Below are 57387 nucleotides of genomic sequence, written 5' to 3'. Positions count from 1 at the left end.
ATCAATCTACCTCACGCTTCAACGGTTTGATTTTTGATAACACCGGAGACTTAGTAATGCCCAACCAATCTAAACATGCATCTATCAATATCGGTCTGATTCAGGCGCGGGAAGCATTGATGACCCAATTCCGCCCTATTCTGAACCAAGCCAATATTACCGACCAGCAATGGCGTATTATCCGGCTCTTAGCGGAAAACGGCACACTCGACTTTCAAGATTTGGCCAATCAGGCCTGCATCCTTCGCCCCAGTCTGACCGGCATTCTGACCCGCTTGGAAAAAGCAGGTTTGGCCGTCCGCCTGAAGCCTTCCAACGACCAACGCCGTGTCTACCTGAAACTGACGCCTGAAGGTGAGAAACTCTATGAATCCATCGGTGCATTGGTTGACGAACGCTACGATGCGATTGAAAAAGTTCTATCCAAAGAAAAAATGGCACAACTCAAAGAACTCTTAGCAGAGCTGGCAAAAATCGAACAGGCATTAAAATAAAGAAAGCCGGATGACAGACTCAACACACACACTCAAGAGATCATTTCGAGATGCCATGGCCTCCTGTGCCGCCGGCGTGCATGTTATCACGACAGACGGCGAAGCAGGACGCTATGGCATTACCATGACTGCCGTCACTGCCGTTACCGACGAGCCACCGACGGTCATGCTGTGCATCAACCGCCAATCCGCCATCATTCCCATCCTGCAAGGCAACCATGATTTGTGCATCAACACGCTCAACGACAGCCAGCAGGATATCGCCGAACACTTTGCCGGACTGACCGACCTCTCGCCCGAAGAACGCTTCGAATACCATATTTGGCATAGAGGGCAAACCGGGCAGCTCGAAGTCGAAGGCGCGCTGGCGCACCTGCACGGCAGCATTGTTGATCAACGCGAAATCGGCACGCATTACGTCTTTTTCGTTCAGCTCAATGAAATCCGCAATACCGACACGCAAGCACCGGCATTGCTGTATTTCCGTAGGCAATTCAAATATTTGGCATAAATAAAGGTCTCAGCCGTCTGAAACATCGGTTTCATTTTTCAGACGGCCTGGGACCTTTTCTGTTTCACACATTATAGGCACACCCATGAAAGCAATGATCCTGGCCGCCGGTCGCGGCGAACGCATGCGCCCCCTGACCGACCACACGCCCAAACCCTTACTCGAAGTAGCTGGCACGCCGCTTATCGGTTGGCACTTGCGCCGCCTGCAACAGGCCGGATTCACTGAAATCGTCATCAACCATGCCTGGCTTGGCCAGCAAATCGAAGATACCTTGAAAGACGGTTCAGACTACGGCGTGCGCATTGCCTATTCTCCCGAACGCGCCGGAGGTCTGGAAACCGCTGGCGGCATTGCCACCGCCCTGCCTCTTTTGGGCGACGAGCCGTTTTTGGTCGTCAATGGCGACGTATTGACCGACATTGATTTCCAAGCTGCACAACTGGCTGCCAAGCGTATGCAGGAACACAACCTTCTCGCCCATTTGTGGCTGGTGGACAATCCGCCCCATCATCCCGAAGGCGACTTCGGCCTGCTTTCAGACGGCCTGGTTTCCGCCTCATCCACAGACGGCCAAGCCCTGACTTTCAGCGGCGTAGGTGTCTATCATCCTGCGCTTTTCAAAGATACCCCGGCGCACCAAGCTGCCAAACTTGCCCCCCTGTTGCGTCAGGCCATGAGTCAAAGCAAAATCAGCGGCGAACACCACAACGGCCTTTGGTTGGACGTCGGCACAGTCGAACGCCTGCAAGAAGCCGACCGTATTGCCCAAAGCTGGTAAAACAAAAGGGGCGTATCCGATACGTCCCTTTCAATATCAAAGGCCGTCTGAAAAAATTGGTCAACCCATTTTTCAGACGGCCTTAATCTATCATCAAGCTTTGGCCAATTTCTTTTCTTTCTTCATTCCCAACAAGCCATTGACGATCATCACGCATAATCCCGACCAAATCAGGCCATAACCGATCAATGCGCCTTTTTGCACCGGCTCGCCCAGCCACACAATCGACACAATAAAAAGCAATACAGGTTCCAAATAGCTCAACATACCGAACACCGCAACCGGAAGTAACTGATTTGCCTTCAAATTCAAATGCATGGATATTGCGCTATTAAAGCCCAGCAACACAATAAAAAAGATTAATGCCGGTTTGGCCGCTATCATCGCCGGCGTATCCGTTGCCAGCAAAATATACGCCAACGCAAACGGCGTAATCATCATTAAATCAAAGGCCAGACCGATTAAAGAAGGCACGCCCAGTTTTCGGCGCAGTAGATAATAAAACGGATAAGTACCGAACACCCATACAGTCGTCCACGAAAACGCACCCGACCGTACCAATTCACATGCCACGCCTGCACAGGCCAATGCAACGGCAACCCTCTGCAACCGGTTTAAACGCTCTTTAAACCAAATCCGTCCACCCAGCATCATCGCCAAAGGAAACAGGAAATAACCCATGGCGATGTTTACCCCTTCCCCGTTGACCGGCCCCCAGACAAACAGCCACAACTGACTGGCAAATATCGGCGTCGGCAATACAATCAACAGCCACCGCTTCCAATCACGGCCGATATTGTTCGCAAACCGCGCCGCAGCCTGCCAACCGTTGACCATTGTCATCAGCACGCATAAAGCCGACAGCATCGCCACCATACGCCACGCAAAAATTTCCGTGCCGCTCATCGGCTGCATCCATACGCCGTACAGAAACAGCATAGCAAACAATGCATTGGACGTTATGGCCGCCAGCAAACCTTTAGATAAATTCGTCATTTCAGACGGCCTTTCATTGCATCGAAGCAGTCTAATACATCAGCCCTGTTTCACAATATCCGACAGCGGCCAGCGCGGTTTGACATTGAATGCACCGACAGCCTGACGCTCGGCAAGACGCATCGCGCCGGCAAAGGCAATCATTGCGCCGTTGTCGGTACAGTATGCCATCGGTGGGAAATAGACGTTGATTTTTTCTTCCTGCGGCTTGGGTTGGCCTTTTTCAGACGGCATTTTAACGGTTAAGCGCGAAAATTCATCACGCAGTTTCCAGTTTGCACCCACACCGCCGGCAACCACCAAAGTTCTGAAGCCGGTATCCAACAACGCTTTTTTGGCTTTGGCCGCCAATACGTCAACCACCGCATCTTGGAAAGCGCGGCAAATGTCGTTGCGTGTTTGTTCCGGAATTTCATCGCTGCCGGTTTCGGCACAGACTTTTTCGACAGCGGTCAAAACGGCGGTTTTCAAACCGGAAAAGCTCATCTGTAAATCGTGCGAATGAAGCATGGGGCGTGGGAATGTGAAAGCATCAGGCGTGCCAAGTTTGGCCAACTCGGATAATTTGGCACCGCCGGGATAAGGCAAACCCAAAAGCTTGGCCGTTTTATCAAACGCCTCGCCCGCCGCATCATCCACGCTCTCACCCAGCAAGGTGTAATCGCCGATACCGCGTACAGCCATAAATTGCGTATGTCCGCCCGACACCAGCAAAGCAACAAATGGAAATTCAGGCTTGTCGTCTGCCAACAAAGGTGAGAGCAAATGGCCTTCAAGATGGTGGACGGGGATAACGGGCTTGCCGATGGCAAATGCCAAGGCGTTGGCAAAGCCTGAACCGGCCAGTAACGCGCCGCCCAAACCCGGGCCTTGCGTAAAGGCAACCGCGTCGATATCGGCATAGCCTACGCCTGCCTCCTTCAAGCAACCTTGCGTCAATGGCACGACACGGCGGATATGGTCGCGGCTGGCCAATTCGGGGACAACGCCGCCGTACTCGGCGTGCATCGCCATTTGTGTGTGCAAATGATGCGCCAACAGGCCGCGCTCGGTATCATAGAGCGCAACGCCGGTTTCGTCGCAAGATGATTCAATTCCTAATACCAACATGGTTTGAGGCCGTCTGAAAAAATGATTAAAAACGATTCAGACGGCGTTTTCTCCGAAAACGGAAAAAGGCCGTCTGAAATAAAGTGCGGGATAGGCTGCTTACAAAGTGCCGTAAGAATGCAGGCCGCTTAAGAACATATTCACGCCGATAAAGGCAAAGGCGGTAATGATCAGGCCGATGACCGCCCACCAAGCCAACACCCTGCCGCGCCAGCCTGCCACCAGTCGCAAATGCAACCAGACAGCGTAATTCAGCCAAACGATAAATGCCCAAGTTTCTTTCGGGTCCCAGCTCCAATAGCGGCCCCACGCGTCGGCCGCCCACAATGCGCCGAGAATGGTGGCAATGGTAAAGAACAGGAAACCGACGGCAATCGCTTTGTACATGACTTCTTCAATGACCTGCGAGTGCGGCAGCCATGATTTTTTGCCTGCATCTTCTTTTCTGAGTGCCAGCAGTTCGGCAATACCCAGCATGGCGGCGATACAAAATGCGCCGTAGCCGATAAAGTTGGCCGGAACGTGGATTTTCATCCACCAAGACTGCAAAGCAGGAATCAGCGGCTGAATGGCATGCGCCTCGCGTGAAACGCTGTACCACAAGACAAATCCGACCACAATCGCCATAAAGCTGAAGACGAAGCCGCCCAGTTTTTGTACGGCAAAACGGCCTTCGTAATAGAGGTACATCAGCGCCGTAATGACCAAGAACAAGATAAATACTTCGTAAAGGTTGGAAACCGGAATATGGCCGGCATCGGGACGCAGCAGATAGCTTTCATGCCAGCGCACCAACAAACCGACAAAACCCGCCACCGCTGAAACCCATGCAAACACGGTACCCATGCCCAAAAGCGTATTGGACGGCACATTTTTGCGCACCGCCGCTATCGCGCCGACGATATAGGTAAACAAGGCGAAGAACACAAACGCGCATTGCCACATAATCGCCGACTGGCTGCTTAACAGGTATTTGAGCAAGAAGCCGTCTGCACGTTTGATGTCGCCACCATACAAATCAACGGCCAAATACGCCAAGCACACGCCCAAAGGGATAAACCAGCGCATCGGTTTGAAAAACCAACCCAGAAAAACGGCAATACCGGCACTCACCCACAAAATTACCATTTCGTAGATGTCCATGTGCAGACCAGCCTGGGTTTGGGCAATAAACGCACCGATTGCAATCAGCAGCGCAAATGCCCAGTCGAAAAGGTTGAGGTTTCGGATAAATGATTTATGTGTCAGAAGCTCATGCTCGGGCAAGGCCTGATGTTTGTTATTCATGGTTCAAATCCTTGGCAAGCTGCTGCAATTGCCGTGTGTGTTGCGGAAATTCTTTCTGCAAGTCGCGTTCGTTGCGGCTGGAAGACATGGCAAAACGGATACGGCCGTCTGAAAACAGCAGCCAAGCACGTTTTTCACGAATATAGAACATAAATACCGTACCCAACACCAGCAATACCGAACCCAAATACACCAAGAATGCGCCCGGCGAACGGGTCATCTGCAGGCCGGAAGAGCGTACTTCGGCAAAACTTTCCAGTTGCAGCAGCATTGGCGCGGGATATTCGGTCAAACCGGTGTAAGCATCCATTGCGTGCAACAGGAAGCGGTTGCGTTTTTCATCCTGCGGCCAAGCCGGCAGATTGTATGTGCTGATCGTATCTTCCAAAGCGGCATTCATCACGCCATAGAGCATCTCATAGAAATAGCCCTGCATTTTTTCCTGCTGCTCTTTCGGAATGTTGGTGGTAACAAATTCGTCCAAAGCCAAATAGCCGCCTTTGGCAAAAATAGACAAGGTGTTTTCCGCCGCCGCCATGAATTGCTCACGGATTTCGGCAGGTGCGCCTTTAACGGCGTTGGCAACAGTTTTACGGCGTGCCGCATCGTCTTTCAGATATTGGCGCAAAGCCATAAAGGTGTCGATTTGGCCGTTTTTATCCATCGGAATGCGCAACCAACGGTATTGCTGCGCCAAGCCGCTGCGTGTACCGGTAATAAAGAAATAGTCTTCATCTTGTTTTACCGGCAACATATAGTTTTTATATTCGACCGCCTGCCCTGCTTTGTCGCGGATACGGTAAACGATAGACGGGCCGATATTTGTGTATTTTTTGCCTTCTTGACGGACAGAGCGAACATCATTGATGGCGGATTTCAAGTTTTGCTCTTTTTCAGACGGCTCGCTCATGTCTTCGACGTTCATCGAAGTAAACTGGTCAAATTCCAGTTTATAAGAGGTCTTGCCCAAATCCAGCGGAAACTCGCGCATAGACGTTGCTTTGAGTTTAACCGGAGTACGGTCGGCATCAGCCAGATTCCACGCTTTAAACGTCAAGTCAGAGCCGCCGTCGGCAAAACTTGCCTGATAAACCGTAATACCGTGCAACGTCAAAGGATGGTTGACGCGGATAGTGTGTTCGCTGACTTTGCCGGTTGCCTTGTCCGTTACTTCCAAGTCGCTGGCAAAATCACGCGGCATACCAGTATCGTAAAAGTCGATATGGAATTTCTTTAATTTGACCGAAAACGGCAGGTCTTGCACCAGCATGCCGTTATCCGCATTCAGAAACACCACGTCCGCGCTCTGCCCTTCCGCGATATTGACATTGCCCCTAAACGACAGGTTGGATTCACCCAACACGCTTTCTGGCTTAAAGTCTTTGGCGTAAACCGCCGTATTGTCGGGCACGATTCGTCCGGTGAGCATACCGATTTTCAGCAGGATATTGCTGTCTATCAAACCGCCCAAACAAATCACAATCAGCGCGGCATGGGCAAAGATATAGCCCCATTTGTTCATCGCGCCTTTTTTCGCCGCCACCAAAACCGAACCGTCTTCACGCGTAACGGTTTTGCAGCCATAGCCTTGTACTTCCAAATACCGTTGCGCGACTTCGGGCGTTACCTGTCCGTCTAAAACGATGGAATGGCGCATTGCCGCCAGCGATTTTTCCTTCGCGTTTTCACGGAACGAACGAATCTCGCGCAAAAACGGCGGAACATTGCGAATCAGGCACAATCCGGTGGAAATCACCAAAAACATCATGATGACAACGAACCACGCCGAGGCGTACACGTCGTACAGGCCCAAAAAACCGAAAATCTGCGACCAAAACGGGCCGAATTTCACCAAATAATCAACTTGTGGCTGGTTTTGCTGCAAGACCGTACCGATAATCGAAGCCACGCCCAATAGGCTGAGCAAGGCGACGGCAAAACGCATGGAGCTGAAAAAGGCAAACCATGGTCTGCGGATGAGTGGGACGGATGATGAAGATTTACTCATGTTTCAACTGTCGGCTTTGAACAACCCAATCAATCGGGCTGCGATGGACGTTATGATGCGAAAGGAAGAATACTGTATATTGTAGTCAAAATCTTACTGTCGCTATTTGAAAAAAACAATCAGGCTTATCGGCATATATTGGCTAAGGCCGTCTGAAGGGTTTTCAGACGGCCTGTATCAATAAGCTCGTTTTAAAACGAAATTAGTGCAAACCTTGGATAAAGTTGGCTACTGCGTTCAACTCTTCTTCGCTCAGGCGGTTGGCAATATCGGCCATGATGGCGTTTTTGCGTTGGCCGGATTGGTAAGCTTTCATTTGCTCGACAACGTAAGCTTTGTGTTGGCCGCCCAGACGAGGATAGGCTTGGATTTCAGTACCGCCGCCTGGGATACCTGCGCCGCTAGGACCGTGGCAAGACATACATGCCGGCAGTTTTTTAGCGCTCAGGCCGCCGCGATAGATTTTCGCGCCCAACTCTGGGTTTTCTTTAGGATTGGCTTCGCCCGGTTTGCCTTGTTGTTTGGCGTAGTAGGCGGCAGCGTCGCGGATGTCTTGTTCGGACAAATTCATCACCATCGGTTTCATCACGCCGGCAGCACCGTGGGTACGGGTACCGTCTTTGATGGCCATGGTTTGGCCGTAGGTGTAGGCCGCAGCCTGACCTGCCAGTTTAGGATAAGTTGCGATACCGCTGTTACCATCGGCTGCGTGACACGCCGCACAGATAGTAGTCGCTACCTGTTTGCCTTTTTCAGCATCTGCTTTAGGGGCAGCGGAAACCGCGCCGGCAGCCAATACCAAGGCCAATAAAGTCAATCGTTTCATGGAGTGCTCCTGATTACAGCATTGCGTACCGCGTCAATGCCTTTTTTATACTCAAATACCGGGGAATTTTCCCGATTAAAACCGATAATTCTATAAACGTGCTATTCTATACCAAGTTTACATTAAATTACTACTCAAATTACCAAACTGCTGCAACATAAATGCCCGATACAAATTATGATGTTGCAGTTTTGTTTCCATGCAAGGAAATACTAATGAACCTTTTTCAAAACGCCAAATTCTTTACAACGGTCAACCATCTGAAAGACCTACCCGACACGCCAGCCGAGATTGCCTTTGTCGGCCGAAGCAATGCCGGCAAATCCAGCGCCATCAATACTTTAACCAATCATGTGCGCCTTGCCTATGTTTCCAAAACACCGGGACGCACCCAACACATCAATTTCTTTGAACTGGAAAACGGCAATTTCATGGTCGATTTGCCCGGCTACGGCTACGCGCAAGTACCGGAGGCCATCCGTACGCACTGGGTCAAACTCTTGGGCGACTACCTGCAACAACGCCGCCAACTGATCGGCCTGATTTTGATTATGGACTCGCGCCATCCGCTCAAAGCTTTAGACATTCAAATGCTGGACTTTTTCCACATTACCGGCCGTCCTGTGCATATCCTGCTGTCAAAAGCAGACAAGCTATCTAAAAACGACCAGATTAAAACGTTGGCCGCAGTAAAAAAATCACTCAAACCCTACACCGAACGCCAAAAAATCAGCGTTCAATTATTCTCCAGCCTGAAAAAACAAGGCATGGACGAAGTCAATCAAGTGGTCGGCTCATGGTTTGACGCGCATTGCAAAGAAATCGAGAATTTTGCAGGCGAAACATAGCCTGAGTGATTGTAAAACAAGGCGGGATGAAATGAGTTGACCAACCGCAAATCTTATTCCGTCATTTGGTTTCTCACCATCGCATTTACCATTTAATCCGGGGGCATGTCTCACACATGCCCTTTTTTCATCACACTTTTTTGTTTTCACATGCAAACCACAATCTGCGCCAAATATGCCATCACAACATATCAGCAAGGCCGTCTGAAAGCGCGGCTTCGATCTCCATTATTAAAGTGTTAATTTTAGTATTGCAACCCATTACACATCTTAGCGTTTTGCTCATATTCAGCTAATTGTTGAGGCATAGAATGCATTCATCGTTCAACAACACAGTAGGAAAGAAAATTATGAAACGCATTAACGCTTTTATTTCAAAAAAACTCATCATTGCCGGTATTATTACTTCAAGTTTGGGCGTTGCCGGTGCAGCAGGTACCATGGCTTTCAAAGAAGGTATGTTTGCAAAGGTTTCCGGCCAGCAAGCAGCCGCAGCAGCGGTAGCAGAAGTGGGTGGCGTCGTTAAAGATGTCGATTACAAATACAAACAACATTTGGGCGGCCGTTACAAAGTAGAAATCTTGAAAGACGGCGTCGAATACGAAGCTTTGGTTGATGCTCAAAACGGCAAAGTATTGGCAGTAGCACAAGATGACGATCAAGACAAACGACACTTTGGTAAACATGATAAGCATCATAAACATGATAACTATGACAATGCCGAGCCCTCTTCATCGCAAAATACAGATTATCAGGCTCCTGCAGATGCTGCACCTGGCACACCTGAAAATGCAACCGCTTCCGAGGTAACAAAATCTTAATTTAAACTTTAAAAAAGCCAATGCCGTCTGGAACTTTCAGACGGCATTGGCTTTAATGCAGCATTGTTTGAAACACAGCTTCTATCAAGCCCAATCGTTTTCAGACGGCCTTTGCCTCATCTTCGCCATCAGTCCAACCCGCTTCTTTCAATTTCCGCCGTTGCGCGTCATAGCGTGCTTTTTCCGCCCAATACATTGTCTGGATACAGGCATCGCCGCACTCGCTGCCGCAACATTCCCACGACTCGGGGCGGACAGGTTCATCTAAAAGCGGCTCGCCCAAGATGGCTTCGGCTTTATTCTTCAGGGTCGTATCCATCAGCAATTTCCAAGCGTGCGCCGTCAAATTCAATCACTTCGCCGCCGCGTATTTTGGCGGTCTTACGGGTTTCGGTTTCGCCGTTACGCAACACCAGCCCTTCGGCGATAAACGCTTTTGCCTGTCCGCCGCTTTCGGCTAGGCCGGCCAGTTTCAACAGGTCGCATAAAGCGATGTATTCATTGTCTTCAAGATAGACTGTTGCTTCCATCATTCAATCCTTTTCAATAAGGGCGATATTTTAACATGGCCGTCTGAAAGAAAGCCCCCTTCTGTTTTATTTGCTTTATCCAAACTCATTACATTTGGTTTTCAGACGGCCTTTAGCTGCCAACCCTGCTACAATACGCCTTTTATTGTTCACGCCGATTTTGCCATGACCGAGCCGACCTACATCCCCCTGCGCCTGCATACCGAATTTTCGATTACCGACGGTATGGTGCGGATTAAAAAACTGATTGCCAAAGCGCAGGAATATGGTTTGCCTGCTTTGGGCATCAGCGATTTGATGAACGAATTCGGTTTGGTGAAATTCTATAAAGCCTGCCGCAGCGCGGGGATTAAGCCCGTCGGCGCGGCAGATGTATGGATAGGTAATCCGAATGCGCCCGACAAGCCGTTTCGCGCCATGCTGATTATCCGCAACGATGCGGGCTATCTGCGCTTGAGCGAGCTTTTGACGGCGGCTTATGTCGGCAAAGACCGCAATATCCATCATGCGGAACTTAATCCCGAATGGCTGGAAAGCGGCGACAACAGCGGCTTGATTTGCTTGAGCGGCGCGCATTACGGCGAAGTGGGCGTGAATCTTTTGAACGGCAACGAAGACGCAGCGCGTGCGGCGGCGTTGAAGTATGCGGCGTGGTTTCCCGATGCGTTTTATTTAGAGCTGCAACGCCTGCCCGAACGCCCCGAATGGGAGGCTTGCGTTTCCGGCAGCGTGAAGCTGGCGGAGGAACTGGGTTTGCCGGTGGTAGCAACGCATCCGACCCAGTTTATGAGCAGCGATGATTTCAACGCACACGAGGCGCGGGTATGTATCGCTGGCGGCTGGGTATTGACGGATAAGAAACGTCCGCGCGATTTTACGCCGAGCCAGTTTTTCATTCCACCGGAAACCATGGCCGAACGTTTCGCCGATTTGCCTGAAGCCCTAGAAAACACGGTAGAAATCGCCAAACGCTGTAATCTGCACATCACATTGGGCAAAAACTTTCTGCCGCTCTTCCCTACTCCGGACGGCCTGTCGCTGGATGATTATTTGGTGAAACTGTCCAACGAAGGCTTGCAAGAACGCATGGTTCAGCTTTATCCCAACGAAGCGGAACGCGCAGAAAAAATGCCGGAATATCAGGAACGTTTGGATTTTGAGCTGAACATCATCATCCAGATGAAATTCCCCGGCTATTTCCTTATCGTACAAGACTTTATTAACTGGGCGAAAACGCACGGCTGTCCGGTAGGACCGGGCCGTGGTTCGGGCGCAGGTTCGCTGGTGGCGTATTCGCTGAAGATTACCGACCTCGACCCGCTGAAATACGCGCTGCTGTTCGAACGTTTCCTAAACCCCGAACGCGTTTCCATGCCTGACTTCGACGTGGACTTCTGTCAGGCAAACCGCGGCCGCGTGATTGAATATGTGCGCGAAAAATACGGCGCGGAAGCGGTCAGCCAGATTGTGACTTTCGGCACGATGTCGTCCAAAGCGGTCATCCGAGATGTGGGGCGCGTGCTGGAACTGCCGTTTATGCTGTGCGACAAACTGTCCAAGCTGATTCCGTTGGAAGCCAACAAACCTCTGGGGCTGGACGATGCAATGAAGGCCGAGCCGCAAATTCAGGAATTAATCGAAGCGGAAGAAGCGGACGAACTGATTACGCTGGCGAAAAAGCTGGAAGATTTGACGCGCGGTCTGGGTATGCATGCGGGCGGCGTGTTGATTGCGCCGGGCAAGATTTCCGATTACAGCCCCGTGTATCAGGCGGACGAATCCGCCTCGCCCGTATCCATGTACGACAAGGGCGACGTGGAAGACGTGGGTTTGGTGAAGTTCGACTTTTTGGGTCTGCGCAACCTGACCATTATCGAAATGGCGCAGAACAACATCAAAAACACCACAGGCGATATCGTCGATGTCGGCAAGATTCCGCTCGACGACCAAGCCGCCTACCAAATCTTCCGCGATGCGAACACCACCGCCGTCTTCCAGTTCGAGTCGACCGGCATGAAAAAAATGCTGAAAACGGCGCACACCACCAAGTTTGAAGAACTCATCGCCTTCGTATCGCTCTACCGCCCCGGCCCGATGGATAACATTCCCGACTTCGTTGCGCGCATGAAAGGTCAGGAATTCCAATACATCCACCCGCTGCTAGAAGGCATCCTCGCGCCAACCTACGGGATTATGGTGTATCAGGAACAAGTGATGCAGGCGGCGCAGATTATCGGCGGCTACTCGCTCGGCGGCGCGGACTTGCTGCGTCGTGCCATGGGTAAGAAAAAACCTGAAGAAATGGTGAAACACCGCGAAATCTTCGCCGAAGGCGCGGCGAAACAAGGCATTTCGCGCGAAAAATCCGACGAAATCTTCAACTACATGGAAAAATTCGCCGGCTACGGTTTCAACAAATCCCACGCCGCCGCCTACGCTCTGATTTCCTACCAGACCGCATGGCTCAAAGCCCATTACCCCGCCGAATTTATGGCGGCAACCATGTCGTCTGAATTGGACAACACCGACCAGCTCAAGCATTTCTACGACGACTGCCGCGCCAACGGCATCGAGTTCCTGCCGCCCGACATCAACGAATCCGACTACCGCTTCACGCCGTATCCGAACATGAAAATCCGCTACGCACTCGGCGCGATTAAAGGCACGGGCGAAGCCGCCGTCGAATCCATCATCGCCGCGCGGCAAAGCGGCGGCAAGTTTACCGGCCTCTTGGACTTCTGCGAGCGCGTCGGCAAAGAACACATGAACCGCCGCACCCTCGAAGCCCTGATACGCGGCGGCGCGTTCGACAGCATCGAACCCAACCGCGCCATGCTCTTGGCGAACATCGACCTCGCCATGAACAACGCCGACCAAAAAGCCGCCAACGCCAATCAGGGCGGGCTTTTCGACATGATGGAAGACGCCATCGAACCGGTGCAGCTCATCGATGCGCCCATGTGGAGCGAATCGGAAAAACTCGCCGAAGAAAAAACCGTCATCGGCTTCTACCTCTCCGGCCACCCGTTCGGCCCATATGCCCAAGAAGTCCGCCAAATCGCCCCGACCAAATTAGGTCGTCTGAAACCGCAAGACAGCGTGCGCCTCGCCGGATTCGTGACCGCCGTGCGCACCATGATGGGCAAGCGCGGCAAAATCGCCTTCGTCAGCCTCGAAGATTTGAGCGGGCAGATTGAAATCATGGTCAGCGGCCAGACGCTGGAAAACTGCGCCGACTACCTCAAATCCGACCAAGTGCTGATTATCGAATCCAAAGTCAGCCGCGACGACTACGGCGGCGGCGACGGACTACGCATCATGGCAAACCAAGTCATGACCCTGCAAATGGCGCGCGAACGTTACGCCCGCAGTCTCAGCCTCGCCCTCGCACCCGGCCACGACATAACACGCCTCGCCACCATCCTCACCGCACACCGCCTGCCCGACACGTCGCACATCCCGCTGCAACTGTCGTACAGCAACGGCAAAGCATCGGGCAAATTGAAAATTGCGCCCAAATGGATGGTAACGCCAAGCACCGCCTTGTTTGACGAACTGGAAACATTGCTCGGCAGCAGGGCAGTTCGTGTGAATTGGTAAAACTAAAGGCCGTCTGAAACTACACGTTCAGACGGCCTTTAATTTAAAAAGCGCTTTAAAAACATAAATCAATATTCGGCTTTCAGACGACCTTATTGTATAGAACGGTTATCTGAAAAGTTTATTGCATAAAGCCTTTGACCAATAAGGAAAGATAGCCCACAACAAAGGGGAGCGACAATGCCGAAACAATGTCAAGCACCCAGTAAATACATTGGTTTAATACAGTTTTTGAGGCGGTAAGCCACAGCAGTTTTAAATATAGGGCAAACCAAACAAAGGGAGTGAAAATACACCCCCTTTTTCTATAGAAGCCCCATATTAAAGGCCGTCTGAAAAACAGTTTTATTTAACGATTTCAACAGGGCCGTGGTCGTCGCAATGGTCGCCGTGTTGGTGGTGCAGACGGCCGTTGACGATGTAGTCGACGTGATCGCCGTGCGGTACGGCTTCGTGGCCACAACCTTCGCTGTGAACGTGGCCGTGGCAGGTGTCAACCGGATGGCAGCCGTCAGGATTGGTTTCATTGACACTCAGAGCATGCTCGTCGTAGTGGCCGTTGTGCTCATGGTGCAGGTGCCCGTCGTGCAGATAATCGACGTGGCCTTCGTGTTTGATGGCAGTGTGTCCGCAGTTTGCGCCGTGGACGTGGTCATGATGTTCGTGGGTTTTGCAGGTCATTTTTTCTCTCCTAATGTTCAGTGAATAGCAATCTTTCTCGATTGATTCTTTCATCTTATCTTTTTCTGATACAAACATAAAAAATTTTACAGTTATTAATATATTGTTACGATATATCATCTGTTGATATATCAGCCTATTTTATTTCTTCAGACGGCCTTTCATTTATAATTCATTTATTTTCAGCGAGAACTTCAAACCCTTCCGACCATTCAAAATATCGAATTTTTCAGCCGTAACAGGTAACATAGAAACAAAGGGATGGGTTCTTCAAACAAACAGGTACTGCAATGGGAAAACAAGCCAGACTTTATATGGTTCGCAGCACTCAAGGTGTGCTTTATGACGTATTTTTCGAGCGCGGCGTGGCGGCGTTGGCTTGGCCCATGCTGGCAGAAGCGGCGGCAAAAGGTTTTGGCCGTGAGGAGCTGACGGATATTTACCGTTCGGCCGTGCCGGATGTGAAATTGAGAACGGCGCAATCGGGCGCGGCCCAAATGTGGCGGTTTGTCAACGAATTGGCTGATGGAGATGGCGTACTGACCTACTCGCCTGCTTTGCGCCGTTATCGGGTCGGCAGGATTACAGGCGGAGCGGTGCATTGTCCGCAATGGGATGATGAGAAAATGTCGCTGGTGCGGCCGGTTGAGTGGCTGGGCGAAGTATGCCGCGACGATTTGAGCGTGGCAGCACAACGGGCTTTGGGCAGCGTGGCAACTTTGTTTGCGGTATCGGAAGCGTGTGCGGCAGAAATTTTTGAACGCGTGGGTTTTCAGACGGCCTAAAAAGGGAAAGGAAACAGCATTATGTGGAACACCATACAGGAATGGCTGAACGCTTTGCCTGTCAGCGAAGAAATCATCAAATCGGCTTTGATGTCGGTATTGATGATTGTGGCCGTCATTGCCGGACGCAGCATTTTGCTCTCGGCGCATTTTCGCAGCCATCCGGATTTAAGCATTGAAAACAAACGCCGTTCGCTGGTGGTCAGCCGCAACATTACCATGCTGCTGCTCTTGTTCGGGCTGGCGATGATTTGGGCGGCGCAGATTCAAACTTTGGCGTTGTCAATGTTTGCGGTAGCCGCAGCAATTGTGGTGGCGACCAAAGAATTGATTATGTGTTTGTCCGGCAGCATCCTGCGCTCGGTAACCAAACAATATTCCATCGGCGACTACATCGAAATTAACGGCCTGCGCGGACGGGTGGTCGATATCAATATGCTGAACACGCTGATGATGCAAATAGGCCCAAATCCGTTGATTGGCCAGCTTTCCGGCAAAACGCTCTCGTTTCCCAACAGCTTACTTCTGAGCCACACCGTGCGCCGCGACAATATTTTGGGCGATTATGTGATTCATACGGTGGAAATTCCCGTGCCGATTCATTTGGATTCGGACGAAATCATAGGCCGTCTGAAAGACGTTCTTGAGCCCTTGTGCGAGCCTTATGTCCCTGCCATCAAACAGCATTTGGAAAACGTGCAAACCCAAAAATTGTTTATCACGCCCGCCGCCCAGCCGCGTGTATCCCGCGTGCCACATGACGATAAGGTGTACAACATCATCGTGCGCTTTGCCTCGCCCGTAGTCAAACGCTTGGAAATCCAACAGGCGGTTTTGGACGAATTCTTGCGCACGCAATACCAATTAATCAATAAATTAAAATAGCCAAGTTTATATAAACTATCAAATCCCTTACAATACCCAAATTCACAATCAACAATAAGGAAAAATCATGTTGCCCGAATCAGCTCTTGCCGAAATGTACCCCGTCATTATGACCCCCAGCCATGACGGCAAATATTTCCACAACTACACCCTCTCGCTTCTAAACATCGTCCACACCAACGCCTCGCACGGCCTGCCGCTTCAAGTAATGATGCAGCGTGGCGAAAGCCTGATTACGCGCGCGCGCAACAACTGCGTGGCTACATTCTTAGAAAACAAAGAATGGACGCATTTATTCTGGATTGACTCCGACATCGGCTTTTCTCCCGATTCATTCTACCGCCTGCTTTTGGCAGACAAAGATGTTGTGGCAGGCATTTATCCGCTCAAATGCGAGAATTGGCCTGAAGAAGGCGTTCCGGCCGGCACGACACAAGCCGACTTCGAGCGCATGTACACTTCTTATACCGTCAACACCAGCGAAAAAAATGAAAACGGTGAAATCGTACTGAAAGTCGATGAAGACGGTTTTATGAAAGTTCATGATGCGCCAACCGGCTTTATGGTTATCAAGCGCAGCGTATTTGAAAAAATGATGGCAGCCTACCCCGAGTTGAACTACATCTCCGACAGTGACTATAACAGAGAAGACAAAGGCCTACACTACCGATTCTTCGACTGCATGGTTGATCCGGAAAGCAAACGCTATCTGTCCGAAGACTACACCTTCTGCCACCTCTGGCGTCAAATCGGCGGAGAAGTGTACGTCGACGTACAATCCAACCTGACCCACCAAGGCGCAAAAGTGTATCGCGGCTCGTTTGCCGAATCCCTGCAAACCAATATTGCCAATGCCGTATTTGCCCCGAAAGGCACGCCGATGCGCCTCGAACTGGCTGCACCGTTGCACGCCAATCCGCGCGGCGCAGAATAAGATTGGCCGACAGGCAGGCGGGACACTTTAATTCTGCCTGTCTGCCACCATATAACGCCTATCGTTTTCTTTTCAGACGGCCACAAGGCCGTCTGAATCCATCTTATTCAGGAGAAACCATATGAGCGACAACGTCCTGCTCCACTTGGGCGAAGAACCCCGTTTCGACCAAATTAAAACCGAAGACATCAAACCCGCCCTGCAAACCGCTATCGCCGAAGCGCGCGAACAAATCGCCGCCATCAAAGCGCAAACGCATACCGACTGGGCCAACACCGTCGAAAAACTAACCGATATTACCGAACGCGTCGGCCGCATTTGGAGCGTGGTTTCCCATCTCAACTCCGTGGTCGATACGCCCGAGCTGCGTGCCGTATACAACGAATTGATGCCTGAAATCACCATTTTCTTCACCGAAATCGGTCAAGACATCGAGTTGTACAACCGCTTCAAAATCATCAAAAATTCTGCCGAATTCAACACCCTCTCCCAAGCGCAGCAAACCAAGCTCAACCACGACTTGCGCGACTTCGTCCTCAGCGGTGCCGAATTACCGCCCGAACAGCAGGCAGAACTGGCGCAACTGCAAACCGAAGGCGCGCAACTGGGTGTCAAATTCGCACAAAACGTCCAAGACGCGACCGACGCTTTCGGCATTTACTTTGACGATGCCGCGTCGCTTGCCGGCATCCCCGAAGACTCCATCGCCATGTTTGCCGCCGCCGCGCAAAGCGAAGACAAAACAGGCTACAAAATCGGCCTGCAGATTCCGCACTACCTCGCCGTTATCCAATACGCTGACAACCGCGAACTGCGCGAACAAATCTACCGCGCCTACGTTACCCGTGCCAGCGAATTGGCTGACGAAGGCAAATTCGACAACACGGCCAACGTCGAACAAACGCTTGCAAACGCGCTGAAAACCGCCAAACTACTCGGCTTCAAAAACTACGCCGAGCTGTCGCTGGCAACCAAAATGGCGGATACGCCCGAACAGGTTCTGAACTTCCTGCACGACCTTGCCCGCCGCGCCAAACCGTTTGCCGAAAAAGACTTTGCCGAAATCAAAGCCTTTGCGCGCGAGAGCCTGAATATCGAAGATCCGCAATCTTGGGATTTGAGCTACGCCGCCGAAAAACTGCGCCAAGCCAAATACGCCTTCAGCGAAACCGAAGTGAAAAAATACTTCCCTATCAGCAAAGTATTGGCAGGCCTGTTTGCCCAAATCAAAAAACTCTACGGCATCGAGCTGGCTGAAAAAACCGTCCCCGTTTGGCACAAAGACGTGCGCTATTTTGAGCTGAAACAAGACGGCCAAACCATCGGCGGCGTTTACATGGACTTATACGCACGCGAAGGCAAACGCGGCGGCGCATGGATGGACGGCTATAAAAGCCGCCGCCGTTTCGCCGACGGTACGCTGCAACTGCCGACTGCCTACCTCGTCTGCAACTTTACCCCGCCTGTTGGCGACAAAGAAGCGCGTTTGAGCCACGACGAAATCATCACCCTCTTCCACGAAACCGGCCACGGCCTGCACCACTTGTTGACCCAGGTTGACGAAGTGGGCGTATCCGGCATCAACGGCGTCGAATGGGACGCGGTCGAGCTGCCTAGCCAATTCATGGAAAACTTCGTTTGGGAATACGACGTATTGGCGCAAATGTCCTCGCACGAAGAAACCGGCGCAGTATTGCCGAAAGAGCTGTTCGACAAAATGCACGCGGCCAAAAACTTCCAACGCGGTATGTTCCTCGTTCGTCAAATGGAATTTGCCCTCTTCGACATGGAAATCTACCATCAGGAAGATGAAGGCCGTCTGAAAGAATGGCCGCAAATCTTGGACAAAGTGCGTCAAGAAGTCGCCGTAACCCAGCCGCCGGCATACAACCGCTTTGCCTTAAGCTTCAGCCACATCTTCGCCGGCGGCTACGCCGCAGGCTATTACAGCTACGCATGGGCGGAAGTTTTGAGTGCAGACGCTTACGCCGCTTTTGAAGAAAGCGACGATGTTGCCGAAACCGGCCGCCGCTTCTGGAAAGAAATACTGGCCGTCGGCGGTTCGCGCAGTGCAGCAGAATCCTTCAAAGCCTTCCGCGGCCGCGAACCAAGCCTGGATGCCCTACTCCGCCACAGCGGTTTCGACAACGCTGCTTGATTTGAAAATCCGCCGTTTTAATTGCTGATTCAACGCTAAAGGCCGTCTGAAATGTTTCAGACGGCCTTTTTATAATCCATTCAATATGTTCAGCAAAACAAATATAAAACCATTCAGCCGATAAAACCACCCAGTGCGGAACGTCGCAACAGTTGCCAAGCTCAATATTATTCCAATGCAGACAAGCCGCCCATAAAAACAGGGCATGTTCCCATACCCTATTATTTGAATTTCAGACGGCCTTTCGGTTGTCAAAACTGATTAGGAACAATAAGTAAGCCCTATCCCTAATAAAATTTTCGAGAAAACAGAAGTCCGCATTTCAAACCCCTATCTCCCCCTGCTCAACGCTAAATTTAGTTTTTGCCCTTTTTATCGCCGGCATCCAAGCGCATATTGATAAATTCCATCATCAAATCTTTTTTCGTCCAGAAAAAGGTTTTCATTTTTTCCAAAGAATAGATTTTCCGAATCATCGCCGGCAATCCTGCATGAACGATGGCGGCGACTTCGCCATTGGTTGTTTCGTTGTCCATGGCGGCTTTGAGGTTTAGATTGTGCGTATTCAGGTAGTTGCTAAGCTCTTTCCTGACGCTGTTGCTGATTTCAAATTGTTTCATGTTTTCCGTCCATAATGAATTTTTATAATTAAATAGCATAGGATTTTAGCAAGTTTTTTGCATTGTGCATATCTTAATTTGCATATTATTGCGAAATTTACAATTTGGTTTTTGGGTAAAATCATGCCTGCAACACATTGTTGCGGCGCACTAAATCGGATTGTTTTGACTATTTTGTTTTGGCTCGGGCCGTATTGCGGATAAAATAATGGTTTTAGGTTTTGAGGCCGTCTGAAATGTATTTGTGGTTTAAGCTGCTGCATGTATTTTTTGTAATTTCTTGGTTTGCCGGACTGTTTTATCTGCCGCGGATTTATGTGAATCTGGCGCAATTAGAGCCTGGCAGCGTGGAATATGTACGGCTGACGGATATGTCGCGGCGGCTGTACCGCTTTATGTCGCCTTTGGGCTGGGGAACGCTGATATTCGGCGCGGCCATCGGGTTTGTAAACAATTGGTGGGGCAACGGCTGGCTGGCGGTTAAATTATTGTGCGGCCTGCTGCTCTTGGCTTACCAGCTTTATTGCGGCCTGCTGCTGCGCCGTTTTCAAAACGGCAGCAATGTGTATTCGCACCGCTGGTATCGGGTATTCAACGAACTCCCCGTATTGATGATGGTAGCCGCGCTTTATATGGTGGTTTTCAAGCCGTTTTAATCTTCAGACGGCCTGTTTGGTAAATAAGGAAAGAATTCATGACGGTCGAAATCGAACGCCGCTTTTTGCTGGCGGATGACAGTTGGCGCGAAGCGGCAAGCGAGCCGCTGGTGTTGCAACAGGGCTATTTGAGCGTGGAAAAGGAGCGCACCATCCGCGTACGGATTATCGGTTCGCAAGCATGGCTGACCCTGAAAGGCTATATTTCCGACATGGCGCGCAGCGAGTTTGAATACGAAATCCCGCTGGCTCACGCGCAAGCGATGATGGCGGACATGTGCCCGTTTAAAATGGAAAAATACCGCTATCGGGTCGAATTTGAGGGCTTTGTGTATGAAATCGACGAATATTTCGGCGACAATGCGCCATTGATTGTGGCGGAAATCGAATTGCCGTCTGAAGATACCGAGTTTCCCAAACCGTCTTGGCTGGGCAAGGAAATCACGGCAGACGGTAAATTCACCAATGCGTATCTGAGCAAACATCCGTATTCGTCTTGGACGGAATAAGGGCGACAACTTCTCTGCACGTACAAAAAAGGCATGTATCGCACATGCCTTTTTTCTTTTCAGACGGCCTGATTTACCTTACCGATATTTGTATCGAGCTGCTTTCGACATACCGTTTCAAATATCGAGCAAGCCCGTGTGCTTTATCCGTGTAACCTTACGCCGGACGGCAGGCCACCATATAGTTGACTTCGGTCGAGTCGCACAGAGAATAACGGCCGCTCAACAAATTATAGGTCATGCCCTTGCTGCCGACGGTATCCAATCCGGCTTGGCGGCACATGCGCGCAAGCTCTGCCGGCGTGATGAATTTTTTCCAGTCGTGCGTGCCTTTGGGGACAAATTTCAACAGATATTCCGCGCCGACAATCAGATGCAGATAAGATTTGGGATTGCGGTTGATGGTGGAAAAAAACACCATGCCGTCGGGTTTGATCAGTTTCGCGCAGGCTTGAACGATGGCGGACGGATCGGGAACGTGTTCCATCATTTCCATACACGTTACCACGTCAAAGCTGTGCGGCTCTTCGGCGGCGAGGTCTTCGACGCGGATGCAGCGGTAATCAATATTGGCAACATGTTGGCTGGCCGCATGGGCAGCGGCGGTTTGCAGGGATTTTTCCGCCATATCGATGCCGGTCACGTGTTCTGCGCCGCGTTTGGCCATGCTTTCCGACAAAATCCCGCCACCGCAGCCTACATCCAACACGCGTTTGCCTGCCAATCCGGCATAGCCGTCGATATAGTCGAGGCGCAAGGGGTTGATGTCATGCAGGGGCTTGAATTCGCCGTTTTTATCCCACCATTTGTCGGCGATTTGACTGAACTTGGCGATTTCGCCGGCATCTACGTTGTCGTGTTGATTGCTCATGGTTTGCTCCTGCATAAAATAATTCGCCTGATTTTAGCCGATTGCGCTTCAAAATAAAATGTTTCAGACGGCCTTTGCCTGTTTATCGGCCCTATTTCAACTTTCATCCGCCTGCCCATAAAAAACGCACCTTGTGGCAAGGTGCGTTTCAATCGGTACGATTTAGAATTTAGCGCCGGATTCGTTGGCCATGTAATCAACTGCGGCTTTCACTTCATCGTCGCTCAGGCTGCCGTTGCCACCTTTGGCTGGCATGGCTTGGAAGCCTTCGATTGCGTGTTTGTGCAGAGTGTCTTGGCCTTGTTTGATGCGAGGCGCCCAGTCTTCTTTTTTACCTACGGCAGGAGCGCCGGGAATCAAGCCGCCGTGACATGTTTTACAGTTCACTTCGTAAACAGCTTTGCCATCTACTTTGGCGGATTCTGCAGGTTTGGCGTCAGCGGCAGGCGCTTCGGTTTTCTCTTCAGGCTTGGCAGCTTCTTCAGGTTTCGCGGCTTCCTCTGCTTTGCTGGCGGCAGCTTCAACCTTATCGGCGGCCTCTTGAGCGGCAGATGCAGTCGCATCGGCAGCAGAAGCGGCTTCGTTTTTCACTTCAGATGCAACGGCTTGAGCAGCCTCTTGAGTCTCCTGTTTAGCCTCTTGGGAACAAGCTGTCAAACCAGCCATCATCATTACGGCAATCAGTAATTTGTTCATGTTCTGTCTTTCCTTAGTTTTAGTTTAAATCACTGTTTTATATAAACAGCTTAAAAATTCTAGCATAGAAACTAATCCATTCGACTTAGACTATAATAAATATTGGCATAAATCAGATTTTGTCACAAAAACAGGAAAAACATATTGACACCACACCTCTACTCAGATAGAAATCTACGCCCATTTGTCATTTGGCGTGATAATTTTCATTTTATTGTTCAATCAGTTATACTCTTGGCTTTTAATGTTTCTTTTTAAATTCAACTTTTTACAAACTTTCCAGATAATACCATAAGCATTAAAACGCTTCTTATCCTAAAAAGGCCGTCTGAACCCCAATCAGATTTCAGACGGCCTTTTTGAATCATGTTAATAAACATTTGCTGCTTGGCCATGCCAAAAGACACCAGCAGGCTTACCTATTTATGTGGTTATTCATATCCCGACTACAATTTAATCCATTGCCGCCATTAGTCTTTTGCCAATGTTTCAGCTTCAGCCCATAATCCCCGCTTCTGCTCTGCCGTCAATTTCTTAATGCCGACTTCCCGTTTCAGTGCTTCACTTTTGGAGAGGCCGTCTGAAACGATGCGCATCTCGACAGGCTTGTTTAAACGCGTGTATTTCGCGCCTTTTCCTGACAAATGCGCCGCAAATCGCTCTTGCGGACGGTTGCTGATGCCGCAATAAAACGCGCCGTTTTCGCACAAAATCAGGTAAACGCTCCAATTTTCCGCGTTCATAAATCCCCTTCCTTGGCAAAACTCTCGGTAAAAATGCGCACGGCAGCCTCGGTTTTGGCAGACTGCACACGATAAGGCGTCACCAAATAAAGGCTGATCGGCGGCAATGTCCATTCCGGCAAAACCACTTTCAGACGGCCTTGGGCGATTTTCTCCCTCACTTCGCCGCCCACTTGCAAAGACAAACCGAAGCCGCATTCGGTCAGGCTGCGGACGGCAGCAAGATGCGTGCAGGCAATGCTGTCGGCGACGTCGAGAAAATAGCTTTCGCCGCCGTGTTGCAAGGTCGTGCGGACAGGCAGGAAGTGCAGCCAGCGGTGGGTATGAAGCTGCGAGGGATGGGTAATGGGCGGATGGCGGTCGAGATAATCGGGCGCGGCGCAAATAGTGTACGGCCAAGTAACGAGATGACGCGCGACCAGATTGGGATCGTCCAAAGCGCGGTCGCCGCCGCGTATGGCGATGTCGGTTTGGCTGTGTTGCAGGTCGTCCAAGGTATCGCTGAAATTGAGGACAGGGCAGATTTTTGGGAACTCGGTTTGTAATCGCGAAAAGGCCGTCTGAAAAGCGCGAGATTCGATGACGGTGGAAGTCAGGGAAATACGCAATTCGCCGACGGGTTCGGTTTTCAGATTGTCGATAACGGTACGCGTATCTGCGAGCGTGGTAGCGAGACGGCGGCAGTATTCGCCCAAGGCTCTGCCGCCATCGGTAGGCGCAAGGCTGCGCGTACTGCGGTTTAACAGCTTGATGCCGTGCAGGGTTTCGAGGCGGTTGATGTGCTGGCTGACCGCCGACGGTGTCATGCCCAGCGCGGCAGCGGCGGCGTTCATACTGCCGTGTTCGAGGACGGCGGCGAAAACGAGCAGGGGTTTGATGTCTTGCATTCTTCTATGATGAGGCCATCTGAAAGTTTGGTTTTAACGAAGTCCAAACGCTTTCAGACGGCCTTCTATTTTGATTGTTTAGTTTAACTTCATAATCATAACAGCAAATCAGGGATTATCAAGCGTTTCAGACGACCTTACAATGCGTTCATCTAATCAATCACATCCCAACAAGGAGTCAAACATGAAAATCGCAGTCATCGGTTCAACAGGTTATGTCGGCAACGCAGTCGTTCAAGAATTGGCAGGCCGCGGTCATGAAGTGACCGCTTTCGCCCGCAACACAGACAAAGTGTTCCAAGCGCAAAATGTTGCCGTCGTACCCGCAGATGTCAATGCGGCGGACTTCGCCGACAAGCTGGCAGGCTTTGACGCCGTGGTCAGCGCGTTCAATCCCGGCTGGACCAATCCCAATATTGGCGCGGATTTTACACGCGGCGCAAGCAGTATCGTCGAAGCGGCAAAAGCGGCGCAAGTGCCGTATCTCTTAATCGTCGGCGGCGCAGGCAGCCTGTATGCCGCGCCTGATTTGCAAGTGGTCGATACGCCTGACTTCCCGAAAGAAATTTTCGACGGCGCCAATGCCGCACGCCATCTCTTGGCAGAACTCCTGCCGCGCCGTGACGTGAACTGGTCTTTCGTTTCCCCTCCTGCACGACTGGGTGTTACCGGCGGTTTCAGCGAAGACAAAACCGGCAAATACCGCTTGGGCAAAGACGATTTGCTGATGGACGGTGAAATTCCGGCAGGCATCAGCGTGGCCGATTTGGCAGTCGCCATCGCCGACGATGTGGAAAACAAAGCGCATTTGTTTGAACGCTTTACCGTCGCCGCTGTTTAATCGTATTAATTTAAAGGCCGTCTGAAACCCAAAGTTTCAGACGGCCTTTTGCTATAATACGCACATTAAATTTACCTATACGCGAGTTCTCATGTCCGCAACCCAACCCACCATCGCCGCCATCGCCACCGCACCCGGACGCGGCGGCGTCGGCGTTATCCGTCTTTCCGGCAAAAACCTGCTGCCTTTGGCACAAACCCTCAGCGGCGGCAAAATGCCCAAACCGCGCACTGCGCTTTACACCGACTTTCTCGGCGGCGACGGGCAGCCGATAGACAACGGTATCCTGCTCTACTTCGCCGCCCCTGCCAGCTTTACCGGCGAAGACGTGATTGAATTGCAGGGACACGGCGGCCCTGTGGTAATGGACATGCTGCTTTCGCGCTGCCTCGAACTGGGCGCGCGCATGGCGGAGCCGGGCGAATTTACCAAACGCGCCTTCCTCAACAACAAACTTGACCTTGCCCAAGCCGAAAGCGTCGCCGACCTCATCGACGCCTCCAGCAAGTCCGCCGCACGCATGGCGTTGCGTTCGCTCAAAGGCGCGTTTTCCCAACATATACACGAGCTGGTGGACGACCTTATTACCCTGAGGATGCTGGTCGAAGCCACGTTGGACTTCCCCGAAGAAGACATCAACTTTCTCGAAGCCGCCGACGCACGCGGCAAGCTCCAAGCCCTGCAAGGTCGTCTGAAAACCGTCCTCGCCAGCGCGGAACAAGGCGCGATTTTGCGCGAAGGCATGAACGTCGTCCTTGTCGGCGCGCCCAACGTCGGCAAATCCAGCCTGCTCAACGCCTTGGCAGGCGACGACATCGCCATCGTAACCGACATCGCCGGCACTACCCGCGACACCGTGCGCGAACAAATCACCCTCGACGGCGTGCCCGTCCACATCATCGACACCGCCGGCCTGCGCGAAACCGACGACGTGGTCGAACAAATCGGCATCGAGCGCAGCCGCAAAGCCGTCTCCGAAGCCGATGTCGCCCTGATTCTGATTGACCCGCGCGAAGGCTTGAACGCCAAAACTCAAGCCATTTTGAACAGCCTGCCCGCAGGTTTGAAAAAAATCGAAATCCACAACAAAGCCGACCTGACCGGCGAACCCGTCGCCATCCGTTCAGACGGCCTCGCACAAACCGGCGCGGACACCGTCATCAGCCTGTCCGCCAAAACCGGCGCGGGTCTCGACTTGCTCAAACACGCGCTGTTGCAGGAAGTCGGCTGGCAGGGCGAAAGCGAAAGCCTGTTCCTCGCCCGCAGCCGCCACCTCAACGCCCTGAAAATTGCCGAAATGGAACTCGAATACGCGGTTCCCTACCTCGACGATCAACCCGAACTCCTTGCCGAACACCTGCGCCTCGCCCAAAACGCCTGCAACGCCATCACCGGCGAATTTACCGCCGACGATTTGCTAGGCGTGATTTTCTCGCGCTTCTGCATCGGCAAATAAAACGGTTTGCCATCAAATACAAAGGCCGTCTGAATGTTCAGACGGCCTTTTTTATCACCAAAACAAGCTAATTTCACTTGCGTTTATTTATTGGCAGCTTCTGCCATATTTTTTGCGATTTTGGTTGCGCCAACTGTCAAACCGGACATGCCGATCAAAGAAGCCGCAGCCAATTTGATTAATGTTTTCATTTTAACTCTTTTCTGTGTATTTAAGGGTGTGTTGTGTATTTTTTATTTGTCGGCATCAGCCATATTGTGGGCGATATTGGTTGCGCCGACGGTCAGGCCGGACATACCGATTAAAGAGGCAGCTGCCAATTTGATTAAAGTTTTCATTGTTTGTCTCACTTTCTTGTCTGTCGGCCGAAAAACGGCCTAAGTTGCGTTTTCTGAAGTATTGTAATCAATTCGTTTATAATTGAATTATTTGTGTACTACCGTTTCAATATTGTAGGCGACGCCGAGGGCGGAGGCCGGTATCCCCGACATGCCGATTAAAGAAGTGGCGGCAAGCGTTATTAAATGTCCCATTTTAAGTAGTCCTTTTTCATAGATACAAAATGTTATTTAACAACATACACATTTTTTCGCCGGCATCTGCGCTGCCGACAGGACGAATCATACCGTGTTAATCGTTAATTAATACAACTTTTTCGTAAAGATAAAATACTAAAAACATATATAATAAAGATTTTGGTTAATTTATATTTTGTTTTGAAAATGACACCGATGTCTTTTTCAATGACACCGATGTCTTAATTACATACACACTACAAACGTATCTTGCTGCGTCCATAAAATCCCTCCTTTTTTGTTGCAAAATTGCACTCTAAATTAAATATTATTTTAAATTCAAAATGTTACAAATTCATCTTTTTTACAGTCCAAATCTTCACTTAGTCAAAATCAATACCTTTAATAGCTTCTTTTAAAGAAAACACACGTTTCTAGCGCCTATCCGACCATAAAATGCGCTGCAAATATATGATATAGTGAAACATTCTGCGTATTGACTATTTCCAGTATGAACAACACCCTAATCCTGACCGGCGCGGCCGCATTTTTTATCGGCACGCTGTTTGCTTGGCTGATAACACGCTACCAAGCCCAAAGCCGACACTTTATTGTTTTGCAAGAATTGGCCGAGAGCCGCCGCCTGCATGAGTTTGCCGAACAGGTGCAGGCTCAAACTGCGGCAGATTTGGCGCAAAGCCGCCATACCGTGCAGGAATTGCAAGACGAATTGCAGGAGACGGGAAACCGCTTTGCCGCAGCCGAAAAACAGATTGCCTATCTGCAAGATTGCGAGGCCGAAGCCGAAGCTTTAAAACACGAATGTGCAAAATGGCAGCAAAGCGCGCAAAACCTGCAAATCAACAATGAGCGCCTAAACACGCAACTGGTTCAAGAACAGGCATTGAGTGCGGATAAAAATACGCTTTTGCAACAACAAGAAACGGAAAAAGGCCGTCTGAAACAAGACTACGACACGCTGTTGGAGCAAAACCATGCGCTGCAAGTCCAAAACGAACGCCTCTCCACACAACTAACGCAAGAAAAAGCCAATATCGACGACAAAAACAGCCTTTTACAGCAACAGGAAGCCGAAAAAGGCCGTCTGAAACAAGAATACGCCGCCCTTTTGGAGCAAAACCACGCACTTCAAGTCCAAAACGAGCGCCTCAACACCCAATCGGAAAAAGACCGTCAGGCTGCCGAAGAAAAACTGGCCCTGCTGGCAGATGCGCGTAAAAACCTGAGCGACCAGTTCCAAAACCTCGCCAACACTATTCTGGAAGAAAAAAGCCGCCGCTTTACCGAGCAAAACCACGACCATCTTCAGCAACTGCTCAATCCGCTCAACGAACGCATACACGGCTTCAGCGAGCTGGTTCAGCAGACTTACGAAAAAGAAGCCAAAGAACGCCTGACCATCGAAAACGAGCTCAAACGCCTGCAAACCCTCAACACCCAACTCCACCACGATGCCAAAGCGCTGACCACCGCGCTGACCGGCACGCAAAACAAAACCCAAGGCAACTGGGGCGAGATGATTTTGGAAAGCGTATTGGAAAACTCCGGCCTGCAAAAAGGCCGCGAATACATCGTTCAAGCTTCCAGCGTCCGCCACGAAGCAGACGGCACCCAACGCCGCCTCCAGCCCGACGTCCTCATCAATCTGCCCGACAACAAACAAATCGTCATCGACTCCAAAGTATCGCTGACCGCCTACGTCCGCTATACGCAAAGCACCGGCGCAGAAGCAGAACGCGAGCTTGCCAACCACGTCGCCAGTATCCGCGCCCACATTAAAAGCTTGGCCACGAAAGATTACACCGACCTTGAGGGCGTCAAAACGTTGGACTTCGTCTTTATGTTCGTCCCTGTCGAACCGGCCTACCTCCTCGCCCTGCAACACGATCCAAACCTCTTCCAAGAGTGTTTCGACAAACGCATCATGCTGACCGGCCCCAGCACCCTGCTCGCCACCCTGCGCACCGTTGCCAATATCTGGCGCAACGAGCAGCAAAACCAAAACGCGCTGGCGATTGCCGAGGCAGGCAGCAAACTCTATGACAAATTTGTCGGCTTTGTCGAAAGCATGGACGGCATCAATAAAGCGCTTGTTCAGGCTCAATCCCAGTTTCAGACGGCCTATGGCCGCTTGGTTTCCGGCAGGGGCAACCTCATCAGCAGCACCGAAAAACTGCGCAAATTGGGCATCAAAGCCGGCAAACAGCTGCAACGCGATTTATTAGAAAAAGCCATGTCGGAAAACGAAGATCATGCCGCCTTACCGACCGCACAAGACCAAGAAAATGACTGACAAAATTTAATACATTGCAAATAAAAGGAATTTAACAATGAGCAACATCACCATCGTCCTTGCCGCCGATACCGGCTATGCCGAGCAGGTTCATACACTGATGAAATCCATCTGTACTCACAACACAAATGTCGATTTCTACCTCATGCACAATACCTTCAGGCGGGAATGGATCGACTATACCAACCAAAAGCTCGCAGCCAGCGGCAGCCGTCTGAATGATGTCAAAATCGAGATGGACTTCAGCCAATATCGCCGCTTGTCCCATATTTCGGATGCTGCATTTTTCCGCCTGGTGATGCAGCACTGCCTGTCGACCGCGCCCGTATCTCGACAGCGATATGGTGGTGACCCAATCCCTGCATGATTTGTTCAACCTCGATATGCGCGGTTATCCCGTTGCGGCGGTACAAGATTCCGTTTTGGCGCACATCGAGTGGAAACACCCTATCGACCTGCACACCACACCCTATTTCAATTCAGGCATGTTGCTGGCCGACTTGGTGCAATGGCGGGAACACAATATCGCGGCGCAACTGCTGAAAACCGCCGCCAGCCTCAACGAAGCCGTACCCTATGGCGACCAATGCTTTCTAAACACCGTATTTCAAAAAAACTGGCTGCAATTAGAAGAATCTTGGAACTTCCAAACCGGCGCAGTCGAATACTTCCAAAAACGAAACCTCAGCGAAGTATTTCCCAAACCCGACACCGTCCCGCCCATTATCCACTACACCACACGCGCCAAACCGTGGTTGTGCGATTACGGCAAGATTCCTTTTGAAGAAATCTATTGCCGACTGGCCGGAAGCGTAGTCCCAGACAGGGAATACCCTTCCCTTGCCTCAATTGACCTTAAAACAACCCATCATCAAAAACAAAAGGCCGTCTGAAATCGTTTCAGACGGCCTTTAAGCCATAAAAAAACAGGCAGAACATTCTGCCTGTTTTTTTGTTCAAAACTAACCATAGAGTGAGCATACCACCTTCAATCAGCGTTATCGTTATCCGATTAGATACCGCGCAACAATTCATTCACGCTGGTTTTCGCACGGGTTTGCGCGTCCACGCGTTTGACGATAACCGCGCAGTAGAGGCTGTGGCTGCCGTCTTTGGAAGGCATGCTGCCGGATACAACAACCGAACCAGCCGGTACGCGGCCTTGATAGATTTCGCCGGTAGTACGGTCAAAGATTTTAGTGGATTGACCGATGAACACGCCCATAGAAATCACGCTGCCTTCTTCGACAATTACGCCTTCGACGATTTCAGAACGCGCACCGATAAAGCAGTTGTCTTCAATAATGGTCGGGCTGGCTTGCAGAGGCTCGAGTACGCCGCCGATGCCGACGCCGCCGCTCAAATGCACGTTTTTACCGATTTGCGCGCAAGAGCCGACAGTCGCCCAAGTATCGACCATCGCACCTTCGTCAACGTATGCGCCGATATTGACATAAGAAGGCATCAACACGACATTTTTCGCCACAAAGCTGCCACGGCGGGCAACGGCACCCGGAACTGCGCGGAAACCTGCGCTGCGGAACTCGTCTTCAGACCAATCGGCAAATTTAGTCGGCACTTTGTCGAAGTATTTGTTCACACCGTCGTTGAGGATTTCATTGTCCTGAATGCGGAAAGACAGCAATACGGCTTTTTTCGCCCATTCGTTGACTTTCCATTCGCCCACACCCAAACGCTCGGCAACGCGCAGTTTGCCGGAGTCGAGTTGGCGGATGGTTTCCAAAACCGCTTCACGCACTTCGGGGGTAACGGTATTCGGATTGATTTCGGCACGGTTTTCAAAAGCCGTTTCAATGATGTTTTGCAAAGACATGTTGATTCCTTCAAGAGATCAGGGCCGTCTGAAACCTATTCAGGCCGCCCTATTACAAATATTTAACTTGTTATTTTGCCATGTAAAAGCAATTTCGTCAGCTATTAACAATTAGCACCAAGCGTTACACAGCCGGATTTCGGTTAAGCCAAGATTTTCAGACGGCCTGTTCAAGTGAATGGAATGGCATTTATTTTCCAACCGGTTTCCCAGCCTCAATATGCAGACTACCCATTCTGCCGACACGCCGTGCCGATAAATCAATCTTTGCCGCCAATCTTTTACAGCAGATTTTCAGCCACCACGCGGCATTCGATATTCCGCTTTAACGGTTTCGCGTTCAAATCCTGCAAGGCCGTCTGAAAGTCGGCAAAATCCATTAACTGCGAACCGAAACGGCGCATATGTTCGGTATCCTGCTGACAGTCTATCAGTGCAACGCCCAAATCCGCCAGAAACGGGACGGCGCAGGCGAACGCAATCTTTGACGCATCGGGACGCAAGGCAAACATCGACTCGCCATAAAACACGCAGCCGATTTGCACGCCGTAAAATCCGCCTGCCAACTGCATTTCGCCTTGTTCATCAGGTAGCCAGCATTCAAACGAATGCGCATGCCCCTGATGGTGCAGCTTTAAATAGGCCGTCTGAAACGCTGGTTCTATCCACGTTCCATCCTGTTCCGGACGCGGTACATTGGCGCAATGGGCAATCACTTTTTCAAAACAGCGGTTGACCGTTACCCGATACGGCTTGTGGCGCAAGGTTTTTGTCAAAGAGCGACCGATATGCAGGTTTTCCGGCACAATCACGGCACGCGGCGCAACCGCATACCAGAAAAACCAACCGTCGCGGCTAAACCACGGAAAAATCCCCTGCCCATACGCCGACAACAGCCGCCCCGTATCCAAATCGCCGCTGACGCCGACCAAGCCGTCACACTCTGCCAAAGCGTAAGACGGATCGGGGAAACGATAATCCCGTGGCGCAAGAAAAGGAATCTTCATCGCAAAGCCCATAAAGTTTCAGACGGCCTCAAGCTGAAAATGCCCAAGGCCGTCTGAAAAATCAACATACAAACTGCTTAACGTTTGGTTTTGGTTTGGCATTCGCCGCATACGCCGTACATATACAGCGCGTGATCGACGATGCGGTAGCCGTTTTCTTCGGCGATTTTATCTTGCAGCGCTTCGATTTCCGGATTGTGGAATTCGGTTACTTCGCCGCATTTCACGCAGACGATGTGGTCGTGGTGATCGCCTTTGTCCAATTCGTAAACCGCTTTGCCAGTTTCAAAATGGTGACGTTGCAAAATGCCGGCCTGTTCAAACTGGGTCAGCACACGGTAAATCGTCGCCACGCCGATTTCCACACCCTCTTCCAACAGGATACGGTACACATCTTCCGCACTCAAATGCTCCTCGGCATGGGTCTCGAACAAGTCCAAAATTTTCAAACGTGGACCCGTAACTTTCAAACCGCTGTCTTTCAATTGCGCAATGTTGCTGAATTTTTCCATAATATTCAATATCCCTGTAAGGTAATAACCGTTATAATACGCACTTTCCGCCCGTTTGCCCACTATTGGGCCGTTAAAGGGGGGCAATCTGCCGCCGGTCTTGCAATTGAAAATCGGCGAAAAGAAAAATTAAGAAGATGATTATCGTTTGCTTTTTAAAAATATTCAAGCGATGATAAACATCTTTCCCGAAATGACACAGAAAGGTAAGCCCGTGAATAAAGCCTTATGCCTTGCCATCGCCGCTATCTTAGGTCTGGCCTCATGCAGTGCCGAGCGCGTATCCAACTTTCCATCCTACAAACTCAAAATCATTCAAGGTAACGAGCTCAATCCCCGCGCCGTGGTTTCCCTGCGCCAAGGTATGACCCGCGACCAAGTCCAACTGCTGCTCGGTACGCCGCTCCTGCGCGACGCCTTCCACGCCGACCGCTGGGATTACACTTTCAACACCAGCCGCAACGGCATCATCAAAGAACAAAGCAACCTGACCCTGTACTTTGAAAACGACGTCCTCGCACGCGCCGAAGGCGATGCCATTCAAAAATCCATCGAAGCCGTTCAAGCCGGACAAAACGTCGTTCCGACCACCGAAACCAAGCCGAAATAAGGAAGCCCCATGAGCGCATTGAAAATCGCCATTGCCGGCGTCAACGGCCGCATGGGTCGCGTATTGGTTGAAGCGGTCAACAACCATCCCGATACCGTTCTCTCCGGCGCACTCGAGCATTCCGGTTCGGAAGTATTGGGTTTGGATGCAGGCTTCGCCTCCGGCCTCAAAACCGGCGTTGCCATTTCAGACAACGTGGATGCCGTACTGGCTCAAAGCGATGTCCTCATCGACTTTACCCGTCCCGAGCCAACACTGAAACACCTGCAAAAATGCGTGGAAAAAGGCGTCAACATCATCATCGGCACGACCGGTTTTGACGACGCAGGCAAAGCCGCCATCCAAGCCGCAGGCGAAAAAATAGGCGTCGTCTTCGCAGCCAACTTCAGCGTCGGCGTCAACCTAACCTTCCATATCCTCGACACCGTTGCCCGCGTGTTAAACGAAGGCTACGACATCGAAATCATCGAAGGCCACCACCGCCACAAAGTCGATGCCCCAAGCGGCACCGCGTTACGCATGGGTGAAGTCATTGCCGACGCCCTCGGCCGCGACCTCAAAGAATGCGCCGTTTATGGCCGCGAAGGCCACACCGGCCCACGCGATCCGTCCACCATCGGTTTTGCCACCGTCCGCGCAGGCGACATCGTCGGCGACCACACCGCCCTCTTCGCCACTGACGGCGAGCGCGTGGAAATCACCCACAAAGCCAGCAGCCGCATGACCTTTGCCGCCGGTGCCGTACGCGCCGCAGTTTGGGCAAACGGCAAAAAAGGCCTGTACGATATGCAAGACGTACTGGGTTTGAAAAACCGATAAACCCGCATCATCAGGTTTCATACCTTACAAGGCCGTCTGAAAGCACAACGTCGATTTTCAGACGGCCTTATTAAAAAGAAAGCCCCACCATGTCCTATCAACAAATTACCATCAACGTCAACGATGCCGTCGCCGAACGCCTTGCCGACGCGCTGATGGAACACGGCGCATTGTCTGCCGCCATTGAAGATGCCTACGCCGGTACAGAAAACGAGCAGGCCATTTTCGGCGAGCCGGGCATGCCGACCGAACAAATCTGGCAACAAAGCAAAGTTATTGCCCTTTTCGGCGAAAGCGACGACGCCGCTTCCATTATCGAAGCCGCCGCGCAGGAATGCGGTTTGAACGATTTGAAATACACCGGCGAAATCCTTGAAGATCAAGACTGGGTACGCCTGACCCAAGCGCAATTCGACCCGATTCAAATTTCCGACCGCCTGTGGATTATCCCGTCTTGGCACGAAGCGCCCAACGGCAACGCCGTCAACCTGCAACTCGACCCGGGTCTTGCCTTCGGCACCGGCAGCCATCCGACCACACGCCTCTGCCTCAAATGGCTCGACACGCAGCTCAAAGGCGGCGAAAGCGTATTGGACTACGGCTGCGGCTCAGGCATTTTGGCCATTGCCGCCCTCAAACTCGGCGCAGGCTCCGCCATCGGTGTAGATATTGACGAACAAGCCATCCGCGCCAGCAAAGACAATGCCGCGCAAAACAACGTCGATGCGCAGTTCTACCTGCCGGACGGCCTGCCGCAAGGTCAATTTGATGTCGTTGTCGCCAACATTCTGGCCAACCCGTTGCGTATGCTCGGCGAAATGCTTGCCGCGCGTACCAAACAAGGCGGCCGCATTGTTTTGTCCGGCCTTTTGGACGAACAAGTCGAAGAACTCAGCGGTATTTACAGCCAATGGTTCGACATCGAGCCTGCCGAAATCGAAGAAGGCTGGGCGCGATTGAGCGGCGTCAAACGCTAAACCTGTTTTCCGATACAAAGACCGTCTGAAATTTCATCTTTCAGACGGCCTTTTTGCACTTAAAACGCTGAATATTCCAGCAAAATCAGGTATAATTGCCTATTATTTTGACCTTTTGGAACACATCCGCCGCGCCCGTTTAACATTTCATTGCGCGCACGGAAAAATTCCTTGAAATTCAGCAAGAAAAGACCATGACTGACCAAAAACACGAAGAATACGGCGCCGACAGCATACAAGTGCTGGAAGGCTTGGAAGCGGTACGCAAACGCCCCGGTATGTATATCGGCGACACGCAGGACGGCAGCGGCCTGCACCACATGGTGTTCGAAGTATTGGACAACGCCATCGACGAAGCACTGGCGGGACATTGCGACAAAATCACCGTAACCATCCATGCCGACAATTCCGTCAGCGTGGCCGACAACGGCCGCGGCATGCCGACCGGCATCCACCCGAAAGAAGGCCGCTCCGCCGCCGAAGTCATCATGACCGTCTTGCACGCAGGCGGCAAATTCGACAACAACAGCTACAAAATCTCCGGCGGTCTGCACGGCGTGGGCGTATCCGTCGTCAACGCGCTGTCCGACTGGGTAACGCTGACCATCTACCGCGACGGCAAAGAACACTTCGTCCGCTTCGTGCGCGGCGAAACCGAAGAGCCGTTAAGGGTTGTCGGCGATTCCGACAAAAAAGGCACGACCGTGCGCTTCCTCGCCAGCGTGGAAACCTTCGGCAACGTCGAATACAGCTTCGACATTCTTGCCAAACGCATCCGCGAGCTTTCCTTCCTAAATAACGGCGTGGACATCGAGCTGACCGACGAACGCGACGGTAAACACGAAAGCTTCGCCCTCTCCGGCGGCGTGGCCGGCTTCGTGCAATACATGAACCGCAAAAAAACGCCGTTGCACGAAAAAATCTTCTACGCGTTCGGCGAAAAAGACGGCATGAGCGTGGAATGCGCGATGCAATGGAACGACAGCTACCAAGAAAGCGTGCAATGTTTCACCAACAACATTCCGCAACGCGACGGCGGTACGCACTTGACCGCGCTGCGCCAAGTGATGACCCGCACCATCAACAACTATATCGAAGCCAACGAAGTGGCTAAAAAAGCCAAGGTGGAAACCGCCGGCGACGATATGCGTGAAGGCCTGACCTGCGTTTTGTCCGTCAAACTGCCCGACCCGAAATTCTCATCGCAAACCAAAGACAAATTGGTTTCCAGCGAAATCGGCCCCGTCGTCAACGAAGTCATCAACCAAGCCTTGACCGACTTCCTTGAAGAAAACCCGACCGAAGCCAAAATCATCACCAGCAAAATCGTCGATGCCGCGCGCGCGCGCGAAGCCGCCCGCAAAGCACGTGAAATTACCCGCCGCAAAGGCGTGATGGACGGTTTGGGCCTGCCGGGCAAACTTGCCGACTGCCAAGAAAAAGACCCTGCCCTGTCCGAACTCTACCTCGTCGAGGGCGACTCCGCAGGCGGCTCCGCCATGCAGGGCCGCGACCGCAAATTCCAAGCGATTTTGCCGCTCAAAGGTAAAATTTTGAACGTCGAAAAAGCACGTTTTGAAAAAATGCTGGCCAGCCAAGAAGTCGCCACGCTGATTACCGCTTTGGGCGCAGGCATCGGCAAAGAAGAATTCAATGCCGAAAAACTGCGCTACCACCGCATCATCATCATGACCGATGCCGACGTGGACGGCGCGCACATCCGCACCCTGCTCCTGACCTTCTTCTACCGCCAAATGCCCGAGCTGGTCGAGCGCGGCTACATCTACATCGCCCAGCCGCCTTTGTACAAAGCCAAATACGGCAAACAAGAGCGCTATCTCAAAGACGAACTGGAAAAAGACCAATGGCTGCTCGGTTTGGCCTTGGAAAAAGCCAAAATCGTTTCAGACGGCCGCACCATCGAAGGAGAAGAGCTTGCCAATACCGCCAAACAATTCCTGTTGGCCAAAACCGTCATCGAGCAAGAAAGCCGCATCATTGACGAACTCGTCCTGCATGCCATGCTGCACGCTTCGCCGGTCGACCTCAGCACGGCAGAAAGCGCAGACCGCGCCGTTGCCGAATTGAGCGACCTCTTGGACGAAAAAGAAGTCGCGCTCGAACGTATCGAGGGCCACGAAGGACACCAGTTCATCAAAATCACTCGCAAGCTGCACGGCAATGTGATGGTGAGCTACCTCGAGCCTAAGTTCCTCAACAGCAAAGCCTACCAAACCCTTACCCAAACCGCCGCCGCACTCAAAGGCATGGTCGGCAAAGGGGCGAAGCTCTACAAAGGCGACAACGAATACGACATCGACAGCTTTGAAGGCGCTTTGGACATCTTGATGAGCGTTGCCCAAAAAGGCATGTCCATCCAACGATACAAAGGCTTGGGCGAGATGAACCCGGAACAACTTTGGGAAACCACGATGGATCCTACCGTCCGCCGTCTCCTGAAAGTCCGCATCGAAGATGCCATCGCTGCCGACGAAGTTTTCGTCACCCTCATGGGCGACGAAGTCGAACCGCGCCGTGCCTTCATCGAAAACAACGCCCTGCTGGCACAAAACATCGACGCCTAAGCATGGGGATATAAAAGGCCGTCTGAAAACCATTTTCAGACGGCCTTTTTTGTTTTATTTCTTATAACTCAAATTCCAACCACTTCGCACGTTTGCTTTAATCATTTATTTTATTCGAGTATTTTAGAGCGTTCCAACTGATTTGGATTCGGGACAACCCAAATAACCAGTTTAAAACGCTCCAATCTGCTTCCGATTTATTCCGCTTTCCCCAAAATCATCGCATCGCCATAGCTAAAAAAGCGGTATTCCTGTTCCACTGCATGGCGGTAAACGCTTCGGATATGCTCCATGCCCGAAAACGCGCTGACGAGCATCAACAAGGTTGATTTGGGCAGGTGAAAATTGGTAATCAATCGGTCGGCAACATTGAAGCGGTAGCCCGGCGTAATGAAAATATCGGTATCGCCGCGTCCGGCTTTCAGACGGCCTGTTTCACGTGCGGCGGATTCTAAGGCGCGCATGGAGGTTGTGCCCACTGCCCACACTTTATTGCCGCGTGCTTTGGCGGCTTCAACGGCGGCAACGGTCTCGGCCGGTACGTCAAACCACTCGCTGTGCATTTTGTGTTCTTCAATTTTATCGACGCGCACGGGTTGGAATGTGCCGGCACCGACGTGCAGGGTCACTTCTACGGTTTCTACGCCTTTGGCTTTCAGACGGCCCAACAACTCATCGGTAAAGTGCAAACCCGCCGTCGGCGCGGCCACTGCGCCTTGATATTTGGCGTACACGGTCTGATAGCGGCTGTCGTCTTCGTCATCGGCAGCGCGTTCGATATAAGGCGGCAAGGGCAGATGGCCGTTTTGCTCCAAAAGTTCATAAACGGTTTGCCCGCCTTCAAATTTCAGGCAAAACAATTCTTCCGCACGCTCCATCATGACGGCACGGATATCGCCTTCAAAAATCAATTCTGTACCCGGCTTTGGCGATTTGGACGAGCGGATATGCGCCAATGCGGTATGCGCGTCTAAAACCCGTTCAATCAGGGCTTCGATTTTGCCGCCGCTGGCTTTTTGGCCGAACAGGCGCGCCTTCATCACTTTGGTATTGTTAAACACCAGCACATCGCCCGGTGCGACATAATCGGGTAAATCGCCGAAATGTTTGTCTTCAATCGGCAATGTCGGCAAAGCAACCAGAAGCCTGCTGCTGCCGCGCACTTCGGGAGGATGCTGGGCAATCAGTTTTTCGGGCAATTCAAAATCAAAATCGGAAATATCCATTGTCGTGCATACTTTAAAAAAACAGGCGCCATTATACGCGCAAAGTTGGTTTTCAGACGGCATGTTTTGTCGCAAAACCAATAAATTAGAATAAACGCTCTTGGGAAAATCGCTTTTTAATAAAAATCAGCGTTCCATCCTTTTTTTCGCCGAAAAACGCCTTTTTTCTATCTTTTACTGGACATTTACCGGCAAGTTCGGGAAAATAACCAGATTCATTTCTCAGGCTCCGTCCTGTTCCGACATTATTTAAACGCCGGATGGCAAACCCGCCTTCCGACGTCTCAGGAAATCATCTAAAACCACAGCGGCGCATACCCAATATGCACTTTATGCCGCGCTAAAAAGGAAAAGCAATGGATTTGCGTAAATTGAAAAAACTGATTGATTTGGTCGAAGAATCAGGCATTGCAGAAATTGAAGTTACCGAAGGCGAAGAAAAAGTCCGCATTACGCGTACCACTGCCGCCGCAGCTCCTATTTATGCTGCTCCGGCACCTGCCGCAGCCGCTCCGGTTGCCGCCCCTGCCGCTGCTCCGGCCGCAGCCGCTCCAGCAGCCGCCCCTGCCGCTCGCGATTTGTCCAACGCGCAAAAATCGCCTATGGTCGGTACGTTCTACCGCGCTCCCGGCCCGAACGCCGCTGCTTTCGTTGAAGTAGGTAAACAAGTAAAAGCCGGCGATACTTTGTGCATCATCGAAGCCATGAAGCTGATGAACGAAATCGAAGCCGAGAAATCCGGTGTCGTTAAAGAAATTCTGGTTGAAAACGGTACTCCGGTCGAATACGGCGAGCCGCTCTTTATCATTGAATAATCCGCTTTTTCAGACGGCCTTTATCTTTAAGGCCGTCTGAAATTCCTTTTTCTGTTCATTAAGGACAAACCATGCGTCTGATTTTGGCTATTTTCTTGCCTTGGTTGCAGTTTTTCACCATCGGCCGTCCGATTGCAGGCATCATCTGTCTGATTCTGCAATGTACGCTGATCGGCTGGATACCGGCAGCCATGTGGTCGGTTTACGCCTTGAGCCAATACAAAACCGACCAAAAAATCCGCAACGCATTAGGCGGCCGCTGAGGCCGTCTGAACCATCCGGAAAGATTATCATGCTGAAAAAAGTATTGATCGCCAACCGGGGCGAAATCGCCCTGCGCGTCCTGCGAGCCTGCCGTGAAATGGGCATCGCCACCGTCGCCGTCCATTCCGAAGCCGACAAAGACAGCCTGCACGTCAAACTCGCCGACGAATCCGTGTGCATCGGCCCTGCCGCATCCGCACAAAGCTACCTCAACATCCCGGCCATCATCGCAGCCGCCGAAGTAACCGAAGCCGACGGCATCCACCCGGGCTACGGCTTCCTCGCCGAAAACGCCAATTTTGCCGAACAAGTCGAACAATCCGGCTTTGTCTTCATCGGTCCGAAAGCCGATACCATCCGTCTGATGGGTGACAAAGTATCCGCCAAACATGCCATGATCGAAGCCGGCGTGCCTTGCGTTCCCGGTTCTGAAGGCGCATTGCCAGACGATGGCGAAGAAATCCTCAAAATCGCCGATAAAGTCGGTTATCCCGTCATTATCAAAGCCTCCGGCGGCGGTGGCGGTCGCGGTATGCGCGTCGTCGAGAAAAAAGAAGACCTCCTCCAGTCTGTCGAAATGACCAAAGCCGAAGCAGGCGCGGCATTCGGCAACCCGATGGTTTACATGGAGCGCTACCTGCAACGTCCGCGCCACGTCGAAATCCAAGTGATTGCCGACGAATACGGCAACGCCATCTACCTCGCCGAGCGCGACTGCTCCATGCAGCGCCGCCACCAAAAAGTTATCGAAGAAGCACCTGCTCCGTTCATCACTGAAGAAGAACGCGCCAAAATCGGCAAAGCCTGTGCCGACGCTTGCAAACGCATCGGCTATCGCGGCGCAGGTACGTTTGAATTCCTGTACGAAGACGGCGAATTCTTCTTTATCGAGATGAACACACGCGTTCAGGTTGAGCATCCGGTTACCGAGCTCATCACCGGCGTGGACATCGTCCAAGAGCAATTACGCATCGCATCCGGCCTGCCTTTGCAATACAAACAGGAAGACATTCAAGTCGAAGGTCACGCGTTTGAGTGCCGTATCAACGCCGAAGACCCATACAACTTCATTCCAAGCCCGGGTCTGATTGAAAGCTGCCACCTGCCCGGCGGCTTCGGCATCCGCGTCGACAGCCACATCTACCAAGGCTACCGCATCCCTCCTTACTACGACAGCCTGATCGGCAAAATCTGCGTTATCGGTAAAGACCGCGGCCAAGCCATGGCGAAAATGCGCGTAGCCCTTGCCGAGCTGGCGATTACCGGCATCAAAACCAATACACCGCTGCACCGCGATTTGTTCAATGACCCAGGCTTCCAAAAAGGTGGCGTCAGCATCCACTACTTGGAACATTGGTTGGAAGAACGCAAAGCCAAACTGGATAAATAATCCCTTGTTTTGACTAAAAATAAGGCCGTCTGAAACACAAAATAAAGTTTCAGACGGCCTTTTTTACAGCTTAATCATTGATAAAAACTAATAGAATTTAATTTCTGATTGATTAATATTAATTCTAAATCGATTTCATAGTTCCAATAGTTAAAATCTTTCTGTATAGTTCTTTTAATAGTTAACAGCAAAAGGAAATAAAATGTCGATACAAGAAATTTATGAATGCCAAGAAACCGGCTACGAATATGCTTTTCGGCAAATCGTTTTATAAACCATTGACCATTTCACAAAGGAAATCATCATGACCGTCTCTAAATGTCCCGTAACCCACCTGACCATGAACAACGGCGCCCCCGTTGCCGACAATCAAAACAGCCTGACCGCTGGTCCGCGCGGCCCGTTGCTGGCGCAGGATTTGTGGCTGAATGAAAAACTCGCCGACTTCGTGCGCGAAGTCATCCCCGAACGCCGTATGCACGCCAAAGGTTCGGGTGCGTTCGGTACGTTCACCGTAACGCACGACATCACGAAATACACCCGCGCCAAAATCTTCAGCGAAGTTGGCAAGAAAACCGAGATGTTCGCCCGTTTCACCACCGTGGCAGGCGAGCGCGGCGCAGCCGATGCGGAACGCGACATCCGCGGCTTTGCGTTGAAGTTCTATACCGAAGAAGGCAACTGGGATATGGTCGGCAACAACACGCCCGTATTCTTCCTGCGCGACCCGCGTAAGTTCCCTGACCTGAACAAAGCCGTCAAACGCGACCCGCGCACCAATATGCGTTCTGCCACGAACAACTGGGACTTCTGGACGCTGCTGCCCGAGGCACTGCACCAAGTTACCATCGTCATGAGCGACCGCGGTATTCCAGCCAGCTACCGTCATATGCACGGCTTCGGTTCGCATACTTACAGCTTCTGGAACGAAGCAGGCGAGCGTTTTTGGGTGAAATTCCATTTCCGCACCCAGCAAGGAATTAAAAACCTGACCAATGAAGAAGCCGCCAAAATCATCGCCGACGACCGCGAAAGCCATCAACGCGACCTGTACGAAGCCATCGAACGCGGCGAGTTTCCGAAATGGACGATGTACATCCAAATCATGCCTGAAGCCGATGCGGAAAAAGTACCGTATCATCCGTTTGACTTGACCAAAGTTTGGCCGAAAAAAGACTATCCGCTGATTGAAGTGGGCGAATTCGAGTTGAACCGCAATCCCGAAAACTTCTTCGCCGATGTGGAACAATCCGCCTTCGCACCGAGCAACCTTGTGCCCGGTATCGGCGCCAGCCCCGACAAAATGCTGCAAGCCCGTTTGTTCAATTACGCCGACGCGCAACGCTACCGCTTAGGCGTGAACTTCCGCCAAATCCCCGTCAACCGCCCGCGTTGCCCTGTTCACAGCAACCAGCGCGATGGGCAAGGTCGCGCCGACGGCAACTACGGCAGCCTGCCGCACTACGAACCCAACAGCTTCGGCCAATGGCAGCAACAGCCCGACTTCGCCGAACCTCCTTTGAAAATCAGCGGCGATGCGGCGCACTGGGATTACCGCCAAGACGATGACGACTACTTCAGCCAACCGCGCGCTTTGTTCAAGCTGATGAACAATGAGCAACAACAAGCTTTGTTTAACAACACCGCCGCAGCCATGGGTGATGCACCAGACTTCATCAAATACCGCCATATCCGCAACTGCTACCGTTGCGATCCGGCATACGGCGAAGGCGTGGCCAAAGCCCTTGGACTGACTGTCGAAGATGCCCAAGCGGCACGAGCCAACGACCCGGCTTTAGGTCAACCCGGTTTGCTGTAAGGAGGCATTATGTGGATAGAAATTGAAGAACTCTTGTCTCAAGCTGTCCGATACAGCCGTTCAAGCAAAAAGTAACGGTTTAAATCATTAATCAGGCCGTCTGAAACGCAAAATAAAGTTTCAGACGGCCTTTTTTGATGATGAAGTTTATTTGATTGCTTCTGATTCAATGGAACTGGCTGCCCTTATTTCCCTGTAAATCATGGCATGCCCTCTATAACATCTCACGCTTCTTACTGGCAAATAAAAAACCGCACGGCTACTTGCCGTGCGGTTTTGCTTTTTATCTGAAGGGTTCAGGCAGCCTTACATCATGCCGCCCATACCACCCATGCCGCCCATATCAGGCATAGCAGGTTTTTCTTCAGGGATTTCAGCGATCATGCAGTCTGTGGTCAACATCAGGCCGGCGATAGATGCGGCGTGTTGCAGCGCAGAACGGGTTACTTTGGCAGGGTCGAGTACGCCCATTTCTATCATGTCTCCGTATTCGCCGGAGCCTGCGTTGTAACCGTAGTTGCCTTTGCCTTCCAACACTTTGTTCACAACTACGCTAGGTTCGCCGCCTGCGTTGGCAACGATTTGGCGCAGTGGAGACTCAACGGCGCGCAAGACGATTTGTACGCCTGCGTCTTGGTCGGCATTGCCGGTGTGCAGGTTTTCCAAAGCGGCACGGGCGCGCAACAGGGCTACGCCGCCGCCTGCAACCACGCCTTCTTCAACGGCTGCGCGGGTAGCGTGCAGCGCGTCTTCCACGCGGTCTTTTTTCTCTTTCATTTCGACTTCGGTAGCGGCACCGACTTTAATCACTGCCACGCCGCCTGCCAGTTTGGCAACACGCTCTTGCAGTTTTTCTTTGTCGTAATCGCTGGTTGCGGTTTCGATTTGTTGGCGGATTTCGGCAACACGCGCTTCGATTTGGGCAGCGTCGCCAAAGCCGTCGATGATGGTGGTGTTTTCTTTACCGATTTCGATGCGTTTGGCTTGACCCAAGTCTTCCAGAGTGGCTTTTTCCAAAGATAGGCCGACTTCTTCGGCAATCACGGTGCCGCCGGTCAGAATGGCGATGTCTTGCAACATGGCTTTGCGGCGGTCGCCGAAGCCCGGGGCTTTAACGGCAACGGTTTTCAGAATGCCGCGGATGTTGTTCACCACCAAAGTCGCCAAGGCTTCGCCTTCTACGTCTTCAGCGATAATCAAGAGCGGACGGCTGGCTTTTGCCACTTGTTCCAAAACAGGCAGCAGGTCGCGGATGTTGCTGATTTTTTTGTCGAACAGCAAAACAAACGGATTATCCAGCGCAGCAATTTGTTTTTCCGCGTCGTTGATGAAGTAAGGGGACAGGTAGCCGCGGTCGAACTGCATACCTTCGACGACATCCAATTCGTTTTCCAAAGATTTGCCGTCTTCAACGGTAATCACGCCTTCTTTGCCGACTTTTTCCATCGCTTCGGCAATAATCGCGCCGACTTGTTCGTCGGAGTTGGCGGAAATCGAGCCGACTTGGGCGATTTCTTTGGAAGTGTCGCAAGGTTTGGCGATGTTTTTCAGTTCTTCAACCAAAGCGGCAACGGCTTTGTCGATACCGCGTTTCAGGTCGGTCGGGTTCATGCCGGCGGTCACGTATTTCATACCTTCCGCTACGATGGCTTGCGCCAGTACGGTGGCGGTGGTGGTGCCGTCACCCGCTACGTCGTTGGTTTTGGACGCCACTTCTTTCACCATTTGCGCGCCCATGTTTTCGAATTTGTCTTTCAGTTCGATTTCTTTAGCGACGGTAACGCCGTCTTTAGTGATGTGCGGGCCGCCGAAGGAGCGGTCAAGCACCACGTTGCGACCTTTAGGGCCCAGAGTTACGCGTACGGCGTTTGCCAATACATTGACGCCGTTTACCATTTTTTGGCGAACTTCATTGCCGAATTGTACGTCTTTTGCTGCCATTTAAATTCTCCAAATCAATATTAAACATCTGTTCGAGGCCGTCTGAAAACTTCATATTTGATTCAGACGGCCTTTGGTTCTGAAACTTAATTCAACAATTATTCAACGATACCGAAAATATCTTCTTCGCGCATCACCAACAGCTCTTCGCCGTCGGCTTTAACGGTTTGACCGCTGTATTTGCCGAAAATAATTTTGTCGCCGACTTTGACATCCAGCGGACGGCGTTCGCCGTCTTTACCGATTTTGCCCGCACCCACGGCGATCACTTCGCCCATGTCGGGTTTTTCAGCGGCTGCGCCCGGCAAGACGATGCCGGAGGCGGTTTTTTCTTCAGCTTCTAAGCGTTTGACGACTACGCGGTCGTGTAAAGGGCGGATGGTCATGTCTTAATGCTCCGATAAATAAATAGATTGAAAACAATTGTCTGTCGGACATGACAGACACGGTTTGCTTGGAAATAGCGGCACGCTTATGGAACGCCTGCCGTAATGGCGGGTAGATTTGGGTTGTTTGCGACAAATTCAAGGGAAAAAGTAAAAATTTCTATGCAGTCTTTCCAAATATTTTCATACGCAAAAATGCCCGATCACTTATTTTTCAGACGGCCTGACATACAAACTGCAAAATTCGTTTAAAAACAACACAATTCCTTTACAAATGCAGCACAACTCTTTACAACTATTCCTTTTTAATGCATTATTATAAATGATGATTATTCTTAATTGCATCTTTTAAAGATAATTTCTCTTTGATTTGCTTTTATTTTTTTATTACTGTCATTTTATTAAGGACATTTTCAATGAATACGCCCCTGTTCCGACTGAGCCTGCTGTCACTGACACTGGCAGCCGGTTTTGCACACGCAGAAAATGAAGCCAAAGACAATGTTGTGCTTGATACCGTTACCGTTAAAGGTGACCGCCAAGGCAGCAAAATCAAAACCAATATCGTCACCCTTCGTCAAAAAGACGAAAGCACATCAACCGATTTGCGCGAATTGTTAAAAGAAGAACCTGCCATCGATTTCGGCGGCGGTAACGGCACATCCCAACACATGACCTTGCGCGGCATGGGTCAGAACTCTGTCGACATCAAGGTGGACAACGCCTATTCCGACAGCCAAATACTGTATCACCAAGGCCGTTTCATCATCGACCCTGCGCTGGTCAAAATCGTCTCCGTACAGAAAGGCGCGGGCTCGGCATCTGCCGGTATTGGCGCGACCAACGGCGCGATTATTACTAAAACAGTCGATGCCGAAGACTTGCTAAAAGGTTTGGACAAAAACTGGGGCGTGCGCCTCAGCAGCGGCTATGCCAGCAATGACGGCGTAAACTACGGCGCCAGCGTGTTCGGAAAAGCCGGCAACTTCGACGGCTTATTCTCTTACAACCGCAACGATGAAAAAGATTACGAAGCAGGTAAAGGCTACAAAAGTCCCAACGGCGGCAAAACCGTACCTTACAGCGCACTGGACAAACGCAGCTACCTGGCCAAAATCGGAACAACCTTCGGCGACGGCGACCACCGCATCGTGTTGAGCCACATGAAAGACCAGCACCGGGGCATCCGTACTGTGCGTGAAGAGTTTACAATCTTCGAGTCCGACCCTGCAAAAGACAGGCAGAAACCCTCATACCGTGAAACTACCCAATCCAACACCAACTTGGAGTACACGGGTAAAAACCTGGGCTTTGTCGAAAAACTGAACGCCAACGCCTATGTGTTGGAAAACGAACGCTATTCCGCCGATGACAGCGGCAGCGGTTACGCAGGCAATGTGGCAGGTCCGACCACAACCAAAATCACCACCAAAGGTGCAAATATCAACTTCGACAGCCGCCTTGCCGAAAAAACCCTGTTGAAATACGGTGTCAACTACCGCCATCAGGAAATCAAACCTCATACCTTCCTGAATTCGCAATACACCAGCACCGATGCCGCCCTGCAAAGTCTGGTACGCGGATACAGCCTGACCAACCCGACCAAAACCGATTACGGCGTGTATGTCGAAGCCATCCAAGATATCGGCGATGTTACCCTGACCGGCGGTCTGCGTTACGACCATTTCGATATCAAAACCCATGACGGCAAATCGGTTTCAGACGGCAAAGTCAACCCGAGTCTGGGCGTAATTTACCAACCTGTCGAAAACTTGAGCTTCAGCGTAAGCCACAACTACGCCAGCCGCAGCCCGCGCCTGTATGACGCGCTGCAAACCCACGGCAAACGCGGCATCATCTCGATTGCCGACGGCACTAAAGCTGAACGCGCGCGCAATACCGAAATCGGCTTCAACTACAACGACGGCACGTTTGCCGCAAACGGCAGCTACTTCTGGCAGACCATCAAAGACGCGCTTGCCAATCCGCAAAACCGCCACGACTCTGTCGCCATCCGTGAAGCCGTCAACGCCGGCTACGTCAAAAACCACGGTTACGAATTGGGCGCGTCCTACCGTACAGGCGGCCTGACTGCCAAAGTCGGCGTAAGCCACAGCAAACCGCGTTTTTACGATACGCACAAAGATAAATTGTTAAGCGCGAACCCCGAGTTTGGCGCACAAACCGGCCGCACTTGGACGGCCTCCCTTGCCTACCGCTTCCAAAATCCGAATCTGGAAATCGGCTGGCGCGGACGCTATGTTCAAAAAGCCGTGGGTTCGATATTGGTGGCGGGTCAAAAAGGTCGCGACGGCAAACTGGAAAACGTTGTACGCCAAGGTTTCGGTGTGAACGATGTCTTCGCCAACTGGAAACCGCTGGGCAAAGACACGCTCAATGTCAATCTTTCAGTCAACAACGTGTTTAACAAGTTCTACTATCCGCACAGCCAACGCTGGACCAATACCCTACCAGGTACCGGACGTGATGTACGCTTGGGCGTGAACTACCGCTTCTAAGCAATCAGCTTGAAAAAGCCGTCTGAAAACAAAAGTTTTCAGACGGCATCTAGCTTTATAATCCGATACAAGTTATCATTTCGATTTACTTTATTTCCGACTACGGAGAAACTCTATGTTACGTTTGACCGCTTTAGCCGTATGCTGCACCCTCGCTTTGGGTGCGTGTTCACCAAAAGATTCTGCTTCCAATCAGGCACAAACTGCTTCCGCTTCTGCCGCCCAAACCGAAGGCGCAAGCCTGACGGTGAAAACCACGCGCGGTGAGGCAACAGTGCCGCAAAATCCGGAGCGTATCGCCGTTTACGATTTGGGCATGCTCGACACTTTAAACAAACTGGGCGTGAAAACCGGTTTGTCCGTCGACAAAAACCGCCTGCCCTACTTGGACGAATATTTCAAAACCACGAAACCTGCCGGCACGCTGTTTGAGCCTGACTACGAGGCCTTAAACGCTTACAAACCGCAGCTCATCATCATCGGCAGCCGTGCAGCCAAAGCATTTGACAAGTTGAACGCCATTGCGCCGACCATCGAGATGACTGCCGAAACCGCCAATCTGAAAGAAAGCTCAAAAGAGCGCATCGACGCGCTGGGGCAAATCTTTGGCAAACAGGCGGAAGCGGACAAGCTGAAAGCGGAAATCGATGCTTCGTTTGAAGCGGCGAAAACCGCTGCGCAAGGCAAAGGCAAAGGTTTGGTGGTATTAGTCAACGGCGGTAAGATGTCGGCTTTCGGCCCTTCTTCCCGTTTGGGCGGTTGGTTGCATAAAGATATCGGCGTTCCCGCTGTTGATGAATCGATTAAAGAAGGCAGCCACGGCCAGCCTATCAGCTTTGAATACCTGAAAGAGAAAAACCCTGATTGGCTGTTTGTTTTGGACCGCGGCGCGGCCATCGGTGAAGAAGGTCAGGCTGCTAAAGATGTTTTGAACAATCCTTTGGTTGCCGAAACAACTGCATGGAAAAAAGGCCAAGTCGTGTACCTCGTGCCGGAAACCTATCTGGCGGCCGGCGGCGCACAAGAATTGCTGAACGCTTCCAAACAGGTCAGCGATGCGTTTAATGCGGCCAAGTAATTCAGCGCGGACATAGCCGCCCGCTTCTTTCAGACGGCCTAAAGGGTTTGATGATTCACAGGGTCAAGCTGCTTGATCTGAAGTCATTGGATTTAGGCCGTCTGAAAATACATGGTGCAAATGGACAATTTTTGCCTGTTTGCATCTGTTTTTATGATGGGCAAACCTGCCTTTTTTGCCAAATACCTTAACCCTTCTTTCAGACGGCCTTATTTTTTCCGAACCATTTTATGTTTCATAAACCTTCATTTTTAAATGCGGTCAACGGTGTGGCGCTGCTGATATTGTTTGCCGTCAGCCTGTCGGTCGGCGTGGCCGACTTCAAATGGTCCGCCCTGTTTTCGCTATCCGACAGCCAGCAAGTCATGTTCATCAGCCGCCTGCCGCGCACGTTTGCGATTGTGCTGACGGGTGCATCGATGGCGGTGGCCGGCATGATTATGCAGATTTTGATGCGCAACCGTTTTGTCGAACCGTCGATGGTGGGCGCAAGCCAAAGCGCGGCTTTGGGTTTGCTGCTGATGACCCTGCTGCTTCCGGCCGCGCCACTGCTGGCAAAAATGTCGGTTGCCGCCGTTGCCGCGCTGATCGGGATGTTGGTCTTTATGCTGCTGATCCGCCGCCTGCCGCCGACCGCGCAACTGATGGTGCCTTTGGTCGGGATTATTTTCGGCGGTGTGATTGAGGCGGTGGCCACCTTTATCGCGTATGAAAACGAAATGCTGCAAATGCTAGGCGTGTGGCAACAGGGCGATTTTTCCGGCGTGTTGCTCGGACGGTATGAATTGTTGTGGGCAACGGGGATTTTGGCTTTGTTTGCCTATTTGATTGCCGACCAGCTGACGATTTTGGGTTTGGGCGAAACGGTGAGCGTGAACTTGGGGCTGAACCGGACGGCGATTCTGTGGTCGGGGTTGATTATTGTGGCGCTGATTACGTCTTTGGTGGTCGTGACGGTCGGCAATATTCCGTTTATCGGCCTAGTCGTGCCGAACATCATCAGCCGCCTGATGGGCGACAAGCTGCGCCAAAGCCTGCCTGCGGTAGCCTTGCTGGGCGCGTCTTTGGTGTTGCTGTGCGATATTGTCGGACGCGTGATTGTGTTTCCGTTTGAAATTCCGGTCTCTACGGTTTTTGGCGTGATGGGGACGGCTTTGTTTTTATGGCTTTTATTAAGGAAACCTGCTCATGCCGTCTGAAAAAAATATCGGTTTTATGGCAGGAAGCAGCCGTCCGTTGTGGGTGGCCTTTGCGCTGTTGCTGGTTTCCTGCGTTCTGTTTATGACGCTCAACGTCAAAGGCGATTGGGACTTTGTCTTGCATCTGCGTCTGACCAAGCTTGCCGCGCTGCTGATGGTTGCCTATGCGGTCGGCGTGTCCACGCAACTCTTCCAAACGCTGACCAACAATCCGATTCTGACCCCTTCGATTTTGGGTTTCGATTCGCTGTATGTGTTTTTGCAGACCTTGCTGGTGTTTACGCTCGGCGGCGTGGGCTATGCTTCCCTGCCGTTGACGGGCAAATTCGGCTTTGAACTGGTCGTCATGATGGGCGGCTCGCTGCTATTGTTCTACACGCTCATCAAACAAGGTGGACGCGATTTGTCGCGCATGATTTTAATCGGCGTGATTTTCGGGATTTTGTTCCGCAGCCTGTCGTCGCTGCTTTCGCGCATGATTGACCCCGAAGAATTTACCGCGGCGCAGGCGAATATGTTTGCCACTTTCAATACCGTCCATTCGGAATTGTTGGGTATCGGCGCAGTCGTGTTGCTCATCAGCGCCGCCGTGATCTGGCGCGAACGCCACCGCCTCGATGTTTACCTGCTCGGCCGCAATCAGGCCATCAATTTGGGCGTCAACTACACGCGCAATACCTTATGGCTGCTGTTGTGGATCGCTGCGCTGGTTGCAACTGCGACCGCCGTTGTCGGCCCGGTAAGCTTTTTCGGCCTGCTGGTTGCCGCGCTGGCCAACTATTTTTCCCCGTCGGTCAAACATTCCGTCCGCCTGCCCATGACTTTTTGTGTCGGCGGCATCCTGTTGGTCGGCGGACAAACCATCTTCGAGCACTTCCTCGGCATGCAGGCCGTATTGAGCGTGGTCGTCGAATTTGCAGGCGGATTGGTATTTTTATATTTGGTGTTGAAAAAGAAATAAATTAAACGTGTCCAAACGCTCGCAAAAATAAATTCAGGCCGTCTGAAATCTTCAGACGGCCTAAGCAAACCCATAAAGGACAACCCTCATGACACAAGAACGCCTTCCTTCATTCTTCGATGACGCCCCGACCATTACCGTCCAAGACGCATTGGCCGACTTCCTCGGCGCGGCCGAAAACGGCATCCTCACTTACCGCTACGCCGATGCCGTGCGCCTGTGCGGCCACTCCTGCCCGACCGTCGCCGGTGCCTACCTGATGGTGGTCAAAGGCCTGAAAGCCCTTTACGGCGCAGAGCTGCCGCAACGCGGCGACATCGAAGCCTTTATGCAGGGCGAACGTGACGAAGGCACGACCGGCGTTACCGCTTCCGTCGTCCAACTCCTTACCGGCGCGGCACCTGAAACCGGCTTTGGCGGCGTAGGCCCTGCCGGACGCTTTGCCCGCCGCCATCTCTTGTCCTTTGGTGCAGGCGAAATCAACGGCACACTCGCACTCCGCCGCCGCGATACCGGCAAAACCGTTGCCGTCAGCCTCAACGCCGCGCTCCAACCCTTTGCGTCGCAAATGCGCGACATCATGCCCAAAGCCGTCAGCGGCAGCGCAAGTACTGACGAACTCAAACAATTCGGCGAGCTTTGGCAAGAACGCGTCCGCGCCTTCCTGATTGATCAAGCCGACAATCCCGAATTTGTCACCGTCAGCGAAATTTAACCACACCATACAGAAATAAAATTCAGGCGGCCTTAAAACTCAAGGCCGTCTGAAACTCAAATTCCCACTTGGATCCGCCTATGATTACCATCCGCAACGTCAGCCACACCATCGGAAGCAATCCCATCCTCAACGACGTCAGCCTCGACATTCCCGAAGGCGGCATTACCGCGCTGATCGGCCCGAACGGCGCAGGCAAATCCACCCTCCTCTCCTTTATGGCGCGCCTGCAGCCCTTGATACACGGCGACATCAGCTACGCAGGCAAAGACATCAAAACCACCCCCACCGCCGAACTTGCCCGCACGCTCTCCATCCTCACCCAAGAAAACAGCATCATGAGCCGCATTACCGTGCGCGATCTGCTCATGTTCGGCCGCTATCCCTACCATCAAGGCAGGCCGTCTGAAACTGATAAAACCATCGTCGAAGAAGCGCTCGCCGAGTTCCACCTGCAAGACTTTGCCGACCGCTACCTGACCGAGCTTTCCGGCGGCCAACGCCAACGCGCCATGATTGCCATGGTGTTCTGCCAGCGCACCGACTACGTTTTGCTGGACGAACCGCTGAACAACCTCGACATGTATCATGCCCGCTCCCTCATGCAAATCCTGCGCCGGCTGACCGACGAACACAAACGCACTACCGTCGTCGTCCTGCACGACATCAACCAGGCCGCCGCCTACGCCGATTACGTCGTCGCCATGAAAAACGGCCAAGTCGCCATGCAGGGCAAGCCCAACGATATTTTCACCGCCGAAAACATCAAAACCCTATTCGATATGGACGTCAACGTCCTCGATTACGAAGGTAAAAAACTGGTTATCCACCATATCTAAATCCGACAAAAAGGCCGTCTGAAACCTGATTACTCATGTTTCAGACGGTCTTTGTCTATTCAAAGCGTTTATTTTTTATCGTACAAACCGCGCACCACGCGACCGATCGCGGCAATGCCTTTTTCCAGCGTTTCCGCATCCTGCGCAATGCTCATGCGGATGCACTCGTGCGCATGCGGATAGTCTTGCCTATCAATACCGACAAAAAAATGCTCACCCGGAATAATCAGCGTACCTTCGGCCTTGAGCATTTCGTACAAGGTTTGCGACGAAACAGGCAGGTTTTCAAACCAAAGCCACAAGAAAATCGCACCTTCAGGCTTGTGGATTTTCAACGGATACGCGCCCAATTCACGCTTGAGCAGGGAGACCGCCGTTTGCGCCTGCTGACGGTAAAACGGCTGAATCACTTGGTCGGCCAGCTGTTTCAGACGGCCGTCATTTAACAGCGGAGCCGCAATCGCCGCGCCGAAACGGGTTGGCGACAGGTTTACAATCGCATTCAAACTGCTGACGGCTTTGACCACTTCCGGCGCAGCAACAATAATGCCGGTACGCACGCCGGGCAGGCCGATTTTAGAAAGGCTGAAGCAGAGGATAATGTTTTCGTGCCAGTTGAGCGTCACATCGCTGTAAATAATATTCGGGAACGGCATTCCGTAAGCGTTGTCGATAATCAGCGGAATCCCGTGTTCTTGCGCCAAAGCGTCCAAACGCGCCATCTCGCCGTCGGTCAGCACATTGCCGGTCGGATTAGTCGGGCGCGAACAGCAAATCGCACCGATTTTGCCCTCTTTCAATTCAGGCAGGCTCTCCAGCGTGTCAAAGTCCACGCGGTATTTGAAAAATCCCGCTTCGCCTTCGTGTTCGACATTTTCGATTTTCGGTTTTACCGAAATAAAATGCTGCCCTTCGACATGCACGTCGGCATAACCGATATATTCAGGCGCAAGCGGCAACAAAATGGCTTTTTCAGCCGTTTGGCCGTCTGAAAGATTGAATTTGCCACCGAACAGGTTGAACAAATAGAAAAACGCGTTTTGCGAACCATTAGTCAGCGCGATATTGTCCGCCGTCAGATTCCAGCCGTATTCATGGTTAAGAAACTCCGTCAAAGCCGCAATCAGCGCCGCATCGCCCTGCGGATTGGAATAATTGCCGATATTCTCAACAGCGTGTTCCACCGCCAGCTTGGAAAACACATCGGCGAACACGGCATTGACTTCAGCAATCTTCGCCGGATTACCGCCGCCAAGCATATTGACGGGCTTGTCGCTTTTGAGCGCGTCGCCCAAATCGTCCATCAACTGCAAAATACCGCTGTGTTGTGTGAATTTTTCGCCGAATGCTGAAAACTGCATGAAAACTCCGTTGCTGAGTGTGTAAAAACAATAAACCGCTATTATAAGAACAAAGGCCGTCTGAAAACCAGTTATCCTGATTTTTCAGACGGCCTTTAGTTTCTCAGCTATCGATGCTGAATAACCCGATAGCCATTTTCTACGCTTTATTGTTCATGAGTAACTATCCATTGAAAGAATAAGGGAAAATCGTACTATCATCAGCATTCTTCAAATTTGGGAAGGATTTAACCAAACGAACGACCACCATAGCTGCGCTCTTCTTGAACTTGCGGAACATTTTGAGCGACTTCTTGAGTCTGATTTTGTTTTAAGGTTTCTCGCAACTCATCTCTAAAATTCGCCACTACATCGGCATTTTCAGCCAATGCTTTGGTTGTGAACGTACCATCTTTGTCGTTTTTAAAGCCTTGAATTAGAGCTTGAAGTTTGTCAGCTGCAGTTAAAGCTGATTCAGCAAAATTTACGCCTATTTCTCCAAGATTAACCTTTTTATGTTGTAACTCCCAATTTTGGCGAATATTCCTTAACTGTTCCTCAGGTATCAATAAGGACTCTTCTCCTGGTGTTAAAGCATGCCCTAAATCAGGATCATTTAACCCTATACCTTTTAATAAGGTGGAGGCAACAGAGTTGCGCTATTATCTCCTAAACCGAAGAATGGATATGTGAATTCATGTTTATTAATTTCTTTTCCTATCGCATACCCTAAATTAAATTTATCCATAACATCTTTATAATTCCCTTCAAAAACTACTTCTTGATTTTGAGATGAATTATAAAAAAATCCTTTTACTTCTTTTTCATTGTAAACATACAATTTATCAGAAGGTAAATAACCGATTGGTTTAATTTCCCCATCTTTTGATGTGGCAAGTCCATTCAATTCATGAATTACCCGATTATTAGGATCCAATACAGCAATAAAATTATGTCCAGCTATACCTCCTAAAAGAGGTAATTGTGATTTCACAATTTTATAGTTCCCAGTATTTTCCATATTTAATTCACCTTCTCCGTATCTTCTACAATTTGATATTCAATCTTCAAAGAATCCATCCCTTTTTTAGGGAAAATAACGATATGATAAATGCGTTTTGCCCGACCACTTCCCGAGCTAATACCGGCAACCTTAGTTTTAATATATCCTAAATACTCGCACATCTCTTTTTCTACTTCACAAGTCATACCCATTTGGGAAACGGTCTTTCTAATATTATCAGCACTTTTATCACCACTTAACTGAGCATAAATCATTTTGCTCAATGCTTCTTTTTCAGGTTCATTTGGAAATGTTTTAGTAATATATTCTTTAATTTTCCCATGGGGCAAATTATCATAATTAACAGTCATTTTGGGAAAGCCTAAATCACAAGCTGCCAAAAGAAGGGACAAACTCAAAAGAATAGCTAGTTTTTTCATTTTAAAACTCCTTAACTTTTTAGCAATCTAAACCATTATAATAACTATTTCTTTATAATTAATAAGTTTACATTAAATTATTCACATTCTAGCATGTATTTCGCAAACATAGATAAAATAAAACGACAAACGGCCATATTTTAAGACAATGTACAAAACTTTCCAAAAACCACTCTCTCTTCTATCATGCTTCCATAAATTTCATAAAATAGATGATTTTAAGCCTACTAATTTTTTCCAAGCATCCTTAAATACAAAAAAGAGCGTATGTAATACACTCCTAAAATTCTTCATTTTTAACAATAAAAACTGTGATCTAAAGGCACATTCTACAATTATCCTCACAATAGACAAAGGCCGTCTGAAAACCAGTTATCCTGTTTTTTTCAGACGGCCTTTAGTTTCTCAGCTATCGATGCTGAATAACCCGATAGCCATTTTCTACGCTTTTACCTGTCTTGGCACAAAGTTCATCGCCGCATCGCACGATATTGGCTCGATTGATGCGACCGACCATATCCGCATCCTGTCGTTTTTGGTCAATCAACATTGTATAAAAGAAAGATAATGCCAATCCGCCAATAACCAATGTTGCCATTGCAAGCGAAATAATCCATACCAAACGTGAAGAAATCTTCTGATTTTCTTCATTTACCTTATTCAAGTATGCATTGAATTCACGTACTTGATCAGCCATTTGGTTGCGTGCCTTTTCCATATCTCGCACATAACCTGCCACCGAATTTGACATTTCTTTCGTCACTTCCGCACGCACCATCTCCGTAATCATTTTGCGTTGATCGTAAAGTGATTTATCCAATTTATCTTCAAGATTTTGGACAATCTGATGGGTACTTTGCCTAAATTGTGTCATTACCTCGGCGGTTTCAAGCAAAAGATTATGTGCTTGCTCAAGTTCGTTATTATTCATGCGTAACTATCTATTGAAAGAATAAGGAAAAAACGTGCTATCAGCATTCTTCAAATTTGGGAAAGATTTAACCAAACGAACGACCACCATAGCTGCGCTCTTCTTGAACTTGAGGAGTATTTTGAGCAACTTCTTGAACCTGATTTTGTTTTAAGTTCTCTCGCAACTCATCTCTAAAATTCGCTACCACATCAGCATTTTCAGCCAATGCCTTGGCTGTGAACGTACCATCTTTGTCGTGTTTAAAGCCGTTTATCAAATTTTGCAATTTATCCTTTGAAGAAAGTTCGTTTACAGTGGATGATTTATTTATTTCTATTTCTTGAATTCGTTTATCAACTTCAATATTCCAATCAGGCGTACCATACCCTTTTATTGTATTTTTGTCTAAAGGATATTGTTTCTCCCTAACTGTTGTTCCATTACTATCCCCTGGCTTAGCACTAGTATTACCTTCAATTGTATAAACAATACCTTTTTCTAGATCAACATCAATAACAACCCCTGTATGATTAACCGTTCTTTTTTTATCTTTTGTTGAATTAAGAAAGAAAATTTGATCTCCTTTCTGAGGAATATAATCTTTTGCATCATGCCAATTACCTATTTTTTGATAATTAGCTTTGCTAAGCTCTGTTCCTGCAGAAAATCCACCTAACATTTTTTTTGCATTTTGTTTGCCAAACGATTCTTCCATAACATAATCAACATACATATCGCACCAATATTGGCCTTGCATGCCATAATGAGCCCCAAAAATGGTATTATCCTTACCTTTTTCGGTATAGCCATTATATTTCCTTAAATTTTCAAT

General features: G+C 50.7%; 56 protein-coding genes (1 of these 56 only partly in view). 31 read left to right on the top strand and 25 right to left on the bottom strand.

Annotation, left to right across the window (positions count from 1 at the left end; translation table 11 throughout):
- The first annotated feature begins 56 nt into the window (after positions 1-56).
- From hpaR to murU, 3 genes are all read left to right on the top strand, one after another.
- Positions 57-494 carry a homoprotocatechuate degradation operon regulator HpaR gene (gene hpaR / locus O3660_RS03205; protein WP_003684610.1) on the top strand — a complete coding sequence of 146 codons (438 nt, stop codon included), beginning with the start codon at positions 57-59 and terminating at the stop codon, positions 492-494.
- A gap of 10 nt (positions 495-504) precedes the next feature.
- Positions 505-1005: a 4-hydroxyphenylacetate 3-monooxygenase, reductase component gene (gene hpaC / locus O3660_RS03200; RefSeq protein WP_003684519.1), complete on the top strand. Its 501-nt coding sequence runs from the start codon at positions 505-507 to the stop codon at positions 1003-1005.
- Between the two features lie 85 nt (positions 1006-1090).
- Positions 1091-1786, top strand: coding sequence for an N-acetylmuramate alpha-1-phosphate uridylyltransferase MurU (murU, locus tag O3660_RS03195; RefSeq protein WP_049350774.1), 696 nt, complete (start codon positions 1091-1093; stop codon positions 1784-1786).
- Positions 1787-1879: 93 nt separating this feature from the next.
- Here murU and rarD read toward each other — a convergent pair whose 3' ends face one another.
- The 5 genes from rarD to O3660_RS03170 all read right to left on the bottom strand — a co-directional run bounded on the left by rarD (position 1880) and on the right by O3660_RS03170 (position 8013).
- Positions 1880-2782, bottom strand: coding sequence for an EamA family transporter RarD (gene rarD, locus O3660_RS03190; protein WP_049350775.1), 903 nt, complete (start codon positions 2780-2782; stop codon positions 1880-1882).
- A gap of 39 nt (positions 2783-2821) precedes the next feature.
- Positions 2822-3892: a tRNA (adenosine(37)-N6)-threonylcarbamoyltransferase complex transferase subunit TsaD gene (gene tsaD, locus O3660_RS03185; RefSeq protein WP_049350776.1), complete on the bottom strand. Its 1071-nt coding sequence runs from the start codon at positions 3890-3892 to the stop codon at positions 2822-2824.
- 99 nt (positions 3893-3991) lie between these two features.
- Positions 3992-5179 carry a c-type cytochrome biogenesis protein CcsB gene (gene ccsB / locus O3660_RS03180; protein ID WP_371464548.1) on the bottom strand — a complete coding sequence of 396 codons (1188 nt, stop codon included), beginning with the start codon at positions 5177-5179 and terminating at the stop codon, positions 3992-3994.
- Positions 5172-7124: a cytochrome c biogenesis protein ResB gene (locus O3660_RS03175; RefSeq protein ID WP_371464593.1), complete on the bottom strand. Its 1953-nt coding sequence runs from the start codon at positions 7122-7124 to the stop codon at positions 5172-5174. The genes ccsB and O3660_RS03175 overlap by 8 nt, the downstream gene beginning before the upstream one ends.
- Positions 7125-7389: 265 nt before the next feature.
- Positions 7390-8013, bottom strand: coding sequence for a cytochrome c (locus O3660_RS03170; protein ID WP_003684518.1), 624 nt, complete (start codon positions 8011-8013; stop codon positions 7390-7392).
- Between the two features lie 215 nt (positions 8014-8228).
- Here O3660_RS03170 and yihA point away from each other — a divergent pair, with 215 nt between their 5' ends.
- Positions 8229-8861: a ribosome biogenesis GTP-binding protein YihA/YsxC gene (gene yihA / locus O3660_RS03165; RefSeq protein ID WP_049350779.1), complete on the top strand. Its 633-nt coding sequence runs from the start codon at positions 8229-8231 to the stop codon at positions 8859-8861.
- 350 nt (positions 8862-9211) lie between these two features.
- Positions 9212-9682, top strand: coding sequence for a PepSY domain-containing protein (locus tag O3660_RS03160; protein ID WP_318250423.1), 471 nt, complete (start codon positions 9212-9214; stop codon positions 9680-9682).
- Between the two features lie 100 nt (positions 9683-9782).
- Here O3660_RS03160 and O3660_RS03155 read toward each other — a convergent pair whose 3' ends face one another.
- On the bottom strand, positions 9783-10001 hold the full coding sequence (locus O3660_RS03155; RefSeq protein ID WP_049350781.1) for a hypothetical protein: 219 nt from the start codon (positions 9999-10001) through the stop codon (positions 9783-9785).
- Positions 9979-10212: an RNA-binding S4 domain-containing protein gene (locus tag O3660_RS03150; protein WP_002221492.1), complete on the bottom strand. Its 234-nt coding sequence runs from the start codon at positions 10210-10212 to the stop codon at positions 9979-9981. The genes O3660_RS03155 and O3660_RS03150 overlap by 23 nt, the downstream gene beginning before the upstream one ends.
- Positions 10213-10377: 165 nt before the next feature.
- Here O3660_RS03150 and dnaE point away from each other — a divergent pair, with 165 nt between their 5' ends.
- A complete protein-coding gene (gene dnaE, locus O3660_RS03145; RefSeq protein ID WP_049350782.1) occupies positions 10378-13812 on the top strand; it encodes a DNA polymerase III subunit alpha in 3435 nt (1144 codons plus the stop codon).
- A gap of 345 nt (positions 13813-14157) precedes the next feature.
- On the opposite strand, the gene O3660_RS03140 is transcribed toward dnaE, so the two are convergent.
- Entirely contained in the window at positions 14158-14493 is a 336-nt protein-coding gene (locus tag O3660_RS03140) for a hypothetical protein (protein WP_049350783.1), read from the bottom strand.
- Between the two features lie 290 nt (positions 14494-14783).
- On the opposite strand from O3660_RS03140, the gene O3660_RS03135 reads away from it, so the two are divergent.
- The 4 genes from O3660_RS03135 to O3660_RS03120 all read left to right on the top strand — a co-directional run bounded on the left by O3660_RS03135 (position 14784) and on the right by O3660_RS03120 (position 19255).
- Positions 14784-15278 carry a restriction endonuclease gene (locus O3660_RS03135; protein ID WP_049328318.1) on the top strand — a complete coding sequence of 165 codons (495 nt, stop codon included), beginning with the start codon at positions 14784-14786 and terminating at the stop codon, positions 15276-15278.
- A gap of 21 nt (positions 15279-15299) precedes the next feature.
- Positions 15300-16163, top strand: a complete 864-nt coding sequence (locus tag O3660_RS03130) for a mechanosensitive ion channel family protein (protein WP_049350784.1) — start codon at positions 15300-15302, stop codon at positions 16161-16163.
- Positions 16164-16230: 67 nt separating this feature from the next.
- The gene (locus tag O3660_RS03125; RefSeq protein ID WP_371464547.1) at positions 16231-17097 is read left to right on the top strand and encodes a hypothetical protein; all 867 of its coding nucleotides are present in this window, start codon (positions 16231-16233) and stop codon (positions 17095-17097) included.
- Positions 17098-17218: 121 nt separating this feature from the next.
- Positions 17219-19255: a M3 family metallopeptidase gene (locus O3660_RS03120; RefSeq protein WP_049350786.1), complete on the top strand. Its 2037-nt coding sequence runs from the start codon at positions 17219-17221 to the stop codon at positions 19253-19255.
- 356 nt (positions 19256-19611) lie between these two features.
- Here the strand turns inward: O3660_RS03120 and O3660_RS03115 are convergent, their stop codons facing one another.
- Positions 19612-19875 carry a hypothetical protein gene (locus O3660_RS03115; RefSeq protein ID WP_049350787.1) on the bottom strand — a complete coding sequence of 88 codons (264 nt, stop codon included), beginning with the start codon at positions 19873-19875 and terminating at the stop codon, positions 19612-19614.
- 236 nt (positions 19876-20111) lie between these two features.
- Here O3660_RS03115 and O3660_RS03110 point away from each other — a divergent pair, with 236 nt between their 5' ends.
- Positions 20112-20531 (top strand): CopD family protein, encoded by a 420-nt coding sequence (locus tag O3660_RS03110; RefSeq protein ID WP_003681587.1) that lies wholly within the window; start codon positions 20112-20114, stop codon positions 20529-20531.
- Positions 20532-20569: 38 nt separating this feature from the next.
- Positions 20570-21040: a CYTH domain-containing protein gene (locus O3660_RS03105; protein ID WP_049350788.1), complete on the top strand. Its 471-nt coding sequence runs from the start codon at positions 20570-20572 to the stop codon at positions 21038-21040.
- Between the two features lie 157 nt (positions 21041-21197).
- On the opposite strand, the gene ubiG is transcribed toward O3660_RS03105, so the two are convergent.
- The 4 genes from ubiG to O3660_RS03085 all read right to left on the bottom strand — a co-directional run bounded on the left by ubiG (position 21198) and on the right by O3660_RS03085 (position 24237).
- Positions 21198-21911 (bottom strand): bifunctional 2-polyprenyl-6-hydroxyphenol methylase/3-demethylubiquinol 3-O-methyltransferase UbiG, encoded by a 714-nt coding sequence (ubiG, locus tag O3660_RS03100; protein WP_371464545.1) that lies wholly within the window; start codon positions 21909-21911, stop codon positions 21198-21200.
- Between the two features lie 162 nt (positions 21912-22073).
- The gene (locus O3660_RS03095) at positions 22074-22607 is read right to left on the bottom strand and encodes a cytochrome c5 family protein (RefSeq protein ID WP_371464544.1); all 534 of its coding nucleotides are present in this window, start codon (positions 22605-22607) and stop codon (positions 22074-22076) included.
- Positions 22608-23077: 470 nt separating this feature from the next.
- Complete coding sequence (locus O3660_RS03090; protein WP_049350791.1) at positions 23078-23350, bottom strand: GIY-YIG nuclease family protein; 273 nt, start codon at positions 23348-23350, stop codon at positions 23078-23080.
- Complete coding sequence (locus O3660_RS03085; protein ID WP_049350792.1) at positions 23347-24237, bottom strand: LysR family transcriptional regulator; 891 nt, start codon at positions 24235-24237, stop codon at positions 23347-23349. The genes O3660_RS03090 and O3660_RS03085 overlap by 4 nt, the downstream gene beginning before the upstream one ends.
- Before the next feature lie 184 nt (positions 24238-24421).
- Here O3660_RS03085 and O3660_RS03080 point away from each other — a divergent pair, with 184 nt between their 5' ends.
- The 5 genes from O3660_RS03080 to O3660_RS03060 all read left to right on the top strand — a co-directional run bounded on the left by O3660_RS03080 (position 24422) and on the right by O3660_RS03060 (position 30256).
- Entirely contained in the window at positions 24422-25078 is a 657-nt protein-coding gene (locus O3660_RS03080; protein ID WP_049350793.1) for an NAD(P)H-binding protein, read from the top strand.
- 91 nt (positions 25079-25169) lie between these two features.
- Positions 25170-26534, top strand: a complete 1365-nt coding sequence (gene mnmE, locus O3660_RS03075) for a tRNA uridine-5-carboxymethylaminomethyl(34) synthesis GTPase MnmE (RefSeq protein WP_049350794.1) — start codon at positions 25170-25172, stop codon at positions 26532-26534.
- Between the two features lie 1026 nt (positions 26535-27560).
- On the top strand, positions 27561-29363 hold the full coding sequence (rmuC, locus tag O3660_RS03070) for a DNA recombination protein RmuC (RefSeq protein WP_049350795.1): 1803 nt from the start codon (positions 27561-27563) through the stop codon (positions 29361-29363).
- A 37-nt stretch (positions 29364-29400) separates the two neighbouring features.
- On the top strand, positions 29401-29730 hold the full coding sequence (locus O3660_RS03065) for a glycosyltransferase (RefSeq protein ID WP_308111643.1): 330 nt from the start codon (positions 29401-29403) through the stop codon (positions 29728-29730).
- A complete protein-coding gene (locus O3660_RS03060; protein ID WP_318250418.1) occupies positions 29705-30256 on the top strand; it encodes a glycosyltransferase in 552 nt (183 codons plus the stop codon). The genes O3660_RS03065 and O3660_RS03060 overlap by 26 nt, the downstream gene beginning before the upstream one ends.
- 119 nt (positions 30257-30375) lie before the next feature.
- On the opposite strand, the gene dapD is transcribed toward O3660_RS03060, so the two are convergent.
- From dapD to fur, 3 genes are all read right to left on the bottom strand, one after another.
- Entirely contained in the window at positions 30376-31197 is an 822-nt protein-coding gene (dapD, locus tag O3660_RS03055) for a 2,3,4,5-tetrahydropyridine-2,6-dicarboxylate N-succinyltransferase (RefSeq protein WP_003684212.1), read from the bottom strand.
- 281 nt (positions 31198-31478) lie between these two features.
- Positions 31479-32204, bottom strand: a complete 726-nt coding sequence (gene aat, locus O3660_RS03050; protein ID WP_049350823.1) for a leucyl/phenylalanyl-tRNA--protein transferase — start codon at positions 32202-32204, stop codon at positions 31479-31481.
- 77 nt (positions 32205-32281) lie between these two features.
- Complete coding sequence (fur, locus tag O3660_RS03045; RefSeq protein WP_003682812.1) at positions 32282-32779, bottom strand: ferric iron uptake transcriptional regulator; 498 nt, start codon at positions 32777-32779, stop codon at positions 32282-32284.
- Positions 32780-32930: 151 nt separating this feature from the next.
- On the opposite strand from fur, the gene O3660_RS03040 reads away from it, so the two are divergent.
- The 4 genes from O3660_RS03040 (at position 32931) to gyrB (ending at position 37707) form a co-directional block, all read left to right on the top strand.
- Positions 32931-33326 (top strand): outer membrane protein assembly factor BamE, encoded by a 396-nt coding sequence (locus tag O3660_RS03040; protein ID WP_049350824.1) that lies wholly within the window; start codon positions 32931-32933, stop codon positions 33324-33326.
- A gap of 9 nt (positions 33327-33335) precedes the next feature.
- A complete protein-coding gene (dapB, locus tag O3660_RS03035) occupies positions 33336-34145 on the top strand; it encodes a 4-hydroxy-tetrahydrodipicolinate reductase (protein ID WP_049350796.1) in 810 nt (269 codons plus the stop codon).
- Positions 34146-34234: 89 nt separating this feature from the next.
- Positions 34235-35122: a 50S ribosomal protein L11 methyltransferase gene (gene prmA / locus O3660_RS03030; protein WP_049350797.1), complete on the top strand. Its 888-nt coding sequence runs from the start codon at positions 34235-34237 to the stop codon at positions 35120-35122.
- Between the two features lie 194 nt (positions 35123-35316).
- Positions 35317-37707, top strand: a complete 2391-nt coding sequence (gene gyrB / locus O3660_RS03025; protein ID WP_049350798.1) for a DNA topoisomerase (ATP-hydrolyzing) subunit B — start codon at positions 35317-35319, stop codon at positions 37705-37707.
- 197 nt (positions 37708-37904) lie between these two features.
- Here the strand turns inward: gyrB and queA are convergent, their stop codons facing one another.
- On the bottom strand, positions 37905-38933 hold the full coding sequence (gene queA / locus O3660_RS03020) for a tRNA preQ1(34) S-adenosylmethionine ribosyltransferase-isomerase QueA (RefSeq protein ID WP_049350799.1): 1029 nt from the start codon (positions 38931-38933) through the stop codon (positions 37905-37907).
- Between the two features lie 356 nt (positions 38934-39289).
- On the opposite strand from queA, the gene accB reads away from it, so the two are divergent.
- The 4 genes from accB to katA all read left to right on the top strand — a co-directional run bounded on the left by accB (position 39290) and on the right by katA (position 43221).
- Complete coding sequence (accB, locus tag O3660_RS03015) at positions 39290-39748, top strand: acetyl-CoA carboxylase biotin carboxyl carrier protein (protein ID WP_049350800.1); 459 nt, start codon at positions 39290-39292, stop codon at positions 39746-39748.
- 71 nt (positions 39749-39819) lie between these two features.
- Positions 39820-40011 (top strand): YqaE/Pmp3 family membrane protein, encoded by a 192-nt coding sequence (locus tag O3660_RS03010; RefSeq protein ID WP_049350801.1) that lies wholly within the window; start codon positions 39820-39822, stop codon positions 40009-40011.
- A 29-nt stretch (positions 40012-40040) separates the two neighbouring features.
- Positions 40041-41402, top strand: a complete 1362-nt coding sequence (gene accC, locus O3660_RS03005; protein WP_049350802.1) for an acetyl-CoA carboxylase biotin carboxylase subunit — start codon at positions 40041-40043, stop codon at positions 41400-41402.
- A gap of 304 nt (positions 41403-41706) precedes the next feature.
- Positions 41707-43221: a catalase KatA gene (katA, locus tag O3660_RS03000; protein ID WP_371464539.1), complete on the top strand. Its 1515-nt coding sequence runs from the start codon at positions 41707-41709 to the stop codon at positions 43219-43221.
- Between the two features lie 306 nt (positions 43222-43527).
- On the opposite strand, the gene groL is transcribed toward katA, so the two are convergent.
- Both groL and groES read right to left on the bottom strand, forming a co-directional pair.
- Positions 43528-45162, bottom strand: coding sequence for a chaperonin GroEL (gene groL, locus O3660_RS02995; RefSeq protein ID WP_371464538.1), 1635 nt, complete (start codon positions 45160-45162; stop codon positions 43528-43530).
- Positions 45163-45260: 98 nt separating this feature from the next.
- Positions 45261-45548, bottom strand: a complete 288-nt coding sequence (gene groES, locus O3660_RS02990; RefSeq protein ID WP_016687158.1) for a co-chaperone GroES — start codon at positions 45546-45548, stop codon at positions 45261-45263.
- A 416-nt stretch (positions 45549-45964) separates the two neighbouring features.
- Between groES and O3660_RS02985 the strand changes: the two genes are divergently transcribed.
- From O3660_RS02985 to O3660_RS02960, 6 genes are all read left to right on the top strand, one after another.
- Positions 45965-48067, top strand: coding sequence for a TonB-dependent siderophore receptor (locus tag O3660_RS02985; protein ID WP_128582113.1), 2103 nt, complete (start codon positions 45965-45967; stop codon positions 48065-48067).
- Between the two features lie 115 nt (positions 48068-48182).
- Positions 48183-49145 carry a siderophore ABC transporter substrate-binding protein gene (locus O3660_RS02980; protein ID WP_371464537.1) on the top strand — a complete coding sequence of 321 codons (963 nt, stop codon included), beginning with the start codon at positions 48183-48185 and terminating at the stop codon, positions 49143-49145.
- Between the two features lie 230 nt (positions 49146-49375).
- The gene (locus O3660_RS02975) at positions 49376-50344 is read left to right on the top strand and encodes an ABC transporter permease (RefSeq protein ID WP_070873659.1); all 969 of its coding nucleotides are present in this window, start codon (positions 49376-49378) and stop codon (positions 50342-50344) included.
- On the top strand, positions 50334-51305 hold the full coding sequence (locus O3660_RS02970) for an iron chelate uptake ABC transporter family permease subunit (protein WP_371464536.1): 972 nt from the start codon (positions 50334-50336) through the stop codon (positions 51303-51305). Before O3660_RS02975 ends, O3660_RS02970 begins: the two co-directional genes overlap by 11 nt.
- A gap of 88 nt (positions 51306-51393) precedes the next feature.
- Positions 51394-52020, top strand: coding sequence for an FmdE family protein (locus O3660_RS02965; protein ID WP_049350810.1), 627 nt, complete (start codon positions 51394-51396; stop codon positions 52018-52020).
- Positions 52021-52100: 80 nt separating this feature from the next.
- A complete protein-coding gene (locus tag O3660_RS02960; protein ID WP_049350811.1) occupies positions 52101-52859 on the top strand; it encodes an ABC transporter ATP-binding protein in 759 nt (252 codons plus the stop codon).
- A gap of 68 nt (positions 52860-52927) precedes the next feature.
- Here the strand turns inward: O3660_RS02960 and O3660_RS02955 are convergent, their stop codons facing one another.
- From O3660_RS02955 to O3660_RS02930, 6 genes are all read right to left on the bottom strand, one after another.
- Complete coding sequence (locus tag O3660_RS02955; protein WP_308887046.1) at positions 52928-54220, bottom strand: valine--pyruvate transaminase; 1293 nt, start codon at positions 54218-54220, stop codon at positions 52928-52930.
- Between the two features lie 227 nt (positions 54221-54447).
- Entirely contained in the window at positions 54448-54768 is a 321-nt protein-coding gene (locus O3660_RS02950) for a hypothetical protein (RefSeq protein ID WP_308887045.1), read from the bottom strand.
- Between the two features lie 62 nt (positions 54769-54830).
- Complete coding sequence (locus O3660_RS02945) at positions 54831-55220, bottom strand: hypothetical protein (RefSeq protein ID WP_308887044.1); 390 nt, start codon at positions 55218-55220, stop codon at positions 54831-54833.
- Between the two features lie 2 nt (positions 55221-55222).
- Positions 55223-55642 carry a hypothetical protein gene (locus O3660_RS02940; protein WP_154954490.1) on the bottom strand — a complete coding sequence of 140 codons (420 nt, stop codon included), beginning with the start codon at positions 55640-55642 and terminating at the stop codon, positions 55223-55225.
- 409 nt (positions 55643-56051) lie between these two features.
- Positions 56052-56573 carry a hypothetical protein gene (locus O3660_RS02935; RefSeq protein WP_003684204.1) on the bottom strand — a complete coding sequence of 174 codons (522 nt, stop codon included), beginning with the start codon at positions 56571-56573 and terminating at the stop codon, positions 56052-56054.
- A 67-nt stretch (positions 56574-56640) separates the two neighbouring features.
- On the bottom strand, positions 56641-57387 hold the 3' portion of the coding sequence (locus O3660_RS02930) for a CHAP domain-containing protein (RefSeq protein ID WP_003684181.1). 78 nt of this gene lie beyond the right edge of the window; the window shows 747 of its 825 coding nt (coding positions 79-825); its start codon lies beyond the right edge, outside the window; its stop codon occupies positions 56641-56643.

It is taken from the genome of Neisseria sp. 27098_8_139, assembly GCF_041433195.1.
Taxonomy (GTDB): domain Bacteria; phylum Pseudomonadota; class Gammaproteobacteria; order Burkholderiales; family Neisseriaceae; genus Neisseria; species Neisseria subflava.
This window is presented reverse-complemented; position numbering and strand designations above follow the sequence as displayed.

Coding starts and splice junctions, on each gene's coding strand:
- accB (WP_049350800.1), top strand. CDS start 39,290: ATGGATTTGCGTAAATTGAAAAAACTGATTGATTTGGTCGAAGAATCA.
- rmuC (WP_049350795.1), top strand. CDS start 27,561: ATGAACAACACCCTAATCCTGACCGGCGCGGCCGCATTTTTTATCGGC.
- hpaR (WP_003684610.1), top strand. CDS start 57: ATGCCCAACCAATCTAAACATGCATCTATCAATATCGGTCTGATTCAG.
- murU (WP_049350774.1), top strand. CDS start 1,091: ATGAAAGCAATGATCCTGGCCGCCGGTCGCGGCGAACGCATGCGCCCC.
- dnaE (WP_049350782.1), top strand. CDS start 10,378: ATGACCGAGCCGACCTACATCCCCCTGCGCCTGCATACCGAATTTTCG.
- katA (WP_371464539.1), top strand. CDS start 41,707: ATGACCGTCTCTAAATGTCCCGTAACCCACCTGACCATGAACAACGGC.
- O3660_RS03110 (WP_003681587.1), top strand. CDS start 20,112: ATGTATTTGTGGTTTAAGCTGCTGCATGTATTTTTTGTAATTTCTTGG.
- accC (WP_049350802.1), top strand. CDS start 40,041: ATGCTGAAAAAAGTATTGATCGCCAACCGGGGCGAAATCGCCCTGCGC.
- O3660_RS03105 (WP_049350788.1), top strand. CDS start 20,570: ATGACGGTCGAAATCGAACGCCGCTTTTTGCTGGCGGATGACAGTTGG.
- O3660_RS03140 (WP_049350783.1), bottom strand. CDS start 14,493: ATGACCTGCAAAACCCACGAACATCATGACCACGTCCACGGCGCAAAC.
- O3660_RS03115 (WP_049350787.1), bottom strand. CDS start 19,875: ATGAAACAATTTGAAATCAGCAACAGCGTCAGGAAAGAGCTTAGCAAC.
- prmA (WP_049350797.1), top strand. CDS start 34,235: ATGTCCTATCAACAAATTACCATCAACGTCAACGATGCCGTCGCCGAA.
- O3660_RS03130 (WP_049350784.1), top strand. CDS start 15,300: ATGTGGAACACCATACAGGAATGGCTGAACGCTTTGCCTGTCAGCGAA.
- O3660_RS02940 (WP_154954490.1), bottom strand. CDS start 55,642: ATGAAAAAACTAGCTATTCTTTTGAGTTTGTCCCTTCTTTTGGCAGCT.
- O3660_RS03010 (WP_049350801.1), top strand. CDS start 39,820: ATGCGTCTGATTTTGGCTATTTTCTTGCCTTGGTTGCAGTTTTTCACC.
- O3660_RS03125 (WP_371464547.1), top strand. CDS start 16,231: ATGTTGCCCGAATCAGCTCTTGCCGAAATGTACCCCGTCATTATGACC.
- O3660_RS03065 (WP_308111643.1), top strand. CDS start 29,401: ATGAGCAACATCACCATCGTCCTTGCCGCCGATACCGGCTATGCCGAG.
- groES (WP_016687158.1), bottom strand. CDS start 45,548: ATGACCATCCGCCCTTTACACGACCGCGTAGTCGTCAAACGCTTAGAA.
- O3660_RS02985 (WP_128582113.1), top strand. CDS start 45,965: ATGAATACGCCCCTGTTCCGACTGAGCCTGCTGTCACTGACACTGGCA.
- O3660_RS03095 (WP_371464544.1), bottom strand. CDS start 22,607: ATGAACAAATTACTGATTGCCGTAATGATGATGGCTGGTTTGACAGCT.
- O3660_RS03155 (WP_049350781.1), bottom strand. CDS start 10,001: ATGGATACGACCCTGAAGAATAAAGCCGAAGCCATCTTGGGCGAGCCG.
- dapB (WP_049350796.1), top strand. CDS start 33,336: ATGAGCGCATTGAAAATCGCCATTGCCGGCGTCAACGGCCGCATGGGT.
- O3660_RS03170 (WP_003684518.1), bottom strand. CDS start 8,013: ATGAAACGATTGACTTTATTGGCCTTGGTATTGGCTGCCGGCGCGGTT.
- queA (WP_049350799.1), bottom strand. CDS start 38,933: ATGGATATTTCCGATTTTGATTTTGAATTGCCCGAAAAACTGATTGCC.
- ccsB (WP_371464548.1), bottom strand. CDS start 5,179: ATGAATAACAAACATCAGGCCTTGCCCGAGCATGAGCTTCTGACACAT.
- O3660_RS03120 (WP_049350786.1), top strand. CDS start 17,219: ATGAGCGACAACGTCCTGCTCCACTTGGGCGAAGAACCCCGTTTCGAC.
- tsaD (WP_049350776.1), bottom strand. CDS start 3,892: ATGTTGGTATTAGGAATTGAATCATCTTGCGACGAAACCGGCGTTGCG.
- groL (WP_371464538.1), bottom strand. CDS start 45,162: ATGGCAGCAAAAGACGTACAATTCGGCAATGAAGTTCGCCAAAAAATG.
- O3660_RS03085 (WP_049350792.1), bottom strand. CDS start 24,237: ATGCAAGACATCAAACCCCTGCTCGTTTTCGCCGCCGTCCTCGAACAC.
- O3660_RS02975 (WP_070873659.1), top strand. CDS start 49,376: ATGTTTCATAAACCTTCATTTTTAAATGCGGTCAACGGTGTGGCGCTG.
- O3660_RS02935 (WP_003684204.1), bottom strand. CDS start 56,573: ATGAATAATAACGAACTTGAGCAAGCACATAATCTTTTGCTTGAAACC.
- rarD (WP_049350775.1), bottom strand. CDS start 2,782: ATGACGAATTTATCTAAAGGTTTGCTGGCGGCCATAACGTCCAATGCA.
- mnmE (WP_049350794.1), top strand. CDS start 25,170: ATGTCCGCAACCCAACCCACCATCGCCGCCATCGCCACCGCACCCGGA.
- O3660_RS02980 (WP_371464537.1), top strand. CDS start 48,183: ATGTTACGTTTGACCGCTTTAGCCGTATGCTGCACCCTCGCTTTGGGT.
- O3660_RS03150 (WP_002221492.1), bottom strand. CDS start 10,212: ATGGAAGCAACAGTCTATCTTGAAGACAATGAATACATCGCTTTATGC.
- O3660_RS02955 (WP_308887046.1), bottom strand. CDS start 54,220: ATGCAGTTTTCAGCATTCGGCGAAAAATTCACACAACACAGCGGTATT.
- ubiG (WP_371464545.1), bottom strand. CDS start 21,911: ATGAGCAATCAACACGACAACGTAGATGCCGGCGAAATCGCCAAGTTC.
- O3660_RS03160 (WP_318250423.1), top strand. CDS start 9,212: ATGAAACGCATTAACGCTTTTATTTCAAAAAAACTCATCATTGCCGGT.
- O3660_RS02965 (WP_049350810.1), top strand. CDS start 51,394: ATGACACAAGAACGCCTTCCTTCATTCTTCGATGACGCCCCGACCATT.
- dapD (WP_003684212.1), bottom strand. CDS start 31,197: ATGTCTTTGCAAAACATCATTGAAACGGCTTTTGAAAACCGTGCCGAA.
- O3660_RS02945 (WP_308887044.1), bottom strand. CDS start 55,220: ATGGAAAATACTGGGAACTATAAAATTGTGAAATCACAATTACCTCTT.
- O3660_RS02960 (WP_049350811.1), top strand. CDS start 52,101: ATGATTACCATCCGCAACGTCAGCCACACCATCGGAAGCAATCCCATC.
- gyrB (WP_049350798.1), top strand. CDS start 35,317: ATGACTGACCAAAAACACGAAGAATACGGCGCCGACAGCATACAAGTG.
- O3660_RS03175 (WP_371464593.1), bottom strand. CDS start 7,124: ATGCGTTTTGCCGTCGCCTTGCTCAGCCTATTGGGCGTGGCTTCGATT.
- hpaC (WP_003684519.1), top strand. CDS start 505: ATGACAGACTCAACACACACACTCAAGAGATCATTTCGAGATGCCATG.
- yihA (WP_049350779.1), top strand. CDS start 8,229: ATGAACCTTTTTCAAAACGCCAAATTCTTTACAACGGTCAACCATCTG.
- O3660_RS03080 (WP_049350793.1), top strand. CDS start 24,422: ATGAAAATCGCAGTCATCGGTTCAACAGGTTATGTCGGCAACGCAGTC.
- aat (WP_049350823.1), bottom strand. CDS start 32,204: ATGAAGATTCCTTTTCTTGCGCCACGGGATTATCGTTTCCCCGATCCG.
- O3660_RS02970 (WP_371464536.1), top strand. CDS start 50,334: ATGCCGTCTGAAAAAAATATCGGTTTTATGGCAGGAAGCAGCCGTCCG.
- O3660_RS03060 (WP_318250418.1), top strand. CDS start 29,705: ATGGTGGTGACCCAATCCCTGCATGATTTGTTCAACCTCGATATGCGC.
- O3660_RS03090 (WP_049350791.1), bottom strand. CDS start 23,350: ATGAACGCGGAAAATTGGAGCGTTTACCTGATTTTGTGCGAAAACGGC.
- O3660_RS03135 (WP_049328318.1), top strand. CDS start 14,784: ATGGGAAAACAAGCCAGACTTTATATGGTTCGCAGCACTCAAGGTGTG.